This is a genomic window from uncultured Methanobrevibacter sp., assembly GCF_947166415.1.
In the GTDB taxonomy this organism is placed as follows: domain Archaea; phylum Methanobacteriota; class Methanobacteria; order Methanobacteriales; family Methanobacteriaceae; genus Methanocatella.
Genome location: NZ_CAMVEE010000013.1, coordinates 1 through 48,631 on the forward strand (window position 1 = coordinate 1; position 48,631 = coordinate 48,631).

46 protein-coding genes are annotated in these 48,631 nt (G+C 35.4%); 30 read left to right on the plus strand and 16 right to left on the minus strand.

The features are described from left to right. Positions 1–26: 26 nt before the first annotated feature. Complete coding sequence (locus Q0W25_RS04040) at positions 27–8,294, plus strand: right-handed parallel beta-helix repeat-containing protein (RefSeq protein WP_298519222.1); 8,268 nt, start codon at positions 27–29, stop codon at positions 8,292–8,294. 171 nt (positions 8,295–8,465) lie between these two features. Beyond that, positions 8,466–9,494, plus strand: a complete 1,029-nt coding sequence (locus Q0W25_RS04045; RefSeq protein ID WP_298519225.1) for a GNAT family N-acetyltransferase — start codon at positions 8,466–8,468, stop codon at positions 9,492–9,494. On the opposite strand, the gene Q0W25_RS04050 is transcribed toward Q0W25_RS04045, so the two are convergent. Beyond that, a complete protein-coding gene (locus Q0W25_RS04050) occupies positions 9,491–10,207 on the minus strand; it encodes a PD-(D/E)XK nuclease family protein (RefSeq protein WP_298519228.1) in 717 nt (238 codons plus the stop codon). The genes Q0W25_RS04045 and Q0W25_RS04050 overlap by 4 nt on opposite strands. Before the next feature lie 80 nt (positions 10,208–10,287). Between Q0W25_RS04050 and Q0W25_RS04055 the strand changes: the two genes are divergently transcribed. From Q0W25_RS04055 to Q0W25_RS04070, 4 genes are all read left to right on the plus strand, one after another. Beyond that, on the plus strand, positions 10,288–10,830 hold the full coding sequence (locus tag Q0W25_RS04055) for a flavodoxin family protein (protein WP_298519231.1): 543 nt from the start codon (positions 10,288–10,290) through the stop codon (positions 10,828–10,830). 41 nt (positions 10,831–10,871) lie between these two features. Continuing rightward, complete coding sequence (locus tag Q0W25_RS04060) at positions 10,872–11,108, plus strand: 4Fe-4S dicluster domain-containing protein (RefSeq protein ID WP_297826606.1); 237 nt, start codon at positions 10,872–10,874, stop codon at positions 11,106–11,108. A gap of 28 nt (positions 11,109–11,136) precedes the next feature. Beyond that, positions 11,137–11,553: an NUDIX domain-containing protein gene (locus Q0W25_RS04065; protein ID WP_298519234.1), complete on the plus strand. Its 417-nt coding sequence runs from the start codon at positions 11,137–11,139 to the stop codon at positions 11,551–11,553. A gap of 64 nt (positions 11,554–11,617) precedes the next feature. Further along, positions 11,618–12,703: an acyltransferase gene (locus Q0W25_RS04070; RefSeq protein ID WP_298519236.1), complete on the plus strand. Its 1,086-nt coding sequence runs from the start codon at positions 11,618–11,620 to the stop codon at positions 12,701–12,703. Between the two features lie 14 nt (positions 12,704–12,717). On the opposite strand, the gene Q0W25_RS04075 is transcribed toward Q0W25_RS04070, so the two are convergent. Next, complete coding sequence (locus Q0W25_RS04075; protein ID WP_297826615.1) at positions 12,718–13,014, minus strand: putative quinol monooxygenase; 297 nt, start codon at positions 13,012–13,014, stop codon at positions 12,718–12,720. A 129-nt stretch (positions 13,015–13,143) separates the two neighbouring features. On the opposite strand from Q0W25_RS04075, the gene Q0W25_RS04080 reads away from it, so the two are divergent. Beyond that, entirely contained in the window at positions 13,144–15,060 is a 1,917-nt protein-coding gene (locus tag Q0W25_RS04080) for a hypothetical protein (RefSeq protein ID WP_298519240.1), read from the plus strand. A 34-nt stretch (positions 15,061–15,094) separates the two neighbouring features. Beyond that, positions 15,095–16,048 (plus strand): malate dehydrogenase, encoded by a 954-nt coding sequence (locus Q0W25_RS04085; RefSeq protein ID WP_298519243.1) that lies wholly within the window; start codon positions 15,095–15,097, stop codon positions 16,046–16,048. On the opposite strand, the gene Q0W25_RS04090 is transcribed toward Q0W25_RS04085, so the two are convergent. Then, positions 16,045–16,566 (minus strand): nitroreductase family protein, encoded by a 522-nt coding sequence (locus tag Q0W25_RS04090; protein ID WP_298519246.1) that lies wholly within the window; start codon positions 16,564–16,566, stop codon positions 16,045–16,047. The genes Q0W25_RS04085 and Q0W25_RS04090 overlap by 4 nt on opposite strands. A gap of 112 nt (positions 16,567–16,678) precedes the next feature. Here Q0W25_RS04090 and Q0W25_RS04095 point away from each other — a divergent pair, with 112 nt between their 5' ends. The 5 genes from Q0W25_RS04095 (at position 16,679) to dtd (ending at position 20,489) form a co-directional block, all read left to right on the plus strand. Further along, on the plus strand, positions 16,679–17,593 hold the full coding sequence (locus tag Q0W25_RS04095; RefSeq protein WP_298519249.1) for a hypothetical protein: 915 nt from the start codon (positions 16,679–16,681) through the stop codon (positions 17,591–17,593). A 5-nt stretch (positions 17,594–17,598) separates the two neighbouring features. After that, on the plus strand, positions 17,599–18,198 hold the full coding sequence (locus Q0W25_RS04100; RefSeq protein WP_298519252.1) for a zinc ribbon domain-containing protein: 600 nt from the start codon (positions 17,599–17,601) through the stop codon (positions 18,196–18,198). Between the two features lie 12 nt (positions 18,199–18,210). Then, entirely contained in the window at positions 18,211–19,353 is a 1,143-nt protein-coding gene (locus Q0W25_RS04105; RefSeq protein WP_298519255.1) for a toxic anion resistance protein, read from the plus strand. 11 nt (positions 19,354–19,364) lie between these two features. After that, positions 19,365–19,790 (plus strand): hypothetical protein, encoded by a 426-nt coding sequence (locus Q0W25_RS04110; RefSeq protein WP_297826631.1) that lies wholly within the window; start codon positions 19,365–19,367, stop codon positions 19,788–19,790. A 255-nt stretch (positions 19,791–20,045) separates the two neighbouring features. Continuing rightward, a complete protein-coding gene (dtd, locus tag Q0W25_RS04115) occupies positions 20,046–20,489 on the plus strand; it encodes a D-aminoacyl-tRNA deacylase (RefSeq protein ID WP_298519259.1) in 444 nt (147 codons plus the stop codon). Here dtd and Q0W25_RS04120 read toward each other — a convergent pair. Then, positions 20,486–21,136 carry a hypothetical protein gene (locus Q0W25_RS04120; protein WP_298519262.1) on the minus strand — a complete coding sequence of 217 codons (651 nt, stop codon included), beginning with the start codon at positions 21,134–21,136 and terminating at the stop codon, positions 20,486–20,488. The genes dtd and Q0W25_RS04120 overlap by 4 nt on opposite strands. Before the next feature lie 113 nt (positions 21,137–21,249). On the opposite strand from Q0W25_RS04120, the gene Q0W25_RS04125 reads away from it, so the two are divergent. Beyond that, positions 21,250–21,720, plus strand: a complete 471-nt coding sequence (locus Q0W25_RS04125) for a pyridoxamine 5'-phosphate oxidase family protein (protein WP_298519264.1) — start codon at positions 21,250–21,252, stop codon at positions 21,718–21,720. Between the two features lie 3 nt (positions 21,721–21,723). Here the strand turns inward: Q0W25_RS04125 and Q0W25_RS04130 are convergent, their stop codons facing one another. Together Q0W25_RS04130 and Q0W25_RS04135 are read right to left on the minus strand one after the other, a co-directional pair. Continuing rightward, positions 21,724–22,200, minus strand: a complete 477-nt coding sequence (locus tag Q0W25_RS04130; RefSeq protein WP_297826643.1) for a GNAT family N-acetyltransferase — start codon at positions 22,198–22,200, stop codon at positions 21,724–21,726. Positions 22,201–22,252: 52 nt separating this feature from the next. After that, a complete protein-coding gene (locus Q0W25_RS04135; protein WP_298519267.1) occupies positions 22,253–23,311 on the minus strand; it encodes an acyltransferase in 1,059 nt (352 codons plus the stop codon). Between the two features lie 247 nt (positions 23,312–23,558). On the opposite strand from Q0W25_RS04135, the gene Q0W25_RS04140 reads away from it, so the two are divergent. Beyond that, a complete protein-coding gene (locus Q0W25_RS04140) occupies positions 23,559–25,520 on the plus strand; it encodes a glycosyltransferase (RefSeq protein WP_298519270.1) in 1,962 nt (653 codons plus the stop codon). A 1-nt stretch (position 25,521) separates the two neighbouring features. After that, positions 25,522–26,184 (plus strand): uracil-DNA glycosylase, encoded by a 663-nt coding sequence (gene ung / locus Q0W25_RS04145; protein ID WP_298519273.1) that lies wholly within the window; start codon positions 25,522–25,524, stop codon positions 26,182–26,184. Here the strand turns inward: ung and Q0W25_RS04150 are convergent, their stop codons facing one another. The 4 genes from Q0W25_RS04150 to Q0W25_RS04165 form a co-directional block, all read right to left on the minus strand. Beyond that, positions 26,185–26,724, minus strand: a complete 540-nt coding sequence (locus tag Q0W25_RS04150; RefSeq protein ID WP_298519276.1) for a hypothetical protein — start codon at positions 26,722–26,724, stop codon at positions 26,185–26,187. It abuts the gene before it with no gap. 84 nt (positions 26,725–26,808) lie between these two features. Then, positions 26,809–27,375 carry a hypothetical protein gene (locus Q0W25_RS04155; protein ID WP_298519279.1) on the minus strand — a complete coding sequence of 189 codons (567 nt, stop codon included), beginning with the start codon at positions 27,373–27,375 and terminating at the stop codon, positions 26,809–26,811. Between the two features lie 19 nt (positions 27,376–27,394). Then, on the minus strand, positions 27,395–28,543 hold the full coding sequence (locus Q0W25_RS04160; RefSeq protein ID WP_298519281.1) for a glycosyltransferase: 1,149 nt from the start codon (positions 28,541–28,543) through the stop codon (positions 27,395–27,397). Continuing rightward, entirely contained in the window at positions 28,536–29,684 is a 1,149-nt protein-coding gene (locus Q0W25_RS04165) for a glycosyltransferase (RefSeq protein ID WP_298519284.1), read from the minus strand. The genes Q0W25_RS04160 and Q0W25_RS04165 overlap by 8 nt, the downstream gene beginning before the upstream one ends. Before the next feature lie 129 nt (positions 29,685–29,813). Between Q0W25_RS04165 and Q0W25_RS04170 the strand changes: the two genes are divergently transcribed. The 4 genes from Q0W25_RS04170 to Q0W25_RS04185 all read left to right on the plus strand — a co-directional run bounded on the left by Q0W25_RS04170 (position 29,814) and on the right by Q0W25_RS04185 (position 33,328). Beyond that, positions 29,814–30,602 (plus strand): class I SAM-dependent methyltransferase, encoded by a 789-nt coding sequence (locus Q0W25_RS04170; RefSeq protein WP_298519287.1) that lies wholly within the window; start codon positions 29,814–29,816, stop codon positions 30,600–30,602. A gap of 52 nt (positions 30,603–30,654) precedes the next feature. After that, complete coding sequence (locus Q0W25_RS04175) at positions 30,655–31,578, plus strand: NAD-dependent epimerase/dehydratase family protein (protein WP_298519290.1); 924 nt, start codon at positions 30,655–30,657, stop codon at positions 31,576–31,578. A gap of 15 nt (positions 31,579–31,593) precedes the next feature. Beyond that, positions 31,594–31,776 (plus strand): MarR family transcriptional regulator, encoded by a 183-nt coding sequence (locus Q0W25_RS04180; protein ID WP_292827181.1) that lies wholly within the window; start codon positions 31,594–31,596, stop codon positions 31,774–31,776. A gap of 97 nt (positions 31,777–31,873) precedes the next feature. Then, positions 31,874–33,328, plus strand: a complete 1,455-nt coding sequence (locus Q0W25_RS04185; protein ID WP_298519293.1) for an NAD(P)/FAD-dependent oxidoreductase — start codon at positions 31,874–31,876, stop codon at positions 33,326–33,328. 15 nt (positions 33,329–33,343) lie between these two features. On the opposite strand, the gene Q0W25_RS04190 is transcribed toward Q0W25_RS04185, so the two are convergent. Next, positions 33,344–33,967, minus strand: coding sequence for a hypothetical protein (locus Q0W25_RS04190; RefSeq protein ID WP_298519298.1), 624 nt, complete (start codon positions 33,965–33,967; stop codon positions 33,344–33,346). A 187-nt stretch (positions 33,968–34,154) separates the two neighbouring features. On the opposite strand from Q0W25_RS04190, the gene Q0W25_RS04195 reads away from it, so the two are divergent. Continuing rightward, positions 34,155–34,949 carry a DUF11 domain-containing protein gene (locus tag Q0W25_RS04195; RefSeq protein WP_298519301.1) on the plus strand — a complete coding sequence of 265 codons (795 nt, stop codon included), beginning with the start codon at positions 34,155–34,157 and terminating at the stop codon, positions 34,947–34,949. Positions 34,950–34,966: 17 nt separating this feature from the next. Then, entirely contained in the window at positions 34,967–35,242 is a 276-nt protein-coding gene (locus Q0W25_RS04200) for a zinc ribbon domain-containing protein (protein ID WP_298519303.1), read from the plus strand. A 107-nt stretch (positions 35,243–35,349) separates the two neighbouring features. Here Q0W25_RS04200 and Q0W25_RS04205 read toward each other — a convergent pair whose 3' ends face one another. After that, positions 35,350–36,309 (minus strand): PLP-dependent cysteine synthase family protein, encoded by a 960-nt coding sequence (locus Q0W25_RS04205; protein ID WP_298519306.1) that lies wholly within the window; start codon positions 36,307–36,309, stop codon positions 35,350–35,352. A gap of 108 nt (positions 36,310–36,417) precedes the next feature. After that, complete coding sequence (locus Q0W25_RS04210) at positions 36,418–36,903, minus strand: hypothetical protein (protein WP_298519309.1); 486 nt, start codon at positions 36,901–36,903, stop codon at positions 36,418–36,420. A gap of 77 nt (positions 36,904–36,980) precedes the next feature. Here Q0W25_RS04210 and Q0W25_RS04215 point away from each other — a divergent pair, with 77 nt between their 5' ends. Genes Q0W25_RS04215 through Q0W25_RS04230 form a run of 4 tightly spaced genes read left to right on the plus strand, consistent with a single transcriptional unit; the run spans position 36,981 to position 39,783 of the window. After that, a complete protein-coding gene (locus tag Q0W25_RS04215; protein WP_298519312.1) occupies positions 36,981–37,649 on the plus strand; it encodes a class I SAM-dependent methyltransferase in 669 nt (222 codons plus the stop codon). 30 nt (positions 37,650–37,679) lie between these two features. Then, entirely contained in the window at positions 37,680–38,399 is a 720-nt protein-coding gene (locus Q0W25_RS04220) for a hypothetical protein (RefSeq protein ID WP_298519314.1), read from the plus strand. Between the two features lie 60 nt (positions 38,400–38,459). After that, a complete protein-coding gene (locus Q0W25_RS04225) occupies positions 38,460–38,831 on the plus strand; it encodes an HIRAN domain-containing protein (protein ID WP_297828255.1) in 372 nt (123 codons plus the stop codon). Between the two features lie 4 nt (positions 38,832–38,835). Continuing rightward, positions 38,836–39,783: an ARPP-1 family domain-containing protein gene (locus tag Q0W25_RS04230; RefSeq protein ID WP_298519317.1), complete on the plus strand. Its 948-nt coding sequence runs from the start codon at positions 38,836–38,838 to the stop codon at positions 39,781–39,783. 31 nt (positions 39,784–39,814) lie between these two features. Here the strand turns inward: Q0W25_RS04230 and Q0W25_RS04235 are convergent, their stop codons facing one another. Next, on the minus strand, positions 39,815–40,531 hold the full coding sequence (locus Q0W25_RS04235; protein ID WP_298519320.1) for a zinc ribbon domain-containing protein: 717 nt from the start codon (positions 40,529–40,531) through the stop codon (positions 39,815–39,817). 45 nt (positions 40,532–40,576) lie between these two features. Then, on the minus strand, positions 40,577–41,965 hold the full coding sequence (locus Q0W25_RS04240; protein ID WP_298519323.1) for an MFS transporter: 1,389 nt from the start codon (positions 41,963–41,965) through the stop codon (positions 40,577–40,579). Between the two features lie 178 nt (positions 41,966–42,143). Between Q0W25_RS04240 and surE the strand changes: the two genes are divergently transcribed. The 4 genes from surE to Q0W25_RS04260 all read left to right on the plus strand — a co-directional run bounded on the left by surE (position 42,144) and on the right by Q0W25_RS04260 (position 47,940). Next, a complete protein-coding gene (gene surE, locus Q0W25_RS04245) occupies positions 42,144–42,959 on the plus strand; it encodes a 5'/3'-nucleotidase SurE (RefSeq protein WP_298519326.1) in 816 nt (271 codons plus the stop codon). 112 nt (positions 42,960–43,071) lie between these two features. Then, positions 43,072–44,490: a hypothetical protein gene (locus Q0W25_RS04250; protein ID WP_298519328.1), complete on the plus strand. Its 1,419-nt coding sequence runs from the start codon at positions 43,072–43,074 to the stop codon at positions 44,488–44,490. 185 nt (positions 44,491–44,675) lie between these two features. Then, entirely contained in the window at positions 44,676–45,611 is a 936-nt protein-coding gene (locus tag Q0W25_RS04255) for a 3-hydroxyacyl-CoA dehydrogenase (protein WP_298519331.1), read from the plus strand. Between the two features lie 328 nt (positions 45,612–45,939). Then, positions 45,940–47,940: a hypothetical protein gene (locus Q0W25_RS04260; protein WP_298519334.1), complete on the plus strand. Its 2,001-nt coding sequence runs from the start codon at positions 45,940–45,942 to the stop codon at positions 47,938–47,940. Positions 47,941–48,205: 265 nt separating this feature from the next. Here Q0W25_RS04260 and Q0W25_RS04265 read toward each other — a convergent pair. Further along, a partial coding sequence (locus tag Q0W25_RS04265; protein WP_298519337.1) for a GNAT family N-acetyltransferase occupies positions 48,206–48,631 on the minus strand: 426 nt, incomplete at its 5' end.

The window sequence follows — 48,631 nt, forward strand, 5'->3', positions numbered from 1 at the left end:
TCAATGCAAAATTCGGTGCAATTCAGATGGCATCTTCAAATGAAATAAACCTCAAGGATTGTTTGATTGAAAATGTTACTGGTTCCACAAGCGGAAATGGTGCAATCGTATACATGTCCGGCAGCGGAAAATACAACATGGATGGTGTAGTTATTAATAATGTTAGCATGGGTGATATTTCAGGTGATTATTCATTCATGAGGGATGTCATTTATGTATATTCATCTACTGCAACAGTAACTTTAACCAATTCCAAAATAACAAATGCTCATGGTCCAATGCAAGCTATCATTGAAAACAAAGCAACAATGACATTGGAAAATGTTACAATCATCAATAATATAATCGGTGTAACAAAAGCTGGCGGCCAAGGAACAGCTATATTATACAACGGTGTTAGAGCTACAAAATTAAATGCAAGTCAATGTTTGATTGCCAATAACGAATTTGAAATTGAAAGCGGTGTTGTACTCTATGAATACAGCAGTGCAAATGACTTCAATGTAGAATATTGTGCTATCTATAACAATACTGGAAGCACAACTCTTGTTGGAGGAACTACATCTAAAATTGTAGCGGATTATAACTACTGGGGTAGCAATGATGCACCAACAGGTGTAACAGTTAACAACTGGGTAATTGAAAACAATGGAGTATACACATTAAACAATGGCGATGCATTAGCCAAAGATATACCTGTTTTAATCGAAGAGCCTGAGCAACCTGTTATCACTACAGATGCAATCTATGTTGCAGTCGATGGTAATGATAATAACACTGGTGCTGCCGATGCTCCTGTTGCAACTATTGCAAAAGCTGTTGAGTTAGCCAAAAACACTACTTCAGGCCAAATCATAATCACTGAAGGAACATACAGTGAAAATGGAATAACAATTGACGGAGAAACTCCAATCACTATCATTGGACAAGGCAATGTTGTAATCGACAATAGCGCTTTGGGAACAACCAACGTATTTACCGTAACCACAACCAATGCAACTTTCAAAAACATCAGGTTTACAAATATCAAAAAGTCTCATGGAGCAGCAATTTACGTCAAAGGCCAGTCAAAAACCAATTTGCTTGATGCAAATGTGCTTATTGAAGACTGCATTTTTGACAATATTACTGCAAACCGTGGAGTAATATATGCGTACTATACAAAAGGCAACATTTCAATAAGCAACTGCACATTCACAAATATCGAAGCGACATGGGGTGCAGTATGTGCTTATCAATCTGCATATGATGGCGGACTTAACTTAGTAATCAGTGAATCTACTTTTGCAAACAACCATGCTAACAATGCAGGAGCATTATATATTCAAGCTTCAAGGTTAACCGTAACAGATTCAGATTTCAATAACAATTCCGCTGAGCAAAGCCCTGGTGTAATTTACTTAACAAATACTAGTGCTACTTTTGATAATTGTAGAATATGCAATAACCATGCTTTAAGAACTGCTACTGTCATGTCAGTAAATGCAGGAATAGTCAGCAGCAATCCTACTGTTTTAAAAGCTTCTGATGTTATAATAACCAATTGTATCATTGAAAACAACACTGCGGATGAAGCAGGCGCTGCTGCAATTTATTTAGAAAACTCTAATTTGGATATTTCCTACTCTTCAATAGTAAATGAATTGAATATTAAAAACACAGTTACTGCAACTTACGGTACAGAACAACCTGGTAACGTAACTGCAAACAATAACTGGTGGGGAACCAACAATCCATTAGGCACAATTGATGGAATAAATATCGCATTGGATAAATGGGTTATCTTAAATGTTGAGGCAAACGCAACCGAAGTTCAACCGGGTGATGCCGTAGCAATAACCGTTGACTTCAATCATGTAAACACTACTTCCGGTGAAATTGAAGAATTGACTGGTGGTGCAATTCCTAAAACTTATGATGTGAGCTTAACAAGCACAAGCGGCACAATTACACCTGCAACTTTGGAAATTGCAAATGGCGCTACCAAATCCGCAATCTATAATGTTGCAGATATTGACGCTGTCATTTCCATTGCATGTCAAAATGCCGTTATTAACATGAGCTTTGCTCCTGCAGCGGAACCATACTATGGTATCATCTATGTTTCAAAATCAGGTGATGATGCAAACAACGGTTCTGCAGAAGCACCTGTAGCCACAATAGCTAAAGCTATTGAACTTGCTTTAGTTGAAGGAGGATCCGGCCAAATCATAGTAAGTGAAGGAACTTACACAGGATATGACTACCATGTTAATGGTGATTTAACAATTACAGGTGTCGGAAACGTAATCCTTGACGGTGAAAACCAAGGAAGATTGTTCTACATGAATTATGGTGATGCTGCTAATAAGATAGCAATAGCTAATTTGACTGTAACCGGTGTAAAACATAATTACGGTGCTTTCGTATACAGTTTAGCTAATGAATTGATTATTGACAATGTTACTGTAATAAATAATGAAGGTATTGGAAGCCTCATCAAAAACAACGGTAAAATGACAATTAAGGATTCTACTTTCCGAAACATGACCAGTGGAACATTGATTGACATTTCAGGAAACGGAGATATTTTAATCAACAATACAGTTATTGAAAATATCACTGTAGATACATCAGGCACAAGCAATTATGGAATCATTTATGCCGGCGGTAGAGGAACTTTAACCATAGAATCTTCTAAATTCAACGACAACACTGTAAGACAAAGCGTAATCAGAGATTCCGGTTATACTAATATCGCAATTAAACAATCAGAATTTATCAATAACCATATGGCTGGTTCATACGCTGATGGTGGAGTGGTTTATTCAAATAATGTTTTAACAGTTGAGGAATCTAAATTCATCAACAACGATGCTTGCGGCAATGGTGGAGCCATCTCTGTCGGTTCACGTGGTGATGCTACAATCACCAAATCAGTATTCATTAACAATTCCGCAGCATCCGGTAAAAAAGGTAATGCGATTTTCAATGGCAATAAACTTTCTATAACATACTCAGTATTATTGTCAAATGAAACCGGAGCTGTCATTTACCATGATGGTGAATACGTATTGAATGCCCTATACAACTGGTGGGGAACTAACGACAACCCACAAAGTTTAATTGGCGTAGGTACTTACGAAAACGATTGGGGAGACGATGTGGACTGTGAATTTGATGCATCTAAATGGGTCATCATGACAGTTTCTAACAATGCTACCTCCGACATCAGCATTGGCGATAAAGTGGCATTCACTGTTGACTTCACTCACTACACTGACACAACAGCTACTGTTTATGATTTAGCTGACAGTATTCCTGAAGTTGATGTGAGCGCAAGCGCTTTAAAAGGTGAAATGGATAAACAAGTAGTTACCACACAAAACAATGTTGCAAACTTTGTTTACACTGCATCAGATAGTGGAAATGATACTGTAACCATTGCTTCTGCAAATGCGGTCAATGAAACTGAAATAAATGTAAAAGAACCTGTTGTAATTGATGTGATATATGTATCAATGTCCGGTGATGACAACAACAACGGATCACAATCAGCTCCAGTAGCAACAATTGCAAAAGCTATTGAACTTGCTCAATTCGGCAAAATAGTTATATTGAACGGTAATTATGTGATTGGCTCAACATTAGTGGTCGATAAGGATTTAGATATTGAAGGTAGAGGAACCGTAACAATCGACGGTAACCAATTAGGAATTTTAGAAAACAGCGCTAACCTTAATTTAACTAATATTATATTTACAAATGCTAAATTATCCACAGGTGCTGTCATTAAAGATAGTGGTAATACAACTATCAATGGTTGTACATTCTATTCATGTGTCACAACTGGTGGATCATCTGCAGGTCCTATAAATAACATGAAAGGCACTATGACCATTAACAATTCTAAATTCTATCAAAATAAAGGAGCTAGGGGTGTTGTAGCTTCCCAACAAGGTACCAGATTAATCATTAATAATTCTGAATTCTATGATAATGACTGTACTTCAATTACCAATTGTTATGGTATTGTTTATTCAACATCAGCCGAAACCACTGTTGAAAACACAGTATTCAGAAACAACAAAGTAAAACAAGGTGCAGGTATATGGGCTTCCAGATCTACTTCCGCAACAGTCGGAAGCTTGGATGTTATCAACTGTACCTTTGAAAATAACATTGCTAATGTCGGTACTGGAGGAGCTGTTTTTGGATCAGGTTCAGTAAGAGTAAACATTGAAAAATCCACTTTCATCAACAATACTGCTATAAAAAGCGCTAGCGGTGTTGGTGGAAACGGTGGAGCAATCTATTCAACAGGTACTTCTAAATTCACTGTAATTGATTCAGTATTTATTGACAATGCTGGCGATGCAGATGCAGGAGTATATGCAGATGGAGATGCATTTGAAATTTCCAACTCAGTTATTTTAGCTAAAGCAAATGATACCAATTTCGCTTTAAATAAAGTAGGTGCAACTGTAACAGCTAATGACAACTTCTGGGGAGACAACACTAAAGCAAACACCAATGCAAACGTTGCAAGATGGGTAATAATGAATGCAACCTACACTGCTTCCGATGATGAAGTTTTAACAATTACAGCTGCATTCGATAAAACCAATTCAACCGGCGGTGAAATTGCAGACTATGCAGGTAAATTGCCTGACGGATTTACTGTAGCATTCACTTCATCCACTGGTTTATTGAATGAAAATGTTGTCGTATCTAACGGTCAAGCAACAACCATTTATACCCGTGATGAAGATGACAGTTACATCAGTGTTAAAGCTGGAAATGCTGAAGTCCTTTTCGAATTCGCAGTATTGCCTGATGTAGTATATGTATCAACTTCAGGTAGTGACGATAATACAGGTTATGAAGATTCACCTGTAGCAACTCTTGCAAAAGCTCTTGAATTGGCTAAAAAAGGTCAAATTGTGATTTTAGAAGGAACTTACACTACTGGCAATTTAGGAATGGTAATGGATGGTGACTTGAACATTACCGGTGTTGGAAAAGTCATAATCGATGCTCAAAACAATAACAGAATCCTTTATGTTGGACAAGATGCAAATGTAGTTCTTAAAAACCTGATTTTGGTTAACGGATATGGAGACACAGAAAGTGGAGCATTGCTAGGCAACTCTAATGAATTAACCTTAATCAACTGTACTCTTGCAAACTCAAGTGCTGGCGATAACAATGGTGGAGCAATCTTCAATGTTGGTAAATTAACAATAATCAACTCAACCATTGCAAACAACACTGCTAAAACCGGTGGGGCAATCTTTACTCAAGATACAATGGCTAAAGGTGCAACAATTACAATAATCAATTCTGTTATAGCAAACAACACTGCAACAGGTAATGATAATAACGGTGGTGGAGCAATATTCGCTCAGCAAATAGCTGGAATGACTATTGAAAATACCACTTTCGAAAACAACAAAGCATTAACCGATTCATCTGGTGGAGCAATATTCATTTCACATTCCGAAGCTAGCTTAAAGATTTCTGGCTCAGAATTCATTGCAAACCACGCTAACGGCAAAACCGATGTTGGCGGTGGAGCTATTTACATGGTTGGTACTTCAAACTATGAAAGAAAAGGTACTTTGACCATTACTAACACTTTATTTGAAGACAACACTGCTGACTATAACGGTGGAGCAATTTATGCAAGAGCTACAACAGTAAACATTGCAAACTCAGTATTGATTAACAATACCGATGCAAACGGATTAGCTATCTACGGATATAAAACAGAACAAGTTTCACCAAAAATCACCGCTAACGACAATTGGTGGGGATCCAATGATAATCCATCTGATTTGGTTGGTGGAAACGGTTACAAACCTACAGTTTCAAGATGGGCTGTTTTAACAATTACCAATGATACTCCAATCAGTGCAGGAAACACTGTAAGATTAACAGTTAGCATTAACACCTACACTACTGGAACTGAAAACGGTACTTTAGCAAGCCCAATCAATGTGGCTAGAAGCGTAACCATCAAAACAACCTCCGGAAATATTGAAGGATTATTGGAAAACGGTGAATTTACAACCGATTATACTGTTCCTAGCGGATTGAAAATCATTTCAGCATCCGTTGATAATGAAAATGTTGTATTGTTTGTAATCACTAGTGAAACAACTGTTGAAGTGGATGACATTGTTGCTGATAAAGGTGACAACGTAGAAGTAACCGTAAATGTCAAAACAGATGACGGAACCATTATAAACATTGGTAATGTCGAATTGTACTTCGGTGATGATTTGATTGCAACAGTCCCTGTAATCAATGGCGTTGCAAACACAACTGTAATGATTACTAAAGACATTGGTAACTACACAATCACTGCAAAATACATTGACTTGACTGAAGAATTTGCTAACAACGAATCAACTGCAACATTAAGCGTTGTTGGAATTAACAATATAGTAACTCCAGAAAACTTCAATAACTTCTTCGACGAAAATGGTGTTTTAAAATCTGACGTTCCTTTCGATGAATTAGTATTCGATGGAGAATTCAAAGATTTAGGCACACTTACAATTAATAAGGCTATTAACATCACTGGAGATGTTGCTGTATTCAACAACACTGCTTTAAAAATCACTGCAAACAATGTAAAAGTATCCAATATGGAATTTGTCGCTGACAAATTGTTCGATGATAAAGCCGTAATATATGTGACCGGTAAAGATGTCGTATTGGAAAACAACACTATCGATTATGACGCTCCAAATACTGGAGATGCATACGCAGTTTATGCTGATTCCGCAGACGGATTAAACATGGTCGATAATAAAATATTCTTCGACGGCAAATTAGGTGAAGATACAAAAACAATTGCAGTATACGCTATCGATTCAGACAATATGGTTGTTAAAGACAACATAATCGACAGCACTGTCCCTTCCGTTGCAGTGGGATACGGTCCTGCACCTGACTATGCTCCTACAATAATGTCTGCCGGAGCTATCTTCGAAGGATGCAAAAATCTCACATTTGAAGACAATACCGTTTCTGTAGACTATAACCAATCTGCAGGTTACAGTGACACACTTTATGGTGTTAAAGTCATCGGCGGTGACGATTCAAAAATAATTGGAAATGACATTGAACTCAATGGCCATGCATACGCATATGCCGTTTCAGTAGATGGTGAAAACTTAACCATTTCCGACAACACTATTGAATCAAATTCAGATGACGCATACGCAGCAGGTTTAGCAATCGAAAAAGATTCCACAGGAAATGTGGAAAACAACGATATTAGCGCTACTGCAAATGACGTATCATACGGTGTTTATGCTGACGATTGGGGAATGGGAAGCAACTTAACATTCAACAACAACAATGTCTCAGCCGAATCTAACACTGCATACGGTATGTCAGTAAATGCTGGTGAAACTGTTATTTCAAATAACAATGTCTCAACAAAAGCTAATTACACTACTGGTGTGGCAGTTAAAGCCAATGCAACAATAACCAACAACACAATTGCAGTAAACGGATCCAATGTTGGTAATTCAACCGATTCATATCCAATGGCTCCTGTACAGACCACAGGTATCTATGCTCAAGACTCTAATGTGACAATTACCAACAACGATGTTTCATCCACCGGAAATAAAACTGTAGACCTGTCAAACGTAAATGCTACAGTAAAAGACAACAAACTTAAAGCGAATGGAACTAAAGGAGATGCAAGTATTACCGCAAACAATTCAACAGTTATTGCAGACAATAACGCATCATCCGAAGATCCTGTTCCTGTAATTCAGATTGTCGCAGCAAGCAAAAACGTTCTTTACAGCAGCATTTACAAAGTACGCATAACATCAGACGGCAAATCTATTGGTGCTGGAAAAGTCGTTTCAATTACTATAGCTGGAAAAACAGTTAAAGTAAAAACCAATAAAAACGGTTATGCTTCCATTAAAATGCTGTACAAACCAGGCAAGTATTCAGTTAAAGTGGCATATGGAAATCTTAAGAAAACCGTAAAACTCAACGTCAAAAGCATTATTGTTGCCAAAAACATATTTGGTAAAAAATCTGCTAGCTTTAATAAGATTACCGTTTCATTGAGAAAGGTAGGTGGCGAATATATCAAAGGCAAATACGTATCTATCAAATTCAATGGAAGGACATTTAAAGTTAAAACAAACAGCAAAGGCGTAGGTGTTTTCAAACTTAATAAGAATCTTTTCGCTAAACTTCCAGTTGGTAAAAAGTACTCTTATAAAGTCATTTACGGAAAAGACAGTGTAATGAAAACAATTAACATTAGAAAATAGAGATTAATTTCTCTATTCTTTTTTTTATTTTTTGGAATAACTAAATTAATATTGCTATTTTTTGGAATAACTAAATAAATATTTTTGTTTAACCTAAAAAAGATAGTATAAGGGAATAATTTAAATATTATGAATAATAATATATTTTTAAGTTGATTTAAGTGATTTTAAATGGATAACATAAAATTTTTGCATAGGAACGACGGCAACCAGAAGGTATACCTAAGTGAAAGTGCATTGGATGTGGCAGATATTCTGAAGGAAAATTACGGTTATGTCTATGATTCAATGGCTGAAGAGAATTTTATTTTGAAGTCCCCACAATGCAATCTATTTAAGGAACTGGTTTATGACAATAAGGTAGTGGGATTCTGTTCCTATGACCATTCAAGGGAATTCCTGACTGCAGCATTGAACAATATCTACATCCTGCCGGAGTTTCGTGGAAATGGAATATTTTTAAATGAATTGGAAAAGACAATGAGCGAACACAATAAGCCGAGCATTGTCGAGCCAACAAGACGGGTAGTAGAAATTCTGATAAAGTACGGTTTTGCTGAAATGATTTTTGAGAATGTGGCTGCAAGTTCCATTGAATTTATTGTGCCCGGTGAACATGTGCTGTCAAATGTGGACTATAATAATTCTGAAGAGTTGTCTACTCATTTTTATGACCTGAATTTATGCGCATGCATTCATTTCCTTGATTTAAATGAGTCATCAATTGCATATAGCGCGCCATTGAACTATGACATTATTCATTATGATTGTAACGAGTATAGAATGGAGCTTGATGATGACTATTTTTCAAATCTGAAAAATGAGTTTCTGGCAAATGAGGATAAAATCAAAAGGACAATCACTGCTTTGGAAAGATCATTGCCCATTAAAAAATACACGCTGGAAGATATAATCGGTGAAGAGGACAATCTATCCCAATATATAGAATCGTTAATCGATGATGCGCATATTACTTATGCAGATGCTTTGAAAATCAGGGAACAAATGAAAAAGGAGTACGAGGAAGGCATGATTCTGGATGAATCATTGCTGATAAGATTGGCTTATCTTTTTGAAAAGAATCCTCATCCGACAATCAAATCACACTCTGAAACTTGTCCCTACTGTGAAATGCCGATAGACAGCCATGACAAGTTTTGCCATTTTTGCGGAATCAACTTGAAAAAATACGGTCTTTAGAAATAGCCTTCATCTTCACAAAGATGCCTGTATGTGCAGTACCTGCATAGAAACTGCTCTCTTTTTGGAAAGTTCTCGTTGTTGATTTCATTGCGGACATGGTGAAGCGTATTAATCGCGTCACTTATTTCGGAATTCAACAGGTGTTTTCTTTTATTGTCTCCGTTGCAAACGTCCAGCAATCTCAATCTGCCATTTTTGGTAAAGAATACTCCGACGGCAGAAACCTTTCTATTGTAGACATTTTCGACAAGCAACTTATAGTAGCATAACTCCAGCCGGTACTTGGAAAATGAACTTGATTTGCTGGTTTTATAGTCGATGACCACCAGTTCGTCGTTTTCATCTTCAAGGATGATGTCTGTAATTCCTGAAAACCTGTTTTCCTCATCAAGCAGATATTCCTCATTGGAAAATAGCTTATAATCGTTTTCAACGAAAATCTCATCAAAAAAAGTGCTTAGATTCTCGATGTGGTCAGTTAGGTCATATCCGATATCCAAATCATGAGCAATTTTGAGAAGTTCATTGCGAGTATCTATTTGTGATATGTCATCGCCGAATTTGTTTGTGAACTTTTCAGCTATCAAATGAACATCAGATCCCAATGCCATGTATTTGTTTTCAGGAACTTCAATCTCATCGATGTATTGGAATTTGAATTCGCGGGGGCATTTGAGATAAGAATTTACTTTTGATTTGGATAATTTCATGGTTCTATATAAGATTTTAATAATATTTAAATAATTTTTGAAATAAACTATCTATAACTAATATTTGGAGAGAAAAATAAATGAAAATTGTAGCACTTCAAGCAAGCCCACGTAAAGGCGGAAATTGTGACGTATTGATGGATGAAATGATTAAGGGAATTGAAGAAAACGGCGGAGAAGTAGTAAAATACTATCTTGAAAACGAAGAAATCGCTCCATGCAAAGCATGCATGTACTGTGCAGAACATCCTGAATGTGTACGTGCAGATGACGGAAACAAGATTCTTGATGAATTGGTTGCCGCTGACGGTGTGATATTTGCAACTCCTATTTATTACGGCCAAATGTCTGCACAAGGTAAACTAATCATTGACCGTTTCTACAGCATCGGTCAAAACCCAGACAAAAGCTTATCAGGTAAAGCAGCATTGATATTTACCGAAAACCAACCTGAAGGAACATATGAAAACTACATTGAGCTTACAAAATTCTCACCATTCACATTCATGGGTTATGAAGTCATAGGCCATGTTGATGCAGGCAGTGCTGGTCCTGCGGGAATTGTAGCTGAAGAGCAAGAAGACAAATTAAAAGAAGCATATGAACTTGGTAAAAAGTTTTAAGTTAAATTAAAACTTTTTTCTTTTTTTTTAGGATGAGAAATATGGGTTTACTTTCATTTTTAAAAAGAGATAAAAAGGATAAGGCAACAGAAGAGGAAGAATCACACATTTTTATCAACACCGATGATTGCGGAGGCTGTGAAAAATGTGTCATTGCATGTCCTAACAATGTTCTGATTATTGATGACGGCACATCATCCGTTAATAACTCATTCGGATGCAAAAGATGCAAAGTCTGTGTCGCAATCTGTCCAAATGACTGCATTGAAGTCAATTAATTTTTTAAATTATAAAACCGGTGATTTGATGAGTGATTTATGGGGCATGGCCGTAAGGGGAATCTATGAAGTCGACGGAAGGATTTTGCTTTTAAAGGTCAGATCAAAATCAAAGCATGATGCCAATAGATGGGAAATTCCAGGCGGCAAAGTCAAAAAAGGGGAATTCTTTGATGAAGCTCTAAGAAGAGAGTTTTTAGAAGAAACAGGTCTTAAAATCGTCATTGACTCTCATTATAAGACAATCCAGAACGATTATGTTGCATGCAAAACAAACGAAGAAATCAAGTCAATCCAGGTAATCATGAAAGTCAGCGTTGACAGCGACAGCGTAAACATCAGCGAAGAGCACGATGACTATAGATGGTTCACTAGAGATGAGATAAAGCAACTGTTCAACGATGGACTGTTAAGCAAAGCTGCAAAAAGTGCATTTTGCGAATAGCTATTTTTTTTACTTTAAATAGGAAAATTTAAAATTTTTATTGTAGTTTATCCTATATATTATTATGAAGCAATCAAAAAGAGTTTTTTATTTCGATGCATTACGGGCTATGGCGATAATTGGTATTGTTTTCTGCCATGCAGCCATCACATTTGTTGTAACCGGAATTAATAATAGTGATTTTTATATATCTGCATTTTTTGATTGTTTTAGGGATTTTTCAATTCCTATTTTTGTAATGCTTAGTGGAGCATTGCTTTTGAATAAAAATGATTCTTTAAAGAAATTTTTCAAAAAGAGACTTTCAAGATTGTTCATACCATTCTTATTTTGGGTTTTGGTTTATATCGCATATTCTGCAGTATACATCAAACACGGATTTTATTTGAATTATGCGATTGATGTATTTTTCGGCACTTCATCAACATTTGGAGTCATATTCTGGTTCATTTGGATGATAATTATTGTTTATGTTGGAATTTTCATAATCAATAAGATTAACCATTTCGGATGCAGTAAAACGGATGGTTTTGATAAAAGATTATTTACCGTTTTGGCCATGTTATCTGTGGCGTATATAGCAATGGTTCATTTTTGTCTGTTTGATCCTTACAAATCCAAGCTGACCTATTTCATTTCATTCATGTCCTATATTTTCATAGGATACTATCTTGCCAATAATGATTTTGTGGGTGAAAGATTGGGAAGGGATGCCATGATTATTTTAACATTGATTTTATCCGTATCCCTGTACTTCTACTATATCTTCGGCTATGTTGTTCCAGTATCAGTTTCAACAAATCATTTTTCATATTTGGGCTATTTCAATCTATTGATCTTGGCAATGTCTTCAAGTATTTTCCTTTTGTTCAAATATCTGGACAGGACAAGTCTTTCTGGTAAAATTCAAGATGGGTCTTGGGCAAAACCAATCAATTTGATAAGCAAGTATAGTTTCGGAATTTATCTCTCACACTATATGATATTGTCATTTTTAAAAATGAATCTGATAAAATATGTTGATTTCACTCATCAGAGCCCTCTGTTTTGGATTCCTTTTTTTGTAATAATCACCACTGTACTGTCCTTGGCGATATTGCAAATATTAAGTAAAATTCCTTATATCGGTGATGTTGCAGGTAGGGGTTAAAAAAAATAGAAAAATTATAGGTTTAATTCGTTTGCACCTATAACCTGAATTTTCATATCTTCAACAAAGTCTTTGCTTTCAATACCAAATTGCTGGAAATGTGGTGATCCCATATGTTTTTGAAGGTCTTCTAATGATTTCCATTTTTCAATAAATGTTAATGTGTTGTCATTTATTGATTTCAGTAACTGGTAGTCAATATTTCCTTCTTCAGCAAGGGTATTTTCAATTAAATCATCTGCCAAATCTATGATTGTATCTTTACAGCCTTCTTTAGGATATACTTTTGCAAGAACTACTATGAAATCCATTTATACAACTCCCATTATTGGTTGAAATTAGTTTATTTTTAATAATACTTATTTATTTTGTATTGTATGAATTAGATGACATGGTATTCATGAGTAGGTTTATAATGTTAATTTTATAAAATAAAAATCATGTTTAAGAAATCCTTGTTTTTATTTGTTTTGATTGTTTTTTTATCCGTTGGATGTGTTGCTGCAAGCGATTCAATCTCTGCAAATTCAACAACATATGGGGATATGGATTTTTTAAGTACAGATATAAATGAAAGTGATTCTATAGAATATATTGGGGAGGATATGGTTTCAGATGGCGGTTCTCCATCACACACATCCATTTCCAATTCGCCAAATGATTCTCTTAAGGAATCAGACGACACAAGGGAATCCACATTCCTTTCGCTAAAATCCCAAAAAATTAAGACTGAAGGTATAATAGAGGTTTGCATGACAGATTCCAAAGGCAATGCGGTGAAAAATAGGAATGTCACATTGCTGTTCAACAATGCAAATCATACAGTTTCCACAGATAAGTATGGAATCGCATCATTGAAGATAGGTAAGCTTCCCTCAAAGGCATATGAACTGACCGCCACATTTTTGGGAGATGATGATTTTTCTATGTCAAATAAGACCTTCAAGTTCTTCCTATATAAGAAGGACACCAAACTTATCCATATTTCAAATCAAATCATTAAGGGGGATAACCTGTATGCCTCATTGTTCGATGAGGATGGCCGTGCAGTATCAGGAAAAAAGATTACAATAAGGATAGCCGGTAAGAATTATAAGAGGACAACCTCCAAAAGCGGTCAAATCGCCTTTAGGATAAATCTGAAACCGATGTCCTATGCCATGATTATTAAATTTGCAGAGGATTCTTATTACAATGCCATCTCAAAGAATATGCGCATATATATAGAAAAGGAAAGGGCAATCAAGATAGGTAATTCAAAGTTGCTTACAGGCGGATTCTTGAAGATATATCTTAAGGGTCCAGACATTTCCAAAAAGACCTTGAAAATAGTGATAGGAAACAAGGAATTCACAAAAACGACTAATTTTGAGGGTTGGATAGTAATCAAGCCCAACATGAAAGCGGGAAATTATTGGATTGGTGTCAAGAATGGCAAATATCAGGTTTTTAAAAAGGTGAGCTGCATTGAAGGAAGTCCAAAGGACCCAAATTACTATAAGATTCCTTTGGTAAATGGAAAGCCTGATTTGGATGTAATGCCTGCAGATTATGTATGGGGTGATGGCGTAGCATCATACACATTGACCAAATCACAGTATCTTGAAGTGATGAAAAGGGACAGTCATTGTCTTTTTTTAAAGAATAAACTGACCAAATATGTATTTTTCAAAACCAAAAGCTATCAGAAAACAAATCATGTGTTGATTCGTGAGAAATGGAATGTCATCGAAAAGGAAGTCAACAAAAAGTTAGTAAGTGCAAATAGACATGGATACTGGCCTGGTCAGGTCAGCGTTAATCTGAGGGGCAAGTCATACACCTATCCTGAAGTGAGGGACCCTCAGGATACGGACTACACCTGCGGTCCGACATCATGTAGCATGTGCAGCCAGGTATTAAAAAACTACTATTGTGAAAGTTATCTGGCGAAATTGTCAGGAACAGTCCCCTATGATGGGACAGCATGCTCAGGAATGGTAAGTGCAATGGAAAAACTCAATTTCAAATGCACCTACTTCTATAGGAGCTCATTTTTGGATTCCGTAAATGAACTCAGGAAAGGTGGATGCGCTGTCGTGTTCCATACCAAAAACCATTATGTTGCTCTTCTGGACATTTCAACTGATGGCAGGTACTTTTTAGTGAGCAATTCCTATGGGTCATTTTATAATATCCCTTCTAAATGGCTGAGCTGTAGCTACATGAAAACAAGATACTATAAGAATTATGATGACGGGCTGATTGTCAGGTTGAATTATCAGCTATCAGATGCGATGAAAAAGCATATTGACTGTTATTATGCAAGTATGGGCTCAAATTGGGCAGTTCATAATACTCATGAAGTAGTCAGTTGAATACTTTTTATAGAATAATATACAATATATTAACATGGTAAAGGTAAGTATTTTAGGATCAACTGGTATTATAGGAAAGCATGTTGCATTTACATTGGCAAGAGCAGATACCGTTGATGAAATAGTTTTATTTGCAAGAGCCCAGAGCGTCGATAAAGCTAGAGGAGAAACATTTGATATGTATGACGCTTTGGCAGCTGAAGACATTGACTGTAAGCTAACTCCGTCTTCAGATTATGAAGATTTGAAAGGTTCATCTATCGCACTGATTACAGCTGGAATTCCAAGAAAAGAAGGTATGAACAGGCGTGATTTGGCTGTTCCAAATGCAAAGATAGTGAGGGAATATGCAAAACAGATTTCAATCCACGCTCCGGATTCTATTATTCTGATTGCAACAAATCCTGTTGATATAATGACAACAGTGGCTTTGGAGGCATCAGGATTTGACAAGCATAGGGTGATTGGTGTCGGAAACCACTTGGATTCATTAAGGTTAAAGGCATATTTCTCAAGATTTTTGGATATAAACAGTTCTGAAATCCATACCCGTGTTGTCGGTGAGCATGGAGATCATATGGTTCCTTTGCTAAGCTCAACAACAATAGGTGGTATTCCTTTAAAATATTTCGTAAAATCTGTTGATGTTGATGTTATAAGGCTTGTAAACAGGCTTAAGAATGCCGGAAACACTATAATCAGCAAAAAGGGAGCAACGGAATACGGTCCGTCATTTGCTATTGCAAACCTGATTTCAACAATAATCACAGACAGCCATAAGATATTGACCGTAAGCATATATCTTGACGGTGAAATCGAAGGTGTAAACGGCGTATCGTTAGGCGTGCCTGCAGTTTTAACAAAAAAAGGCGTTGCTATGATTGTTCCGATTCATATGAATGAATATGAAAAGGAAAGATTTAATGAAGCTGCAGAAGTGGTTAGGGAAACCACAGAATTCGTAAAGAGTTCACTGGATGAGGATTAAACGAGAAAGTGGATTCTGCTTTTATCGATATCCTCAAGGGCGTATGGCTTCACTTCATTTTTGGGAATGCCAAGCGCCAATATTCCAACAATCCTATAGTAATCGTCAACGCCGATAATCTCTTTAACGGCATTTTCTGAATCTTCACCATCTGAAGTTTTTCTCAGGTGAATTTGAACCCAGCAGCTTCCGATATCAAGGCTGGCGGCCATCAGGTGCATATATCCAAGGGCAATTGATGAATCTTCAATCCATGTGTTTGAAATCATTGGGTTTGCAACAACGACAATGGCCTTATTGCATCCTGTCAACATTTCAGCTCCGCTTTCTTTAGCTTTTGATAGCTTTTCAAGTGTTTGTTTGTTTTCAACTATCAAAAAGTTGCATGGTTTTCTGTTTCTGCTTGTTGGGGCTAAAAGTCCTGCTTGTAAAATTTTCTCAAAATCCTTTTTGGGAATGTTTTCATCTTTATATCTGCGCACACTTCTTCTTTTAAGCAAATCATCAATAAGGGCCATTAAATCACCTTACAAAATTAACATTTTTTTATATATTAACAATTTAAATACAAATATTTAAAAGCATTAAAGTAATATATTCTAATATATAATTTCATTGGAGAAATAATTAATGGCTATCGAAAACAGAAAGCAAAATGAAATTAGAAGGTTAACCACACCACCAAAATTTAATGATTCCAAGGCTTACGACAGCAGGGGAAACAGAATAAACTGCATTGAAACGCTTTCAGACTTGAAGTTCATTGTCGAGCCCAATGTCAATATTTTAACTGAGGATGAAATATTGGAGCACGCCCCAGAATCAATCGAGGCCAGCAAAATCAGGTTGGCTTATGGATACGGCAATAACGGAGATGTCATGCGTTTCAACAATTCACTTCCATGGATTTTGGGTCTGTATTATGTAACAGCAGCATGCATTGCCATTCCTGTCTTTTATTCTGGAAACAGCTTTGGAATGTTTTTCATGCTTATCATGTTCATACTTCCATTGGTTTATCTGTATTATATCTTCAATTTGAAAAATTACACTTCCACAAGCGGTGTAAAAGCTGCAAATAAACCAAAACCACTGGCCAATAAGGTAACTGAAACTGTACAAAAGCCAAAAAGTGAAGATCAGGGTTTGAAATCTCTCCGGAAATATCAAAAGGAAATCGAAGAGTTGAAAGTTGTATATGATGCCAAGGAAGATGTTGTAAAGGGTCTTATAGAAAAAAGATTCCAGCCTCCTCAAATCACTTATGACAGGTTCATGTCCACAATCAACAAATGTCACGAACTGTTTTATATGGAAGCCGATTCAGCTTTAAACATTACAAGATTGGCTGCTGATGATACTCCAAGGGTCGATGAGGAATTAGAACATAAAATCGAAACATTGAAATCATTGATTGACCAAATCGAAGATTTGACAAATGAGCTGGTTATAAATATAAGTTCCGATAGTAAATCTAATGGTGATGTTAAAGATTTAATCGATGATATGGAAAACTTAATAGAATCCGTAAAGGAATATGAGTGATTGAAATGACAATTAAATGCCCAAAATGTGGAAAAGAGTTACCTGATGAGTCACAGTTTTGCTTGGAGTGCGGAACACGAATCTCCAATCCTGCAGCATCAAGAAATCTGAGCATATTCTCAAATGGAAAGATATTTTTAGCGTTAATATTTATCGTACTTATAATAGGAGGTATATTGATATTTGCCGGTGGCGGTGACCACAGCAATGATGTTAATGATAAGGTAGATAAGGAAGCCAGCGAATTCGATTTCATTATTAAGGAAATAAATGCATATGACAGCGATAATAGTGGAAAAACAAGTTATACGTATTATTTATATGTATTATTCAATAAGGTGCCATCAAATAAGGATGGCTATCTTTTAAAGACAACATACTATGACAAGAATGACACTGAATTGGGAAACGAGATTGAAACCCTTTCATCAGCATATTATGATTCAGATTACGGAAATTCCGTAGGTCATTATACTTCATACAAATACATTGATGTTGACCATGCAAAGCTTCAGGTCATAAAGGATGACCGTGTGATTAAGGAATCAGAAGCTAAACTGGACAAGAATAAAATTGACTTTGAACAACAAAAAAATAATAAATAAAAGGTGATAAAAATGGCCGAGTTTTCACTTGATATTGATGAAATAAAAAAGGATGTTGAAGACACTCTCAAAGAGGAAGAGGTAAAATTAGAAAATTCCAATATTAAAAATCAGGCTGAAGAAAACGCAACCGCAATTTTCGAAACTGATTTCAGCAATCCTAACGAAAGAGAAAAGATCATTAAGCCTATTGAAAGTTTTGGTATGGATGACATGTCAAAATCTTCAAGCAAAAATGAAATTCTAGCTACAAGATGTGTCGATTTAAGCAAAAAAGGCAAGGAAGCAGAAAACATTGGAGACAAACTTGTCGAACTGGACAAGCAAATGAAAGATTTGGATCCAAGCAAAATCGACTTTGCAAAGAAAGGCGTTTTGGGAAATCTTTTAAATCCTATCCACAAGTACTTTGCAAAATATGAAAAGGCGGAAACAGCCATTTCAGACATTATCGATTCACTTGACCACAGCAGCAAAGTCCTTCAGAATGATAACGTAACCCTTTTGAGCGAAGAGAACTACTTGAGGGAAATCACCAATAAGCTTCTTGCAGACATTGAACTCGGTAAAAAAATGGATGAATCAATCGAAGCGCAAATCAATCGTGCTGAGATGGAAGGTGTTGAATCTGATAAAATTGCATTTGTTCGTGAAGAGGTTTTATTCCCACTCAGACAAAGGATAATGGATATGCAGCAGATGATTGTTGTAAACCAGCAAGGAATCGTTTCACTTAACGTAATCAGAAGAAACAACAAGGAACTTATCCGTGGTGTTAACCGTGCCAAAAACGTAACCGTATCTGCACTCAGAACAGGTGTCATGGTTGCAAGCGCACTGTATGACCAAAAAATTGTAATGGATAAGATCAATATCCTGAATTCCACAACAGAAAACATCATAGAATCAACTTCCCATATGCTTAAGGAGCAAGGAAGCGAAATTCAAAAGCACAGCGCTGAAACAATGATTTCTCCGGAAGTTCTTAAGGCATCATTTTCAGAAGCCATTCAGGCTATCGAAGATGTAAGCACATATAAGCAGCAAGCACTTCCAAAAATGAAAGAGACAATACTTTTATTCAGTGACATGGCGGATGAAGGCCAAAAGGTCGTTGAAAAAATCGAAACCAAAAACAATGAATTGCTTGAATAACTATTGATAATATGGATACAATCGATAAAATCAAAAAATCCTGGTGGGTAATATTCCCATTCACTTTCATTTTTCCGGGAGTGGGATTTATCTACATTGGATTAAAGGCAGACAACAGAAACTGGATTTTAGAGGGAATTACTTATGAATTGCCTTGGTTTTTTTATTTTCTTGCCTCTGCAAAGTTCTCTTCTGAAGTCATGGCAGCCTATTATGTATGGATAATACTTCTGGTCATGTTTATAGCATTGGTCAGGTCCATAATGGTAGCCATCAAGCTTTTAGAGGTCTATGAAAAAGAGGAACCTAAGCCAAAGGTGTATAGTGCAACATCAACATCCTCAAGTTCAGATTCTAAAGAAAATGATGGTTTAAAGTCATGCTGTGTCTGCATAATTTTCATTTTCATTGTATTTGCCATAATATCAATTCTCTAGATGATTTCATCTTTCATTTTTTTCTATTTTTTTCAAGTTTTTTTCTATAATAATTATTAAAAATAGCTATTATTAAGTTACATGTTGGGTCAAAAACCATCTATTTAATCATTCGAATAATTGATATTCATTGACTTATAGAAAATATTCTCACATTGGATTTCTAAAATAAGATGAAGTAGTTCAATTGAATAATTTTTTTAAAAAAAATATTTAACATATAAAAATCAAGATATAACTATTAGGAGATTATTTATGAAATTGGTAGTTCAGAGGGTAACAAGAGCCGGCGTAGAAGTAGATGATGAAATAGTCGGCAAGATTGATGAAGGATTGATGGTCTTGGTCGGATTTGGAGTCAATGACACAACAAAAGAAGCAGACTATCTTGCAAAAAAATTATTGAAACTAAGAATATTCAAGGATGAGAACGGAAGAATGAACAGATCCGTTCAGGATATCAATGGAAAACTATTGCTGGTTCCCCAATTCACTTTATATGCATCAACAAAAAAGAACAGGCCTTCATTCCATAAGGCAATGAATCCTGAAAGTGCAACAGAGCTATTTGAATATTTCAAAGAAAAGTGCTCTGAAGGCACTGAAGTTGAAAGCGGTGTGTTTGGAGCATATATGAAAGTGGATTTGTTGAACAACGGTCCTGTAACAATCCTTCTTGAAAAGGAATTTGAGGATTAGTATAATTTTTCACCGGTGTAAAGGTTTTCTTCAGTATATATTCTGATGAGTGTATCCACAGTATCCTCATACATAAGCCTGTAACCTATTGCACCGCCGTCTTTTGATTCAACATTGTTCAGTGATAAATCGCTATTTTCACCGCAATTGTTTATGATATACCACATTCCGTGAGGGGTATATATGAAAAGAACACCTTCCCCTTTTTCAGCCCCTATCTTGAAGCTGTCTTCAGGGTCATATATTTTTGTTGAATGAAGGGCTAATCTGGACAGGTTCTGTTTTGGTCTGGTTCCGCCATTTTTGAATAATGTGTTAAGCCAATTGTATGCATTGTCCTTAAGATTTGATTTGGATATTGGATTTTCAAAAGCCTTTTTGATTTTGTCCTGCCTTTTTTGGAGGGTGTTTTCAATACCTAAAATTTCTTCAACTTTTGCAACATCCTTTTCCAGGCATCTATAACCTTCAGGCCTTCCGGTAACTTTAATTATACCATCAGCAAAATCTTTTCTTCTAAAATCAACCATATAGCTTTTCACTTTTTCAAATTCCTCATCGGGAATTCTTTTGTTTAATCCGTAAAGGTAGCCATATTCACTAGCATCATAACATTTTGTTTCCATTTTCAAATCCTTATCCTGCATAAAATCAATCCTTGAAACCTTTTATATTATATTAATCAACACAAATTATATAAATTTTTTAATATTGCTTTACAGATAGATTATCATATCAAATTAATTATAACGGGATTGTCATGTTTCGAAAAATGAGAAGGCACAAACAGGAACTGTCCAAGGAGGAATGCGTCGAAATTTTAAATGCCCAGTCACGTGGTGTTCTGGCGGTTTTGGGTGATGATGAGTATCCTTACACAGTTCCAATGGATTATGTATACGTTGACGGTAAATTATATTTCCACGCAGCCATGGAGGGCCACAAGATTGATTCAATAAGAAAACATGAAAAAGTTTCATTCTGCGTTTTAAATGATGGGGTAAAGGAAGCTGACAGCTGGTGGTACACCTTCAAAAGCGTCATAGCATTTGGCAAAATCAGGATTTTAAATGATGATGATGAAAAGAAAGAGAAATTGACTTATCTTGGAAACAAATATTTTCCGACACCTGAAGAAACTGAAGATGAAATCAGAAGACTTCTAGACAGGACTGCAGTCTTTGAACTGAATGTCGAACATATGACCGGAAAAATTGTCAGGGAAAAATAGCCCTCAGTCATTGGCTAGCTTTTCCAATTCTTCACCAGTTAAATGAAAGACATTCCAATCCTTCTGTTTAGCGCCTAAGGACAAATAAAAGTCAATGCTTGGCTTGTTCCATGAAAGACAAGTCCATTCAAACCTGCCGTAACCCCTATCAACGACTATTTTTGCAAGCTGTTTAAGGAGGGCTTTTCCGTATCCCCTTCCACGATATTCGGGATCGACAAAGAGGTCCTCCAGATGAAGGTTGACATTTGAGATATATGTTGAAAAGCTTAAGAAAAACAGTGCAAACCCAATTTCCTTTTCGTCTTCAAGGGCAAAAATAACTTCAGCCTGCTTTTTTTCGAAAATCCATTTTTTCAGGGATTCCTCTGTCGCTATTACTTCATCCAATCTTTTTTCATAATCGGCAAGTTTTTTGATAAATTCCAAAATCAAGCCAACATCATCTTCTGTTGCGTTTCTAAAAGTCAATTCGGCCATTTTGATAACCTCATAAAAAAAATAAAAAATAAGTTTTAAAATTAATTAAAACTTATGCGTATCCGGATAGCTTATTGATGTATGGTATTTTACTTAAAATAACAATAATTATCCATGATACGATGAATACGATTATTGACAAGCAAATAATTGCAAGGAATACTTCAGTTCCGGTCAAATGCATATGCTTGATGGTATTATGGAAGAACACAGTAGGTATTGTGTTGATTAAATAGATTCCATAACTTGCCCTACTTATGGAAAGTACGCTTTTTGATATGACGGTTGTCTGCAGTAGATTTTTGACCGGCAGGTATAATCCTTGAGTGCATTCATAGATGTATTTGCCCAATACGAATACTGCGGAAGTTTGCAAGAGTTCTGTAATACCTAAATCAAGATAGGAACTGAGCATTGCTGATTTAGCAGCTTCGAAGTTTTCGAGCAGTGGAAGAACATGAATCTGTCCGCCAAACTTGACAAGGGTGGTCACGATGAACAGTATCAAAGCTATTGAAACCATCTTGTTAGTGCTAATACCGAAATCTTTTTTAGACAAGTAGTATCCTAAAACAAGGTATCCCAATGGGGACAGGAACATGTTCAAGTCAAGAAACATTTCGATTTTGAAGTGGTATGTTGTCTGATAGAATATTGCAGCAGCAAAAATCATGATGATGAAATATTCAATTTCTTCCATTGTGGAATTTTGAATGAACTTGTTTATGATTGGTATTGAGAAGTATACACCTAAAATCATCCAGAAATACCATTTGAATGCAAAGATGTTGCTTACTTGGCTTACGCCCATATTTGTCAAGTGTGCAAATACATATGTTAATATAAAGAAGAATATGAAAGGATATATAAGCCTGCTTGTTCTTCGTTTTAAAAAGGATTTAATTTCAATATCTCTATTCAATAAAAGCGCTCCACTTATCATTATAAAGAGAGGAACGCCAAATCGTGTTATTTGAGAGAATGCATAAATGTCTATATGCTTTATTTGAGGTCCGCCTTTCCATACCTGAAAGACATGTAATGCCACAATTGCAAATATGGCTAAAAACTTTAAAAAATCAATATATTCTAATCTCTTTTTTTCATACATATATTAAGGTTATACTTGAAAATATTTAAATTATTAGTATTTTAAAGTAAAATAAATTACTTTTTTAAAATTTAAAGGAGAATTCTAAACTTTTCTTTAATCGAAAATTCGAAATTTGATAATAATCAATATTTCAATCTAATATAACTTGAAATCAAATATTATTATAATTAAAGCAGTTTATGATTAGATTTAAATAAGATTAAAAATTATAATTATTATTATAATACTATTTAGAGGTTATCTTATGGAAAATCCAAAAATTTCTGTTATTATGCCCATTTATAATACAGAATATTATCTTGAAGAGACTTTAATATCCCTTGCAAGCCAGACAATACTCGATGACCTTGAAGTCATCATGGTTGATGACGGAGCTACCGATGAGTCAAGATACATTATTGAGAAATATGCATTGGATTATGACAATTTTCATGCATATCATAAGGAAAATGAAGGTCAGGGTATTACAAGAAACTACGGTTTGAGTTTAGCAAAGGGAGAATATACTATTTTTTTAGATTCAGATGATTATCTGCCCAGGGATGCATATGAAACCCTATATGAATTGGCACTGAAGACCGGAAGCGACATAGTTGTGGGTAATGTCTTGAGGTTTGCTCTTTATAACGTATGGGAAGACAACCTTTTCAAGAACAGTTTTTTTGGAATGGATGAAGTCATCGAAAAGACCACATTGAACGAAATGCCTTCACTTCTATGGGATACCGTAACATGGAACAAGCTTTATAAAACAGAATTCCTAAGAAAAAACAATATCAAGTTTCCGGATAAAAAGATTTCCTTCCAGGATATTCCATTTAGCCTTAAAGCATATATTTTGGCCGAGTCTATTTCAATCACTCCAGTTATCACAAATTACTGGAGGCTCAGAAGCGACAATACTTCAGTAACCCAACAGGACAAGAGTATTAAGAATTTCAGAAACCGGCTTGAGATTACTCGAATGTCTCTTGATATACTTGACGAATTTGATGTCAGCGATGAGATAAGAAACAGGATATATGACAAGTGGATCAATCACGATTTGAAATTCAATCTCAAAAGGATAGATAATTATGACCCTGAATATCAGGAGGAATTCATTTCACAGGTTTATGACATCGTCAAGCTAATCCCTGATGAAATAATTGAAAGCCAGAACTCTTATAAAAAAGTGCTGTTTAAACTGATTAAAAACAGGGATTTTGACAAATTATTGATGTTTGCTCCGCTGGAAGATGAATTATGTAAAAATCCTCACATTCCACCAGTCGTCAATCAATATGGAAACGATTTCAATTTTAGCAGGGATATTAAGGATGAAGAACTATCCGTAGAATTGGTGGATGTCATGTTTAATGAAGATAGCTTGCTTTTGAAATTTGAGGAATCTCTCAATTATCTTACAGAAGATATTTCATATGATGTTGTAGCCAAATTGGTTGGTGAAGACAGGGAGTATCCAGTTGATGTCGATTTGGAAAACAAACAGATAACAATTCCATTTGGAATGTTCGATGATAAAAATCACTTGAAAGTTAAGGTTATCTGCATCTTTGACGGGTTTGAAAAGGATGCTTTCATAAAAAACAGGCACAGGCAGTCCCATACATTCGATGAATTCGACATGGATCTTGATATGGGCGTAGATTCTTATTTGTACCTTGATTATAGGCGAAAGCAGGACAATGAAATCATAATCTCAGATGTGTCATTTGATTCAGGAGAGTTTATCGTTGATGGAAAATCCAATTTCAGGGTTGATGAAATCATTATGGAAAATGTCATAGATTTTGATAAAAAGACATATCCATTAGAATATGATATCGGAGGCAGGTCATTCTCTTTTAGAATTCCACACAACGATATTTTAAATAATTCCATTAAGAAATGGGAATTGAACTGTCCTGATTGTTTGAATTCAATAAAGGTTTCAAAGGAGTTTCAGTTTTTCACAAGATACTATAAGATCCGATTCATCAATTCAAGAAACAAGATACTGATAGAAAATGACATTATCGATCCTGTAGAGAAAATGTATGAAACATTTGTGCAAAAGGAAGAAATCAACTCATTGAAAAATAAGATTAGTTCACTTGAATATAAAAACCAAAAGCTTGAAAGTAAAAATAAAAGGCTGGAAGACACTATCGAAGAATTCAAATCCAGAAAAGTAGTTAAATTTGCCGATAAAATAAGAAGATAACATGATTGGTAATGACTGGGACAGTGTCCTTAAAGAAGAATTTGAAAAGGAGTACTTTATTGAAATCAAGGAGTTTGTTGATGAGGAATACTCTTCAAAGACCATCTATCCTCCATATGATGAAATCTTCAATGCATTTAAGTTAACACCACTATCCAACGTTAAAGCAGTTATTTTAGGCCAGGACCCCTATCATGAAGAGGGCCAGGCTCACGGGCTTGCATTTTCAACACCGGAAGGGCATCCTATACCAAGGTCACTAAAGAATATCTTCAATGAAATAAATGACGAATATGGATATCCTATTCCTTCATCAGGATGTCTTGAAAGCTGGGCAAATGAAGGCGTTTTTTTATTGAATACAGTACTGACAGTAGAGGAAGGAAATGCAAATTCACACAGCAAATGCGGATGGCAGACATTCACGGATAATGTGATTAAAATCCTAAACGACCAAAAGAAGCCTATAGTATTCATGCTGTGGGGAAAACAGGCAGAAAAGAAAAAAGAATTGATAACCAATCCCATTCATTTGGTTTTGATAACCTCGCATCCAAGTCCGTTTTCTGCAAGACGCGGATTTTTTGGATCAAATCATTTTAAACTAGCTAATGAATTTTTAAATGAGAATGGTTTGGGTGAAATAAACTGGAAGTTGGAGTAATCAGCTGATAACTCCAAATCCGAATCCGTTTGTTCCGACTGAGAAGAACGTATGGCTTCCGTCATCACTTCTAGGATAGTCATATCTTTGTGACTCGATGGCATCCACAATCTTGTAATTTTGAAGCTCATCATTCAATATTGAATAGAATTCAGTATGGTTATATGCAGAAGGTGATGAACTGTTCACCACGGCTTCAATTGTCGGAGTGATGTTAGTGCCTCTCCATGTTATATAGTAAAACTCTTCTCCTGATGAAAACCATAATTTGGAATTGTTTTTCTCATCGTGGCGGTCATATGTCATGAAATGTATTGCATCATGGCCTGCAACGACAACTTTTTTTGCATAGCTGTTATGTTCCAGGAAATATCCATATAGGCTCATTATGTTTGGATTGACGTATCTGATTGTAAATTCATCAATGTCCTCATCGTATTCGTACATATGAAAGTCGCTTGAATAAGGATTTTCATATTGGGGAGGTATTTTAAACTCTTCATAGCCGACAGTTGCAGTTGTCCAATTTGAAGTGTCCATAGCACTTGCAGCATTGATTAATATAAAAAATGTTATGGTAATAATGATGATTTTTTTGAACATGATAGTAGTTTGTGATTAAGCCTATATTATAATTTTGTAATCTGATGTTCTTTTGTCCCTGTCCTTTGAATCCATATCAACCAAATCATAAACCAATGGATTTGCGATAAGCATTTTCCACACTTCATAGGTTACTTTAATAAAATCGTCGTTGAGTTTGATATGGTCTCGAACTATTGGACAGACATATGGAAATTCGGTTTCATCCAATACCAAATGGAATTCCCCATTTTTGGTGATGTGGGGAACCAAAGGAAATGTCCTGCACTGGATAGGCCTTATTTTCCTGTCGCATTTAGGGGGATTCTTGCATTTTACAAGGTAGATGCTGTCCTTCCAGGAATGAGGGTATTTGATTTCAGAGGAATCAAGATAGTATAACTCAAAGCTGTTGCTGTCTTCATACATCAGCTCTTCGCCGGGCAAAAGATAAAGCACAAGCTCCTCTGTGTTGTTTTCATCAGTATCGTAAACGCAGCAGACCTCACCGCACAATTTTCCGCAATCGAAATCGACCGGTGTCACTTTTTCGAGTCTTTCGTAAATCCTTTCAATTGATTTTTTCATTTCGCGAGCTGTAATTTCCATATATTTCACGTAAAATTCTTTAATTTCTTCTGAATAGATTGAAAGTGCTTCTGAACACTTTTGTCAATTTCCAGCTTCTGGAGGATAATATTTCCTCTTTCTTGCTTTCCAATTCATTTTTTTCATGTTTCAGTCTGGAATTTTCCAATTCAAGCATGCTGTTTTTTTCCTTCAATTCATCCTGTTCCCTTTGAAGCAGATATAAATTGATTTCCCTTTCATAGGTCTTGGCGGCATCGTTTTCATAAAAGATCTGATATTCCTTTCTTTGATAGTCAGGAATCAAATCGTTTTTAGCAATATCAATTCCATTAAGGTATTGCTTGGCCAGTTTGAAATGCTCTTCGTTTATTGGGGTAATCATATGGTATGTAATCTGCCTTAATTTAAAGAATTCAAATTCCTTTTCAAAATCATTCAGATAATTTTCTTTTTTAAGAAACTCTTCAACCTCATCTATAACATCAAAAATCTTGATATGTGATTCATAGTTGAAGGAGGATGAATTAGGATTGTCAATGCGATAGTAATAGAGATATTCAGGAACAAATGAAATCCTTGTTGCCCTAAGCATGGATTTTATGTGAAAGAGAACATCTTCGTAAGGCAGCTTTTCATTGAATTTGAAATCGTCATACCTATCAAACAGTTCCTTTTTGTAAAACTTGGTCCATGGCGCAAAGGATGAATTCAAAACGTATTTTCGCACGTTAGTGTAGTCGAAGGTAAAGTCATTGAAGTCCGCATCTTTGAAGACTTCATCGAATGGGAACAACGGAGGGGTATCAATTTTGTTGCCGCTTTCAATGTTTCCGGTCTTGAACATGACAATTTCAGAGCTGTTGTTTTTAATATTGTCATGAACCAACTCTAAAAATTTAGGGATTATACAATCATCGGAATCCATGAAATAGACATATTTGCCAGTGCAATGTTCCAGTCCTTTGTTTCTGGCTGAACCCTGTCCTTTATTTTCCTGGGAAAAAACCTTAATGCGAGAATCTTTAAATGAATAGTCGTTCAGTATTTCCAATGAATCATCGCCGGAGCCGTCATTGACGCATATCAGTTCAAAATCATCGAATGTCTGATTGAGGATATAATCAAGGGTGTCTTTCAGATGGTCCTGTGAATTGTAAACAGGCATGATGATTGATATTTCAACCATTTTTTGATCCTCCCTTCCTGTTTAATTTTCTTAAAGGTTCAGTCAGCTTCCAGCTTTTTGAATTTAATAGATTCCTGTTCAAGTCTTTCAAAGCATTGATTTCCCTTTTCAATTTTTTATTTTCCTTTGAAAGGTCATAATTTGAATAGAATAAGTCGTAGTTTTCAGTTTTAAGCCGATATTCTTCATGGCTTTCGTATTCAATGGCAAAATTGAAGAAGTTCTGAAGCCTTCTTGGAAGTTTGTAAAACGCTTCGCTGGATTTGTATTCATCATCACATTTTTTATAGTCTTCCCTCATCTTTTGATAATAAAACTCCTTGTCATCTTCATCATCTATTAATGTAAAGTACCAGTGGATTTGTGAAATTTTCCTCCTGTAGAGTCTTGTTTGGTATTTTTCAAAGTATCCGTATTTCCTTGTTATGTCGATTATCATATTGTGTATCCTAATCATATGATAGAATTTAGAATATGCGGAGTTTGTAATTGAGTCGAACCGCACTCTTCGAAGATAGAGATGCTTGTCGTAAAAATAGGCTCTTTTTGCTCTGAACATGACTTCAACAAAGAATGGATTGTCTTCAAAAATCATTCCAACTGGAAATTCCATATCCTTAATCATTTCATATCTGTATATTTTCCCTGGTGCTGTGACTGGCATGTAGTAAAATTTTTCTCCGATGTCTTCCTGGTTAAATACGCTATCACCAATGATCTCTTTTATGCAGTTCATTTCATAATAGTCCTTTTCCTGTTTTTCAAAAGTGTCTGCATCAAAATTGATTAATTTGAAAATCAGCAGATCAAGGGATTTTTCTTCAACGATTTTTAAGGTCTCTTCAAAGGCTGTAAGTTCGAAATAATCATCGGAATCGATAAATGTGACATATTCTCCAGTCACATTTTTCAAACCCACATTTCGAGCCATTGAAAGGCCCTGATTATGTTGGCTGATAACCTTGATTCTTTTGTCCTTTTTTAAATAGGAATCCAAAATATCCTGCGTATTGTCGGTTGACCCGTCATTTATGCAGATAATTTCTATATCCTCAAAGGTCTGGTTTAAAATGCTGTCCAGACATTCTGATAGATACTTTTCAACATTATAACAGGGTACGATGACTGATAGCTTGACCATAGAATTCTCCATTGATTGTTTTGAATTGTAAATGATTATTTATAATAATGTACAAATATATACAATATATATTCAAATTATAATATATTAACATATTCAAATTGAAACTTATAATCGGAGCATTTATTGATGAAGGAATTTTTTTTAGAAAAAAGCAATAGCTACAAATATTATAAAGATAATTATGAAAAGCTATTGGAAGAAAACAATGGTTTAAAGGAAAAATTAAAGGAATTTGAAAAGGAATGTCCTGTCTGCGGCCATATAGGCACAGATTTTAGGTCATGGCCTCAAATCATTCACAGGGAAGTCGAATGTCCCGAATGCCTAAGCCATGAACGCCACAGGGCATTATGGCTGTACTTTAAAAGGAATACTCATCTATTGAAAAACGGAAATAAGCTTCTTCATTTTGCTCCGGAACCGATATTTTATGACCTTTTTAAGGATAGCGACATTGAATATCATCCGGTTGACATCTCCGATGAAAACTTCAGGGTAAGGGAAGTTGTGGATATACAGGATATTCCCTATGAAGACAATTATTTCGATGTCATTTACTGCTCACACGTTTTGGAACATGTAAAGGATGATAAAAAGGCAATGTCTGAGCTGTATAGGGTCTTGAAGCCTGGCGGCATTGCACTCGTATTGGTTCCAATCAACGGCATATCATTTGAAATGCCTTTCGATGAGGCCGTAACCTTGGAAAATGAGGAATACAACACGCCGGAATTGCGTGAAAAATATTATGGTCAAGATGATCATCTAAGGCTTTACGGCACAGATTTCAAAGACAAACTGACTGATGCGGGCTTTAAGCTATTGTCCGATGACTTCATTAAGAAACTCGGCTATGAAACCATAGAGCGCTATGCCCTAATTAGAAATGAAAATATTTTTGAATGCACAAAATAAACATAATTTTAATAATTTGGTATTATAAATGATTAATTAAGTAAAATGGTTTATGGTTAGAAAAATGATAAGGGACTCCAATATTCTTGTAACTGGGGGCATGGGATTTATAGGTTTTCCCATTGTCAAAAGACTGATTCCAGATAATGAACATATTATAGTTCTAGATAATGCTCCTGCAGATGCCATAATAGATTCTGAAAACGTCACTTTCCACAATGAAGATATGGGAAATGTCGATTTTGCTAGTTTATTGGAGGACATTGACTACGTATTCCATTTAGGCGCAAAGATAAACGTATGCGACAGTTTCAAAAATCCGTATGAGTATCTCTCAGTAAACTCGAATTCAACATTGAAACTGCTGGAGGGTGCACGGAAAAATGATGTCAAGAAAATAATATTCTCTTCATCAGCCGCAGTTTATGGAGACATCAACGGATTGATATCTGAAGACATGAATCCGCAACCGAAATCACCTTACGGATTGTCAAAATTCGTATCTGAGTTATATCTAAAAAATTATTTTGAAAATTATGGAATGGAATATACTTCTTTGAGATATTTCAATGTATATGGATATAAAGGAAAAAATAATGAAATCAGTGATGTAGTAACCCAATTCATCAGGAATATGATTGCTGATAGTCCTCCAGTCATAAACGGTGACGGAAATCAGACAAGGGATTTCATTTACATTGATGATGTTGTAAATGCGAATATGCATTTTGCAAAATCTGATTTTAATGGAGAAGTCAACATCGGATCAGGAAAAGAAACATCAATTTTAGAGCTTTTCAATATTTTAAAGGGTATTACCAATTTCAAACAGAACCCGATTCATGAAAAGAAGATTGAATCTGAAATAATCAATTCAAAAGCAGACATCAAGCTAATGAACAGTATGGGCTTTGAAATTTCAAATCCCTCCTTAAGGGATAATCTTGTAAAGGTCATTGATTCATATAATCTATAAATTTAAGGTGATATTATGGATGACAAGGAAAAAGTAATTGAAGCATTCAGAAGTTCTGAAGACCCTTTGAATGCAAAAAAGGTAAGTGAAATCTCAGGTGTTGAGAAAAAAGAAGTGGACAAGATAATGAAAGAATTGAAAAAAGATGAAACAATCGTTTCTCCTAAAAGATGTTATTGGACTCTTGCAGAAAAATAATGTCTTTATTTTATTTTTTTTTTTAACAATAGGTTGATTCCTATTTTTAGTTAATGATTTATACTTTTTTAGACAAATTTTCATAAGAGGTTAAACTATGGATTATGACGTTATTTATATAGGAAGCGGAAATGCATCATGGCAAGGTGCTCGCTTTTTAAGAAAAGAGGGTCTTAAAATATTAATTGTCGAAGAAAGCCTGTATGGAGGGGCATGTGCTAACAGAGGCTGCAACTCAAAGGCATTGCTTGACGCACCATATGAGATAAAGGCATTGGCTGATAATTTTGAAGGCGTTGGAAAGGCAGGCAATTTTGAAGTCAGCTGGCCGGATTTGATGAAATTCAAACGTCAGAGAATAGCAGGAATGTCCATATTCTTAGACGGCAAATTCGACGAATATGATTTGGATGTTGCCCATGGAAAGGGTGTCATTGTTGATGAGCACACCGTACAAGTCGGAAACAAAAAGTTCACTACAGATAAAATTGTGATATCCACAGGTCTGAAACCGGTCATTCCGGACATTAAAGGAAAGGAATACCTGCATGACAGTACAGACTTTTTGGATATTGATGAGCTTCCAAAGCATGCAATCATTATTGGAGCCGGCTTTGTTGGCATGGAATTCGCATCAATCCTTGCAGAAGCAGGCCTTGAAGCTGACGTAATTATAAGAGGGGACATGGCATTAAAGTACTTCCACCAGCCTTATGTGCAAAACGTCATAGAAATATTAAAGCAAAAAAATATCCGTTTCCACTTCCACGAGCAAGTTAAGGAAATAGTTAAAGACGAAAATACAATAATCGATAATCCAGAAGCCAAAGTCCTGAATGTAACAAGCGCAATGAATTCCGATGAATACCTAAGGGATCCTCAATCAAAAATAGACAACAAGGCCCATGAAAACGCATTCACTGTCAAATGTGAAAGTGGACTCAGCATTACTGGAGACTATGTAATTGCTGCTATGGGAAGAACAGCGAATGTGGAGGACATAGGCCTTGAAAATGTGGGATTGACATACACAAAACAGGGAATCAAGGTTAACGGGCACCTGCAAACAGATGTGCCTAACATCTATGCTTCAGGTGATGTTGCAGATACAGGCATTGCCAAGCTTGTAACAGTAGCTATCCACCAGTCCAAATATCTTGCAAAAGAGCTGTTGGGCGGAGCCGATGAAATCACTTATCCTGTTGTCCCGGCAGTTGCCTATACCATTCCGAGAATAGCCACTGTTGGTGTTCCAGCATATATTGCTGAAAAAAGCGATGAATATGATGTTCACACAATCAGATATGGTAATGCATATTCTTTAGAGCTTAAAAACGACAGGACCGCTGAGGCAAAAGTGATTGTTGATAAGGACCTGCAGATTGTAGGTGCTGAAATATACGCTGCCGATGCGGAAAATGTGGCTAACATGTTCGCATTCATCATAAATAAAAAAATAACCTTGGAGGAGCTTGACTATATGATTTATGCATTCCCTTCAAGCAGTTCAGTATGTCTGTACAAATTGCACAACATACACTACAAATTCTAAACATAGGGTAAAATCCTATGTTTTGAACAATTTTTCAAGCAATTCCTCTTCTGTTTTGTAAAAATCGAATTTGATGATTTCCATTAGGTTTTGAGGAGCTCCCACTAACTGGGCTGAAGCATATAATGGAAGATATATTTTTTTTGCACCCTGTTCAACAGAAATTCTCAAAGTTTCAGGCAAATTTTGTGATTGTTCCTTGCTGAGTATGACTGTACAGTCTTCCAAACTAATATTATTTTTGATGGATTCATTAGCTATTTGTTCCTGTAAATTAAATTCATTAGGTTGCCCATCACCTGTTAAATTATCGATGCTTCTTTCATTATTTTTAATGGATAGTTTGAATATGTTTTCTCCATCAATGAAATATACTTCACCTATATCAAGATCATTTTCCAGAAGTGTTCCGATTTGGTATGTGTTTTCAACTTCCTTGACTTCCACTTTTTCTATAACTTTATCCTCTGCAGCATACAACTCTCCAAAGTCAATGGAATTGTTCAGTAGGGACTTATATTCTGCCAGTTTGTCATTTTCAGCTTCTTCTCCAGCTATTTTTTTCAAAAGACGTATGATTTCCTCATTTTGATTTTCGATGTTTTTGGCTATTTTAATTAATTCTGATAAATCTGACATAGTTGATTTTATGTATTTAGTAATTATTATAGGTTTAGAATGATTTGAAACAAACCATTTTTTTTAAAAAAATTTATATAATCTTATTTAAATATCTAGTACTGTATATAATGGAATAATTAAACCAGGAACTTTAATATTCTATTATTTGTAAATTGTTGAACATTGAATAATTTTAGAGGTAAATATGGATGGGAAAATATTATTGATAGCAGTTTTAATTTTCTTATCTTCCATCTCCTGCGTAAGTGCAATTGATTTTGATGATGTCACTTCCGATTCAGGTTTAAACCAATTGGATTCACAAAACTTGGCGATTTCAGTCGGATCTGATGACATATCATCTCAAAACCAGGATGGCATGCTGGCAATGGATTCGCAAAGTGATGATGGCATTTTGGAAGCAAATATTGAGGATGAAAACAATACCATTTCAGCCAAAAGTTCTGAAAATAGTGATGTTTCATCCAGTCCTAGTGTTTCATCAGGTAACAAGGACTCCTCTGCGTATCTAGTTTTAGATAATGATGCGGATAAGGAGAATGTCCATATTGGGGATTATGTTACTTGGATAATTACTGTAGCCAACCTAGGTCCGGGCACTGCCAAAAACGTAAAGGTTTTTGATCAGCTTCCTGACGGTTTGAAATACATTAAGCATGAGGCTTCAAAAGGCACATTTGATCCTAAAACTGGAATTTGGGATATCGGAGACATTTCATTAGGTGATTATGAATTTTTATTCATCACTACTGTAGCCCTCACTCTTGGTGAAAAAGTCAATAAGGCAATTCTAACATCTGATACACTAAATCTGAATAATGAAACTTATGAAGAAGAGGAAATCGATGTTGAGGAAGAGGATAGCAATGATAAGGATAAAGACACTATTGATTATAGTCTGAAAGCTGCCGGAAATCCAATATTATTAGTTCTGATTTCATTGTTCGGATGTTTGATAGTTAATTTCAAAAGAAAATAGAAGGGAACTTTGATACCATGGAAAATTTTGAAAATCAAAAATTTTGCCAATCATGTGCAATGCCAATGGCTGATGATGAGCTATACGGGACAAATGCAGATGGGACAAAAAATGAGGATTATTGCATATACTGCTTTAAAGATGGGGAATTCACTTCTGACATGACAATGGATGAAATGATGAAATTCTGCATTGATAAGATGTGTGAAGTCCACCCGGAATTCGATAAGGATGAAGCATCCGCAATGATGAGGGAAGTCTTTCCTAAATTGAAAAGATGGGCTAATGATTAATTTTAAAAATAGGGGAAATGAAATTGGAAAATTTGATTTACTTCCAACATTTCTCTAACTACTTTTTCAAAATTTAAAAATAAGTAAGTGAACTAATTCACTTTTAATTAAATTACTTCAAAATCGATTAATATTATTTTATTGGAAATTAGTTTAGGGTCATCATCGATTTCTTCAGATAATTTTGTGGTAATGTACTTTTTGTTGTCATCAGCAAAGACAGTTGCCATATTGTATTCATCGCTGTTCATTATCACGCCGGCTAGGAAGTTTGCACCGCTGGAAATACCGATTCCCAAACCGAATTCCTTTGCTATTATTTTTGACATGTTGATTGCATCGCAGTCATGTATCAAGACAATGTCGTCTATCAAATCAGGTTCCACAATACCTGGAATAAAGTCGTCACCGATTCCTTCAATCATGTGGCTTCCCTCTTCCATGCCCATTTTAAGTATGGATAGTGTGGAAGGTTCTAGAGCAAATATTTTGGAATCCGGATTGTTGTCCTTCAATCTTTTTCCGATTCCCATCAATGTGCCTCCGGTTCCGATACCTGAAACAAAGGCATTTACATCTGGAAAATCATCTATGATTTCCTTACCGGTTGAAAGGTATTGTGCCTCAACGTTGAGTTCATTATCAAATTGGAGTGGTCTGAATGCATCATTTTCTTTTGCAAAGTCTTCAGCAAGTTTTAATGCTCCTTTAAATCCACCTTCCTCTTTGGAAATTAGATGTACGTGGGCACCAAACATTTCAATGATTTTTCTCCTTTCGATGGATACCCAATCAGGCATGAATATATGAACGTCATGGCCATAAAGAGCGCCGATTGCACTGAATGCAATTCCGGTGTTTCCGCTTGTAACCTCTACAATGCTTTGACCTTCCTTCAAATTGCCGTTTTCTCTTTCTTTTTGAATAATGTATAATGCAATCCTGTCCTTTATACTTCCGGAATAGTTGTAAAATTCAAGTTTAGTGTATATGCTGTCTTTTCTTCCTTCGTATTCATAGTTAATCTTTATCATTGGTGTATTTCCAACTAATTTTTCCACGTTCATAACATTCAATCCAATTCAATAATAGCTAATATAACATTTTCATTTATGTATTTTGATAATAAAATACTTTATTAAAATAATTTCTCATATGGAGGATATTTCCTTTTTTTATTGTTTGGTCCATTGATAGGCTATTCTTGGAGATTCTCTCACAAATATTGTTCCGCACTTTCCAAATCCATTTTTTTCAATTAATATCTGCATGATTTTATTGCTGTTGTGAGTGTCTATTCTGATGTTGTCTGATACGCTTTTGCAGTAGTCAATGGCACATTTGAAAATTCCTTTAGCCTTTCCATCGCTTGCAATCCTATGGATTGTAACATATTCATCTTCGTTAAGCCATTTGCCGTTTTCAATATGCTCATAAGTAGGTTCATTGCCAAAAAAGAGTGCAAATACTCCATGAGGTCCGTCATCGTCACATATAAGAAAACACTTTTCATTTTCAATGTCATTTTCAATCAGGTCTCTGCTTGGATATGTGTGTCCCCATTGGTCAGGATTTCCGGATTCAATCATGAAGTCCTGTGCAGTTCTATAGATTATCATAATGTCATTTAAATCTTCATCAATAGCTTTTCTGATATGCATGAATATCCCCAAAAATTTTTTATCACTTATATTATTTATATTTCAGATAATATATTAAGTGTTATAGGTGGAGTTCAATGGACAATAAAAAGACAGAATATATAGAAAATCCTGACTTGTTCAAAAATGCAGGAAATCCCAAAGGTGAATTGGGCAATGAACTGCTGGACTGGATGACAATAAACCATGAAAACCTTGCAAAGTGGGGCATAAGTCATTTGGAAATCACTGAAGAAGATGTGATTCTGGATATCGGCTGCGGAAGCGGAGTAAATATTGAAAGATTTCTCAAAATGACAGAAAATAAGGTTTGTGGCATTGACTATTCGCATCTTGCCGTGAAGAGATCCGTTCAGCTAAATCAAAAGGCCATTGATGAAGGAAGGTGTGAAATCACTGAATGTTCAGTATCAGCCATGCCCTTTGATGATGCCCTATTCGATATTGCAACGGCATTCGAAACAGTTTATTTCTGGCCCGATATTGTAAATGATTTAAGGGAAGTCAGAAGAGTATTGAAGGATGACGGAGTAATACTCATTTGCAATGAAGCGGTTCCAAAAGAAGATGACGGTCGCCAAAAGGAACTGTCTGAACTGTTGGGCATGACCATTTACTCTGAAGATGAACTGGATGAGAACTTGCGCCATGCAGGATTTTCCGAAGTCATAAGCTTTTTAAAGGAAGGCCATGACAGCGTAACAGATGAAACGGTTACATGGCTTTGTGTAATAGCAAGAAAATAATTAATATAATGAAAAAGAATACTTTAATCAATGGCTAAAAAAGAATATCTGGTGATTTTGATTTTATTAATCGTAATATTTGCTTTGAGTATTGCGATTATCAATGTGGATACAAAACAAACAAATTCAACCAATGTCACACATGAAATCATAGCAAATGATACATTGCAGGATTCAGGCACCGTTGAAGTAATCAGAAATCTTGGAAATCATGGCTCCAAAAGGATAGCCTATGTTGTTGGTGTTCATCCTTTGGAAAACGAGACACATAAAACCTTGCTTAAGATGTTGCCTAGCCTAACAGACTTGAATTATTGCTATGATATTTACATTATCAATGTAACTGAAGATATAGGATATTATGGTGACGGCTCATCGGATGACAGTCCTGGAAGGCAGCACGGTCAGGACCTGGCATTGAAATATGTTTATCCCCAAATTATAAATGGAGGATATGATCTGGCTGTTGACATTCATTCCAATGTTGGGGCCTATCCTTATAAGACTTTTGTTTTCAGTCCAGTTAAGGAATCAAAAAGCGTGAATTATGCTTATGAAGTTGCAGGAAATTCACAAAACATATCCTATTATGCTCCGGATTCCACTACGAGCGGTCCGTATTTGACTATTCCATTAAATCAGAATGGTATTCCTGCATTTTATTTTGAGGAATACAGCTTTGCATCTCAGGATGAAAAGGATATGCACATGCTGGAACTTATAAATTCTGTTGACAATTTAAGCTTATGATGGCAAATTTCGAAAGCCTTAAATACTTTAATGCACAATTTATACACAAGGTGATAATAAATGTATATAACAATACAATCATTTAATAAATTGCACGGTTCAAAACCTCTTAAACTTGGCGGAATCGTGAAACTTGTTAAAGAACCTGACAACAAATATGATTCAGAAGCAATAGCTTGTGAAATGAGATATTTCGGAAAGATTGGGTATGTATCAAACAGCACTTCAACCGTTGCTAAAGGAACAATGAGTGGAGGCCGGGTATACGATAAGATCAGTGACGAATATTTCGCAAGAATTCAATTCATTATAGGCACTGATGCAATTGCAAAAGTGCTCAGTGAAGAAGAATTCATCAAGGAAGTTGAAAATCCTGAAAGCGATGTTCATTTTTTATGCGACCATCTCGAAGAACTTGAACTTAAAGGATGATATTATGATAATTGAAGATAATGAAATTGACTCAAACATTGAGTTATTAACACCACAATCACATGAAAACGTAGCCATAATTCCTCTTAAATCTGAAAAAAAGTACATTGACGTATTGACTCTTAAAAAAGGAATGGAATTGGGTTTGGTTGAAGTAACGGAATGTGAACATTCCACAGTAAGCACTGTCATTGTAAAGAATAATGCCGTTACCCCATTGATATTGATAGATGGCGAGGAAATAGTCGGTGGAGACCAGAACAGGATAGTAAATGCAACCACAGTAATAGCTCCAAATTCCCAGTCACATATTTCTGTAAGCTGCACTGAACGTGGCCGTTGGGCATATAAAAGCGAATTTGCAAGTTCTATTCATATTGCAGATTTAAATACTCGTGTTGCAAAGGAAAAGGCATTCAGATCCAACAGGCCGGTTCAAAATGAAGTATGGTCATCAATCGATGCCCTTGAAAGACGCAATAATTATCACTCAAAAACAAGTGCGATGTCTGAAAGCTATGAGAATGCGAAGACAAATTTCAAAGAAATCCTAAAGTCATTTGAAATTGTAGACGGACAAACAGGAGTTTTAATCATCATAAACGGTGAAATCAAAGGTTTTGAATTATTTTTAAGCTCCGAAATTTACAAAGACTTTCACGAAAAGATTTTAAAAAGTTATATTATAGGTTCTGATGTGGAAAACATGACTTTCACAATCAATGTGGACAGGGCTAGACAAGTAATTGAAAATGCCTTTGATTCAACTTTTGAATCCAAGCCAACAAAAGGATTGGAAAAAGCCTATGAATTCGAAAACCCGGAAGGCATTGGAAAAGCCTACATTTTCGAAAATGAAATAATCCATTTGTCCTACTTCAACAGCGTTTCAGATGATGAATCTGATGAGGCATTAGTGAATGCTGATGTAAATTATGCGGTTAGAGACTGATTTCTCTAATCTATTTTTTTTTAATGTTTATTTAAATGTCATCAAACAAAATCTGATGGCCGCATTCAGGGCAGAACAGTGAATCGGAATCTAGCTTATGTCCACAGTTAGTGCAATATACATCATCACTATAGATTACAGCCTTACGAATTTCAAGTTCCTCTTCGGAAATCTTTCCTTCTTCAAATAGACTGTACAATTCCAAAAGGCCATCTATTTCATCATAGCTTTCATTATCAATGTTGTCTTCGAGGATTTCCTTCAAGGGTGTTGCTAAATCTTCATTTATTGCGAAAATCAAATCCCTGTCTTCAAGTTTGATCAATACTTTCTTTTTGGACCATCCGCCATCGAGTATTTCAATTTCATCCATTTGGGAGTATAATATTTTTTCGTTTGTTTCTTTGATGGTTATTCCGTCATGGTCTAAAAGCAAGTCTGTACCGACCCATTCATCATCATTTGAGGGAATATTAATCCAAACCTTTCGCTCTTTGAAGATGGTTTCCTTCTGTTTTTTAATCTTTTCAAGTTTCAGATTAATGGAATCGACAGAATCCTGAAATTCCGCAATCAGCTCTTCAGTAATGATGTCTTCATCAATCTTAAGGTTTTTTGAGTTTAGAAATTTTAAAAAAAGCTTGTTTGGAGAGCCGAATGTATTGATTAAGTTATAATCTTCCAATAGCTCTTCATTCTGTTCAAGTATGTCATTTTGGGTATTTCTTAAAAGATCTTTTAATCCCATATTAATATGTATTGATTTTTTAAATATTAATCTTACTGTTTAATCTTATAAGTTTGATTTCATGGTTTCCATCTGTTCATCGCGGCTTTTTAATTTCAGGGTAAACAGGAATGCGATGAATGCAACAATAGCTGCCAAAATTAAACTGACCTTATAACCCATAATTCCTGAAAAAGATGCAATTATTCCTCCGATGAGTGCTCCACCTATCAGTTGTCCTGCACTTGACAGCATGTTTACGATAGCCTGGCCAGCACCTCTTTCCTGTGGTTTGGCTTCACATAAAACGATATACCTTAATGGTGCTCCAATAATTGTCACCATTCCCGTACCGATTAAACAGCCGGCTACAATAAATAATAAGAAATTATTAGGGTATATTGCAATAACAATCAGGCCGAATGTTAAAATTAATGTTCCGACTGCCATAATCTTACGTGAACCTGCTGAATCAAGGATTTTACCGAGTATCGGTGCAGCAACGGCATTTGCTCCTAAAATCGGAATCAGCATTAGGCTTGCGAATTGTTCATTCAGGCCCATTGAAAGGATAACAAGTGATGGAATGAATATTGCTGATGAATATATTATCCCATAGCATAATGTTTCAATGCATGCAATTGCAATCTCTCTGTTTTTCAGCATGTGTATAGGTACGATTGAATCCTGTGCCCTTTTTTCAATTCTAAAGAATATCGGAATAAGAATGATGAAAATTATTAGGAATGGAGCCACATTTAAGGACAAAAGACTGTTCACAAAATTGCTTGAATCTATTTGATTCAATCCGTAGGCCAATAATATCGCAAGCAAACTCAGCATCAGAATTCCCAAATAATCTATTTTCAGTTTTCTTTCATGTTCTGCATCTGGAAGGATGTAGAATGCAAACAGCACCAGCAATATACTGATTGGGATGTTAATTGTAAAGCACCAATTCCAGCCAAATGGAATCAATGCTGCCCCAACCAAAGGACCTCCAATTGCAGAAATTCCGAACACGCTTCCAAGAATCCCCAATGCTTTTCCCCTTTCGTCAAGTGGGAATGCATCGCCTACGAATGCTCCGGCTACCGGGAAGAGGCCTCCGCAACCAAAACCTTGAATGATTCTTCCAAGAAATATTGATTCGATATTAAAGGAAAATGCGATTAGGCAAGAGCCTATTCCAAAGAGTATTACGTCCAAGATGAAAATCTTTTTTCTGCCGTAAAAGTCTGAAAACTTCGCCATGACGGGAGATCCGATCATGAATGTGATTACAAATAATGTAAATATCCAGCTTGACTCCCTGCTTGTCAGATGCAAGCTTTGCTCAATTGATGGCAGTACCGGACCGATGATTCCAGTATCCAATGATCCCATAAATACGCCTATCAGGAATAATAAAAGTATCATGTTTCGTGTTTTTCTATCCAAGGTTTTGTTTTTCATTGTATTTCATTTAAAATTTTATATTTATAGTTATTTATTAACATTATCTTATATCTATTGTGAAGTTTAGATTACATTAAATCCTAGGGTTTTTTTGTAACTTCTTTTTTAAGAAAGACTTTTTTAAATGAAAGGAATAAAATATTAATTATATTAACACTTTAAGGTTTTGGACATTATGAAGATTTTAATATCAAATGATGATGGGGTTTTTTCACCGGGGATATTGGCAGCAAGGCAGGCGGTTGAAGATTTGGCTGATGTGACAGTTGTTGCACCTGATGAAAATAACAGCAGTGTAGGGCGCCGAATGTCATTATTCAAACATTTGAAATTGCTTTCCTGTGAACTTGAAGACGGAAGCGAAGCATATTCAGTTTCAGGCAGCCCTGCAGATGCCGTGATAGTAGGTGCAAATTATGTAATGGATGAAAAGCCTGACCTGGTCATAACTGGAATAAATCAGGGAGTCAACATAAGCTGCGATATAACATCATCCGGTACAGTTTGCGCCGCTTTTGAGGCGGTCAGTTTAGGCATTCCCGCAATTGCCGCTTCCCTATTCATTGATCCCAAAACTTCATATAAGCAGGATGAAAAAGGTGAATGGTATCTGGAATATGACTTCGATTTGGCAAAGCAGGTTTTGCATGACCTTGTATTGAAGATTATTAATGAAGGATTTCCTGAAGGTGTCGATTTGTTTAATTTGAATGTGCCGACAAATTATGACTCAGAAGAGGTAAAAATCACCCATCTGTCACATAAGATGCTGGATAAGATGGTAATTGACAATACTCATGAGGAAAAATCAGAGATTTTTAACTATCCTCTGGATGAAGGTCAAAACAGTGATGATTTGGTAATGATTACATCAAATCTGGTTCAGGAATATGAAGAAAACAGTGACGGACATGCTTTATTTGTCGAAAAAAGACCTAGTCTTACTCCACTTACTGTCAACATGACCTACAAAGATTTGAAAGACTGGTAAATATGTTATACCTTATTTAAAATTAGCAATGGTTACTATTTAGTTCAATAATATGATTTAATAGGATTGGGTAATTGTGAATCGGAATAATTTATTTGTACTTGTTTGTTTATTGATAATATTTATTTGTTGCATCGGCAATGCCAGTGCTAATTCTGGCGATGCAATCAATGAAATAAATTCAAGTGACTGTGGAGGATATGATTCATTGGAAGTCCAAAACGATACTGATTTGAAATATCAAAATGATGATTGTGCAATAGATAAATCAGAATCAAATGGCACTAACATATCAATCACATCAGATGAGTCCAATCAGTTATTAACTGATGAAAATAATGGAGAGATACTGTCTTTTGATGATTTGCAGCAAATGATTAATGATGCTGAAACAGGTTCAATATTGAGATTGACAAACAGTTTTAAATATTCCGGGTCTATAGGAGGACAAGGTATTGTCATTTCAAAAAGCCTAACAATTATAGGAAAGAATAACTGTTCCATTGATGGAGTTGGCAAATCAAGAATCTTTAAAATAGGTTCCGATTGCAAGGTCACAATTGCAGATGTCACATTTAAAAACGGATACTGCAGGGGCATTGTCTCCAAAAGCCAGGATGGTGCTGCAATAAACGCTTTAAAAGGTTCATCCCTTATTGTTAGAAACTGTATTTTCATGAACAACAAGGTTTACAATGCCAATGGTGCAGCCATTTATGGAAACGAAAACACAATGATTAAAATCATGAATTCCAAGTTTATAGGAAATGAGGCGATTCGCTCAAGCAATGTGGCATTTAACAAATTCAAAAGGGGAATCGGCTCAGCAGTATATGTTAATATAGGTTCAATCCTAAGGACTGACAATTCCATTTACCAAAAGAATGCAGCATATGCGAGCACTATTTATGTGGCAAGCTATGAAAACAGTAAGTATTCTTTAAGCACTGCAATGATTAACAATTGCAGATTCTATTATAATACTGCTAAGATACACAGCATTTTCTATCTGGACAAATTTTCAAAAGGGTCTGTAGGGGCTACTGTATTCAAAGGTAACAGGGTTTATGATTCAGGTTCAATATTGAAATTGGATGCATCAAAATCATTTGTAGTCCAGAATTCCAAATTTGTAAAGAATACTGCTGTAAGTGGAATAATTTACCTCGGAGAATTTAAGGACAGCAAGCTTGGATATGGCACATCCACCGTTAAGGTAACCACATGCAGTTTCTATTATAATAAGGCATATTGTGGTGGATCTATATTTTCCCAATCCGGAAGCCTCAATGTTATAAGCACATTTTTCCTTGGAAATGCAGCCACAAAAAACGGTGGGGCTATTGCCACAAACAATAATGGTGCGCTCAAATTGTACAATTGCAACTTCAGAAGCAATCGCGCAATGTATGGAGGAGCCATCTATTCTTTCATTAAAGGTGCCACAGCTACAAAATGTTATTTCATCAACAATTTAGCTTCACGTGCTGGTCCTGATATATATGGAACGGTCACTAATATTTCTTCTTAAATTAATTCAGTTGGTAATCTTATTTAAGATTCGCCATTTGAATAGAAATTTTACTTATTTCATTGGATAATTTTTAGATTTCTTTAAAAAATATTAAATATTTTAAATGATAAATTATTATATATGAAATTATATTTAGTTTTTTTAATTTTTTGTATAATATAATTTATATTTTGGTGATAAAAATGGATATCAAAAAAGTTGTAGTAGCGGGCGGAGGAGTCCTAGGTAGTCAAATTGCTTATCAATCTGCATTCTGCGGATTCGATGTAACAGTCTGGTTAAGAAGTGACGGTTCAATCGAAAGGGCAAAACCTAAATTCGAAAGACTCTTAAACATATATCTAGGTTCACTTGAACAGATGAAAACAGATAAATCCGCTTATTGCAGAGGATTCAGCAAAACACCTGACCTTAGTGATGATGAGATAGATGCATTGAAAGAACAAGCTCAAAAAGCATTTGACAGCTTGACCTTAACCACAAGCTATGAAGAAGCAGCAGATGATGCGGACCTTGTAATTGAAGCAATTGCAGAAGATCCTGAACAAAAAATTGCATTTTATGAAGAATTGGCTAAATATCTTTCTGAAAAAACAGTTGTCGTTACAAACTCATCCACTTTGCTTCCAAGCCAGTTTGCAGAACACACTGGAAGACCTGAAAAATATTTGGCATTCCACTTCGCAAACAACATTTGGGCTCAAAACACTGCTGAAGTCATGCCACACCATGGAACTGAACAGGAATACTTCGATACAATTGTTCAGTTTGCTGAAGACATAAACATGGTTCCTATTAAGGTATTGAAAGAACAGCCGGGTTATGTACTTAATTCTCTCCTTGTTCCATTCCTGTCTGCCGGACAGGCCTTATGGGCTGAAGAGGTCGCGGACCCAGAAACAATCGATTTGACTTGGAGGCTTGCTACAGGAGCGCCTAATGGTCCTTTCCAGATTTTGGATGTTGTAGGTCTTGTAACTGCATATAATATTGTTATTATGGACCCTAGATCTCAAGACCCTGAGACAACTCAAGGTAAGATTGCAGGAAAACTCAAAGAAAAAATAGATGCTGGCGAAACTGGTATCAATGCAGGTAAAGGATTCTACGAATATTAATTTTAAAAATAACGGCGAAGTTATTTTTTCAAGGGGCCTTGATTTGCATGATTTCTGTTATAAATATGTTGAAACTGTTAATATGAAGGCCAATATACATGACACGGGATCATGTTTAACACAGTCAGATTTTGATTAAAGTAGATGATTTTTTCATCTACATTCTATTTTTAATATTTCAACCGAAAACATTCAGTTCAAACATTTTTAATTCATTGAATATGAATCAGATATATCTTTCAACCATGGGAAATTCTTCTTTTATAATTGAATATATGCTCTTTTTTTATAGATAATTATATATTGTCATAGTATAATATTCTATATCATGTATAAAAGGAGTTTATTTATCATTTGTTTGTTCATTTGTTTATTTTCCATAGCTGGTGTGAGTGCCGGCGATGTCGATGCCAATGTAACAGCAAGTGACGGGACGGATATTCGAGGAGAATTAAGTATTCCTGCTGATGAAGCGCTAAATGATGATTTTTCATCAACAGATGATGCATCTGGCGATGAGGTGCCCTTAAAAGCTAATCCAAAGACATTTACAGATTTAAATGAAACAATCAATGGGAACAGTAATTCAGAGATTCATTTATATGACGATTATTGCTATAATATAGATGTGGATAAGGATTATGTGGAGAGGGGATATGAAAGAGAGAGTTTCTTTGATACACTAATCCAATATGGTATTGTAATCAATAGGCCGCTTACTATATATGGTCATGGTCATACTATTTGCGGAAGTGACGGAATTGGTCATGCCCGTGGTATTTTTAAGGTTTATTCAGATAATGTCACCTTTCACGACATCAATTTTGAGAAACGTAGCGGTATGAAAATGGGTGGTGCTATATACGCAAAAAATAACATCATAGTCGATAATTGCACCTTCAGTCAGAACCAAGCACATAAGGGAGGTGGAGTATATGTCGAAGGCACTGCCACTATTTCAAATTGCGAATTCATTAACTGTGTCGTTTTAAATGGAAATTCAGGTGCAGTATATGCCAACAATGGAAATATTTCAAACTGCAGATTTTTAGGCAACGGCGTTAAATACATTTCTTATAACGAACCATTTTTCGCCGGTGCAGTATATCTTGGTACTGGTTCGGTTGACAACTGTTATTTTGAAGGTAATTATGTTCAAAAGGATACTGGTGGCGCATTATATATTGGAAGTTTGGGTAAAGTTTCCAATTGTACCTTCAAAGGCAATTATGCAAATAAAGGGGGTGCCATTTATGCTGACGGGGACGTCATCATTTCAGATTCCAAATTCATAGATAATCATGCAGATGAAGAAGACAGATACAGTGGTAAAGACAATGGATACGGTGGTGCTTTAGCCCTTAACGGGGCAACTGTTGTAAACTGCAGTTTTACAGGTAACTATGCCCACAACAGGGGAACCATAAGCATGGAAAACGGTTCGATTATAAACTGCAGCTTTGCCAATAACAGAGCCACAGAAGTCGGCAGCGGTGCAATATATATTGGAACTAACGCAAATATTGAAAATTGTAATTTCACAAACAACAGTGCTGAAAGACGTGGTGGCGCCATAGCCATCGGATCAGCCAGTAATCCTTCTGAAAGCTGGAGCACCAATATCATAAATTGCATATTTACAAACAACATGGCAACATTAAATGGGGGAGCCATATTCGGAGGTACTGCAATAAACTGTTCCTTCAAGGGCAATACTGCAAAAGGGGGTTATTCAACTTATGAAACCAAAATCTCTCCTTATGCAAACAGAATTGTTGCAGCTGCAGTTTCTGCGGTCTATAACATAAACAAATATCTTGAGATTACATTAAAGGACAATAAAGGTGAAGCGGTTAAGAATTATAAATTGAATGTTGTAATCAACGGCAAATCCTATGTTTATACAACAAACAGTTTGGGTAAGGTAAAGATTTCAACCAAAACATGGTCTCCAAAAGTATACCAGATATCCATTTCAACAAGTGAGAAAAATACCCACTATCTCACTGTAGAAACAAAGAATACAAGGGTTCTTGTTAATAAGGCAGTTCCTAAATTGACTGCATCTGCCAAAACATATTACCTTAAGGACAAGACCAAAAAGTATGTTGCAGTCTTGAAAACAAATACAAATCAGTTTTTAAAGAATGCAAAAGTTACTGTAAACGTTGGTGGAAAAACTTACTCTATCAAAACCAATGCCAAAGGTCAGGCAATATTTTCACTTAACCAATTAAACAAAAAAGGCAGTTTTAAGGCAATAATCAAATTTGCAGGAAATGGCTATTATACTGCCATTAACAAAAGCGTCTATATTAGAGTCAAGTAGATTTCAAATCTACTTCTTTTCTTTTTTTTGAATGCTTCAAACGAAAACATTCAATTCAAACAAAATACGAAAATTGTCAATTTTTAAAATTATTATAATTTTGAAACATATAATTTAATCAAAAATTGCTATATTTAAATTAAATATTGATTAAAAAACTATAAAATAAAAGAGGAAGTAATTAATTATTTGGAAATGATACATTATTTTTTAATATAAAAATAATCACATCTACATAGTCACCATTGTTTACAAGAATTTCGCATCATTCGAATTTCTTTTTCATGCAGATGACCGAATCATCATTTTTGAATTGTCCGAATTTGTCTATAAGTTCATAATTTAACTTTTCGTATAGTTTTATTGCAGCATGATTGTTCTTACCGGTAACTATATAGGAATATTTGAAATTGTCTTTGATTGCCAATTTTTCCAATTGTATAATTATGTTATGGGCAATTCCCATTCTGCGATATTCCTTTTTTACAAAAACTCTTTTAAATTCAACGGATTCATTATCGAAGGACCTATAACTGGCACAAGCAATTGCAATATTATTATCAAATGCCAATATGACAACATGGGGATCTTTAAACTCATTATAATTTTCATATTTTGATAATTCATCACCGATACGTTCATAATATCCTCTGTCCAGTTCATCTACAAGCTTCAGAAACCTTTCATCCTT

What these genes read in the sequence shown, in the direction of transcription:
- Q0W25_RS04130 (WP_297826643.1), bottom strand. Translation starts at nt 22,200, where the DNA reads ATGGCCGAATTGACTTTTAGAAACGCAACAGAAGATGATGTTGGCTTG.
- Q0W25_RS04050 (WP_298519228.1), bottom strand. Translation starts at nt 10,207, where the DNA reads ATGAAATTATCCAAATCAAAAGTAAATTCTTATCTCAAATGCCCCCGC.
- Q0W25_RS04200 (WP_298519303.1), top strand. Translation starts at nt 34,967, where the DNA reads ATGGAAAATTTTGAAAATCAAAAATTTTGCCAATCATGTGCAATGCCA.
- Q0W25_RS04060 (WP_297826606.1), top strand. Translation starts at nt 10,872, where the DNA reads ATGGGTTTACTTTCATTTTTAAAAAGAGATAAAAAGGATAAGGCAACA.
- Q0W25_RS04165 (WP_298519284.1), bottom strand. Translation starts at nt 29,684, where the DNA reads ATGGTCAAGCTATCAGTCATCGTACCCTGTTATAATGTTGAAAAGTAT.
- Q0W25_RS04070 (WP_298519236.1), top strand. Translation starts at nt 11,618, where the DNA reads ATGAAGCAATCAAAAAGAGTTTTTTATTTCGATGCATTACGGGCTATG.
- dtd (WP_298519259.1), top strand. Translation starts at nt 20,046, where the DNA reads ATGAAATTGGTAGTTCAGAGGGTAACAAGAGCCGGCGTAGAAGTAGAT.
- Q0W25_RS04135 (WP_298519267.1), bottom strand. Translation starts at nt 23,311, where the DNA reads ATGTATGAAAAAAAGAGATTAGAATATATTGATTTTTTAAAGTTTTTA.
- Q0W25_RS04065 (WP_298519234.1), top strand. Translation starts at nt 11,137, where the DNA reads ATGAGTGATTTATGGGGCATGGCCGTAAGGGGAATCTATGAAGTCGAC.
- Q0W25_RS04055 (WP_298519231.1), top strand. Translation starts at nt 10,288, where the DNA reads ATGAAAATTGTAGCACTTCAAGCAAGCCCACGTAAAGGCGGAAATTGT.
- Q0W25_RS04260 (WP_298519334.1), top strand. Translation starts at nt 45,940, where the DNA reads ATGTATAAAAGGAGTTTATTTATCATTTGTTTGTTCATTTGTTTATTT.
- Q0W25_RS04090 (WP_298519246.1), bottom strand. Translation starts at nt 16,566, where the DNA reads ATGGCCCTTATTGATGATTTGCTTAAAAGAAGAAGTGTGCGCAGATAT.
- Q0W25_RS04080 (WP_298519240.1), top strand. Translation starts at nt 13,144, where the DNA reads ATGTTTAAGAAATCCTTGTTTTTATTTGTTTTGATTGTTTTTTTATCC.
- Q0W25_RS04105 (WP_298519255.1), top strand. Translation starts at nt 18,211, where the DNA reads ATGGCCGAGTTTTCACTTGATATTGATGAAATAAAAAAGGATGTTGAA.
- Q0W25_RS04210 (WP_298519309.1), bottom strand. Translation starts at nt 36,903, where the DNA reads ATGCATATCAGAAAAGCTATTGATGAAGATTTAAATGACATTATGATA.
- Q0W25_RS04195 (WP_298519301.1), top strand. Translation starts at nt 34,155, where the DNA reads ATGGATGGGAAAATATTATTGATAGCAGTTTTAATTTTCTTATCTTCC.
- Q0W25_RS04220 (WP_298519314.1), top strand. Translation starts at nt 37,680, where the DNA reads ATGGCTAAAAAAGAATATCTGGTGATTTTGATTTTATTAATCGTAATA.
- Q0W25_RS04110 (WP_297826631.1), top strand. Translation starts at nt 19,365, where the DNA reads ATGGATACAATCGATAAAATCAAAAAATCCTGGTGGGTAATATTCCCA.
- Q0W25_RS04150 (WP_298519276.1), bottom strand. Translation starts at nt 26,724, where the DNA reads ATGGACACTTCAAATTGGACAACTGCAACTGTCGGCTATGAAGAGTTT.
- Q0W25_RS04240 (WP_298519323.1), bottom strand. Translation starts at nt 41,965, where the DNA reads ATGAAAAACAAAACCTTGGATAGAAAAACACGAAACATGATACTTTTA.
- ung (WP_298519273.1), top strand. Translation starts at nt 25,522, where the DNA reads ATGATTGGTAATGACTGGGACAGTGTCCTTAAAGAAGAATTTGAAAAG.
- Q0W25_RS04075 (WP_297826615.1), bottom strand. Translation starts at nt 13,014, where the DNA reads ATGGATTTCATAGTAGTTCTTGCAAAAGTATATCCTAAAGAAGGCTGT.
- Q0W25_RS04230 (WP_298519317.1), top strand. Translation starts at nt 38,836, where the DNA reads ATGATAATTGAAGATAATGAAATTGACTCAAACATTGAGTTATTAACA.
- Q0W25_RS04095 (WP_298519249.1), top strand. Translation starts at nt 16,679, where the DNA reads ATGGCTATCGAAAACAGAAAGCAAAATGAAATTAGAAGGTTAACCACA.
- Q0W25_RS04175 (WP_298519290.1), top strand. Translation starts at nt 30,655, where the DNA reads ATGGTTAGAAAAATGATAAGGGACTCCAATATTCTTGTAACTGGGGGC.
- Q0W25_RS04180 (WP_292827181.1), top strand. Translation starts at nt 31,594, where the DNA reads ATGGATGACAAGGAAAAAGTAATTGAAGCATTCAGAAGTTCTGAAGAC.
- Q0W25_RS04235 (WP_298519320.1), bottom strand. Translation starts at nt 40,531, where the DNA reads ATGGGATTAAAAGATCTTTTAAGAAATACCCAAAATGACATACTTGAA.
- Q0W25_RS04085 (WP_298519243.1), top strand. Translation starts at nt 15,095, where the DNA reads ATGGTAAAGGTAAGTATTTTAGGATCAACTGGTATTATAGGAAAGCAT.
- Q0W25_RS04190 (WP_298519298.1), bottom strand. Translation starts at nt 33,967, where the DNA reads ATGTCAGATTTATCAGAATTAATTAAAATAGCCAAAAACATCGAAAAT.
- surE (WP_298519326.1), top strand. Translation starts at nt 42,144, where the DNA reads ATGAAGATTTTAATATCAAATGATGATGGGGTTTTTTCACCGGGGATA.
- Q0W25_RS04040 (WP_298519222.1), top strand. Translation starts at nt 27, where the DNA reads ATGGCATCTTCAAATGAAATAAACCTCAAGGATTGTTTGATTGAAAAT.
- Q0W25_RS04120 (WP_298519262.1), bottom strand. Translation starts at nt 21,136, where the DNA reads ATGCAGGATAAGGATTTGAAAATGGAAACAAAATGTTATGATGCTAGT.
- Q0W25_RS04045 (WP_298519225.1), top strand. Translation starts at nt 8,466, where the DNA reads ATGGATAACATAAAATTTTTGCATAGGAACGACGGCAACCAGAAGGTA.
- Q0W25_RS04155 (WP_298519279.1), bottom strand. Translation starts at nt 27,375, where the DNA reads ATGGAAATTACAGCTCGCGAAATGAAAAAATCAATTGAAAGGATTTAC.
- Q0W25_RS04215 (WP_298519312.1), top strand. Translation starts at nt 36,981, where the DNA reads ATGGACAATAAAAAGACAGAATATATAGAAAATCCTGACTTGTTCAAA.
- Q0W25_RS04205 (WP_298519306.1), bottom strand. Translation starts at nt 36,309, where the DNA reads ATGAACGTGGAAAAATTAGTTGGAAATACACCAATGATAAAGATTAAC.
- Q0W25_RS04140 (WP_298519270.1), top strand. Translation starts at nt 23,559, where the DNA reads ATGGAAAATCCAAAAATTTCTGTTATTATGCCCATTTATAATACAGAA.
- Q0W25_RS04185 (WP_298519293.1), top strand. Translation starts at nt 31,874, where the DNA reads ATGGATTATGACGTTATTTATATAGGAAGCGGAAATGCATCATGGCAA.
- Q0W25_RS04125 (WP_298519264.1), top strand. Translation starts at nt 21,250, where the DNA reads ATGTTTCGAAAAATGAGAAGGCACAAACAGGAACTGTCCAAGGAGGAA.
- Q0W25_RS04225 (WP_297828255.1), top strand. Translation starts at nt 38,460, where the DNA reads ATGTATATAACAATACAATCATTTAATAAATTGCACGGTTCAAAACCT.
- Q0W25_RS04160 (WP_298519281.1), bottom strand. Translation starts at nt 28,543, where the DNA reads ATGGTTGAAATATCAATCATCATGCCTGTTTACAATTCACAGGACCAT.
- Q0W25_RS04170 (WP_298519287.1), top strand. Translation starts at nt 29,814, where the DNA reads ATGAAGGAATTTTTTTTAGAAAAAAGCAATAGCTACAAATATTATAAA.
- Q0W25_RS04100 (WP_298519252.1), top strand. Translation starts at nt 17,599, where the DNA reads ATGACAATTAAATGCCCAAAATGTGGAAAAGAGTTACCTGATGAGTCA.
- Q0W25_RS04255 (WP_298519331.1), top strand. Translation starts at nt 44,676, where the DNA reads ATGGATATCAAAAAAGTTGTAGTAGCGGGCGGAGGAGTCCTAGGTAGT.